The organism is Stieleria mannarensis, assembly GCF_014154935.1.
Classification (GTDB): domain Bacteria; phylum Planctomycetota; class Planctomycetia; order Pirellulales; family Pirellulaceae; genus Stieleria; species Stieleria mannarensis.
The window spans coordinates 1-57,671 of record NZ_JACEHH010000034.1 but is presented as its reverse complement, the minus strand read 5'-3'; the positions used below and the strand labels follow the sequence as shown (position 1 = coordinate 57,671).

The 57,671-nt window shown below is 60.3% G+C and carries 42 protein-coding genes (1 of these 42 running past the window's edge); 21 read left to right on the top strand and 21 right to left on the bottom strand.

The window, feature by feature from the left end; translation table 11 throughout:
• Positions 1 to 1,550, top strand: the 3' portion of a protein-coding gene (locus H1B37_RS21710) for a serine/threonine-protein kinase (protein ID WP_182868799.1). The gene continues 40 nt to the left of window position 1, outside the view; only the last 1,550 of its 1,590 coding nucleotides appear in the window; its start codon lies beyond the left edge, outside the window; it ends in the stop codon at positions 1,548 to 1,550.
• A gap of 142 nt (positions 1,551 to 1,692) precedes the next feature.
• Positions 1,693 to 2,073, top strand: coding sequence for a DUF3127 domain-containing protein (locus tag H1B37_RS21705; protein WP_147866307.1), 381 nt, complete (start codon positions 1,693 to 1,695; stop codon positions 2,071 to 2,073).
• 60 nt (positions 2,074 to 2,133) lie between these two features.
• Here the strand turns inward: H1B37_RS21705 and H1B37_RS21700 are convergent, their stop codons facing one another.
• From H1B37_RS21700 to H1B37_RS21690, 3 genes are all read right to left on the bottom strand, one after another.
• Positions 2,134 to 2,481, bottom strand: a complete 348-nt coding sequence (locus tag H1B37_RS21700) for a P-II family nitrogen regulator (protein WP_182868768.1) — start codon at positions 2,479 to 2,481, stop codon at positions 2,134 to 2,136.
• A 1,151-nt stretch (positions 2,482 to 3,632) separates the two neighbouring features.
• On the bottom strand, positions 3,633 to 5,012 hold the full coding sequence (locus tag H1B37_RS21695) for a porin (protein ID WP_182868767.1): 1,380 nt from the start codon (positions 5,010 to 5,012) through the stop codon (positions 3,633 to 3,635).
• 405 nt (positions 5,013 to 5,417) lie between these two features.
• Positions 5,418 to 6,749 (bottom strand): porin, encoded by a 1,332-nt coding sequence (locus tag H1B37_RS21690; RefSeq protein WP_182868766.1) that lies wholly within the window; start codon positions 6,747 to 6,749, stop codon positions 5,418 to 5,420.
• Between the two features lie 511 nt (positions 6,750 to 7,260).
• Between H1B37_RS21690 and ftsY the strand changes: the two genes are divergently transcribed.
• The 4 genes from ftsY to H1B37_RS21670 all read left to right on the top strand — a co-directional run bounded on the left by ftsY (position 7,261) and on the right by H1B37_RS21670 (position 11,740).
• On the top strand, positions 7,261 to 8,331 hold the full coding sequence (gene ftsY / locus H1B37_RS21685; protein WP_182868765.1) for a signal recognition particle-docking protein FtsY: 1,071 nt from the start codon (positions 7,261 to 7,263) through the stop codon (positions 8,329 to 8,331).
• A gap of 61 nt (positions 8,332 to 8,392) precedes the next feature.
• Positions 8,393 to 8,974 carry a MiaE family protein gene (locus tag H1B37_RS21680; RefSeq protein WP_182868764.1) on the top strand — a complete coding sequence of 194 codons (582 nt, stop codon included), beginning with the start codon at positions 8,393 to 8,395 and terminating at the stop codon, positions 8,972 to 8,974.
• 609 nt (positions 8,975 to 9,583) lie between these two features.
• Positions 9,584 to 10,609, top strand: coding sequence for a hypothetical protein (locus H1B37_RS21675; protein ID WP_182868763.1), 1,026 nt, complete (start codon positions 9,584 to 9,586; stop codon positions 10,607 to 10,609).
• A gap of 189 nt (positions 10,610 to 10,798) precedes the next feature.
• Positions 10,799 to 11,740 (top strand): universal stress protein, encoded by a 942-nt coding sequence (locus tag H1B37_RS21670; RefSeq protein ID WP_182868762.1) that lies wholly within the window; start codon positions 10,799 to 10,801, stop codon positions 11,738 to 11,740.
• A gap of 229 nt (positions 11,741 to 11,969) precedes the next feature.
• Here H1B37_RS21670 and H1B37_RS21665 read toward each other — a convergent pair whose 3' ends face one another.
• Entirely contained in the window at positions 11,970 to 12,752 is a 783-nt protein-coding gene (locus H1B37_RS21665) for a hypothetical protein (RefSeq protein WP_182868761.1), read from the bottom strand.
• Positions 12,753 to 12,915: 163 nt separating this feature from the next.
• Here H1B37_RS21665 and H1B37_RS21660 point away from each other — a divergent pair, with 163 nt between their 5' ends.
• A complete protein-coding gene (locus tag H1B37_RS21660) occupies positions 12,916 to 13,170 on the top strand; it encodes a hypothetical protein (protein WP_182868760.1) in 255 nt (84 codons plus the stop codon).
• A gap of 64 nt (positions 13,171 to 13,234) precedes the next feature.
• On the opposite strand, the gene H1B37_RS21655 is transcribed toward H1B37_RS21660, so the two are convergent.
• From H1B37_RS21655 to H1B37_RS21630, 6 genes are all read right to left on the bottom strand, one after another.
• The gene (locus H1B37_RS21655) at positions 13,235 to 14,455 is read right to left on the bottom strand and encodes a M20 family metallopeptidase (protein WP_182868759.1); all 1,221 of its coding nucleotides are present in this window, start codon (positions 14,453 to 14,455) and stop codon (positions 13,235 to 13,237) included.
• Positions 14,456 to 16,174 carry a hypothetical protein gene (locus H1B37_RS21650; protein WP_182868758.1) on the bottom strand — a complete coding sequence of 573 codons (1,719 nt, stop codon included), beginning with the start codon at positions 16,172 to 16,174 and terminating at the stop codon, positions 14,456 to 14,458. It abuts the gene before it with no gap.
• Between the two features lie 39 nt (positions 16,175 to 16,213).
• The gene (locus H1B37_RS21645) at positions 16,214 to 17,131 is read right to left on the bottom strand and encodes a type III pantothenate kinase (protein WP_182868757.1); all 918 of its coding nucleotides are present in this window, start codon (positions 17,129 to 17,131) and stop codon (positions 16,214 to 16,216) included.
• On the bottom strand, positions 17,128 to 18,291 hold the full coding sequence (gene obgE / locus H1B37_RS21640) for a GTPase ObgE (protein ID WP_182868756.1): 1,164 nt from the start codon (positions 18,289 to 18,291) through the stop codon (positions 17,128 to 17,130). Before obgE ends, H1B37_RS21645 begins: the two co-directional genes overlap by 4 nt.
• Positions 18,292 to 18,325: 34 nt before the next feature.
• Positions 18,326 to 18,883, bottom strand: coding sequence for a DinB family protein (locus tag H1B37_RS21635; RefSeq protein WP_182868755.1), 558 nt, complete (start codon positions 18,881 to 18,883; stop codon positions 18,326 to 18,328).
• A 71-nt stretch (positions 18,884 to 18,954) separates the two neighbouring features.
• Positions 18,955 to 20,160 (bottom strand): DUF1559 family PulG-like putative transporter, encoded by a 1,206-nt coding sequence (locus H1B37_RS21630; RefSeq protein WP_182868754.1) that lies wholly within the window; start codon positions 20,158 to 20,160, stop codon positions 18,955 to 18,957.
• A 258-nt stretch (positions 20,161 to 20,418) separates the two neighbouring features.
• Here H1B37_RS21630 and H1B37_RS21625 point away from each other — a divergent pair, with 258 nt between their 5' ends.
• The 5 genes from H1B37_RS21625 to H1B37_RS21605 all read left to right on the top strand — a co-directional run bounded on the left by H1B37_RS21625 (position 20,419) and on the right by H1B37_RS21605 (position 31,546).
• A complete protein-coding gene (locus tag H1B37_RS21625; RefSeq protein WP_182868753.1) occupies positions 20,419 to 21,696 on the top strand; it encodes a phenylacetate--CoA ligase family protein in 1,278 nt (425 codons plus the stop codon).
• Between the two features lie 732 nt (positions 21,697 to 22,428).
• Complete coding sequence (locus H1B37_RS21620) at positions 22,429 to 22,977, top strand: Uma2 family endonuclease (protein ID WP_182868752.1); 549 nt, start codon at positions 22,429 to 22,431, stop codon at positions 22,975 to 22,977.
• A 28-nt stretch (positions 22,978 to 23,005) separates the two neighbouring features.
• Positions 23,006 to 25,429, top strand: a complete 2,424-nt coding sequence (locus H1B37_RS21615) for a serine/threonine-protein kinase (protein WP_182868751.1) — start codon at positions 23,006 to 23,008, stop codon at positions 25,427 to 25,429.
• A gap of 205 nt (positions 25,430 to 25,634) precedes the next feature.
• Positions 25,635 to 30,950: a serine/threonine protein kinase gene (locus tag H1B37_RS21610; RefSeq protein WP_182868750.1), complete on the top strand. Its 5,316-nt coding sequence runs from the start codon at positions 25,635 to 25,637 to the stop codon at positions 30,948 to 30,950.
• Entirely contained in the window at positions 30,947 to 31,546 is a 600-nt protein-coding gene (locus H1B37_RS21605) for a sigma-70 family RNA polymerase sigma factor (RefSeq protein WP_182868749.1), read from the top strand. Before H1B37_RS21610 ends, H1B37_RS21605 begins: the two co-directional genes overlap by 4 nt.
• Positions 31,547 to 31,671: 125 nt before the next feature.
• On the opposite strand, the gene hflC is transcribed toward H1B37_RS21605, so the two are convergent.
• The 3 genes from hflC to H1B37_RS21590 all read right to left on the bottom strand — a co-directional run bounded on the left by hflC (position 31,672) and on the right by H1B37_RS21590 (position 34,238).
• The gene (hflC, locus tag H1B37_RS21600) at positions 31,672 to 32,634 is read right to left on the bottom strand and encodes a protease modulator HflC (RefSeq protein ID WP_182868748.1); all 963 of its coding nucleotides are present in this window, start codon (positions 32,632 to 32,634) and stop codon (positions 31,672 to 31,674) included.
• Positions 32,631 to 33,614 (bottom strand): FtsH protease activity modulator HflK, encoded by a 984-nt coding sequence (hflK, locus tag H1B37_RS21595; protein WP_182868747.1) that lies wholly within the window; start codon positions 33,612 to 33,614, stop codon positions 32,631 to 32,633. The genes hflC and hflK overlap by 4 nt, the downstream gene beginning before the upstream one ends.
• A gap of 231 nt (positions 33,615 to 33,845) precedes the next feature.
• On the bottom strand, positions 33,846 to 34,238 hold the full coding sequence (locus H1B37_RS21590) for a hypothetical protein (RefSeq protein WP_182868746.1): 393 nt from the start codon (positions 34,236 to 34,238) through the stop codon (positions 33,846 to 33,848).
• 92 nt (positions 34,239 to 34,330) lie between these two features.
• Between H1B37_RS21590 and H1B37_RS21585 the strand changes: the two genes are divergently transcribed.
• Positions 34,331 to 35,011, top strand: a complete 681-nt coding sequence (locus H1B37_RS21585; RefSeq protein ID WP_182868745.1) for a DUF2306 domain-containing protein — start codon at positions 34,331 to 34,333, stop codon at positions 35,009 to 35,011.
• Here the strand turns inward: H1B37_RS21585 and H1B37_RS21580 are convergent.
• Entirely contained in the window at positions 34,976 to 37,156 is a 2,181-nt protein-coding gene (locus tag H1B37_RS21580; protein WP_182868744.1) for a peptidylprolyl isomerase, read from the bottom strand. The two genes, H1B37_RS21585 and H1B37_RS21580, sit on opposite strands and share 36 nt — an antisense overlap.
• 392 nt (positions 37,157 to 37,548) lie before the next feature.
• Between H1B37_RS21580 and H1B37_RS21575 the strand changes: the two genes are divergently transcribed.
• On the top strand, positions 37,549 to 38,412 hold the full coding sequence (locus H1B37_RS21575; protein WP_182868743.1) for a hypothetical protein: 864 nt from the start codon (positions 37,549 to 37,551) through the stop codon (positions 38,410 to 38,412).
• On the opposite strand, the gene H1B37_RS21570 is transcribed toward H1B37_RS21575, so the two are convergent.
• From H1B37_RS21570 to H1B37_RS21560, 3 genes are all read right to left on the bottom strand, one after another.
• On the bottom strand, positions 38,405 to 38,953 hold the full coding sequence (locus tag H1B37_RS21570) for a DUF3299 domain-containing protein (protein WP_182868742.1): 549 nt from the start codon (positions 38,951 to 38,953) through the stop codon (positions 38,405 to 38,407). The genes H1B37_RS21575 and H1B37_RS21570 overlap by 8 nt on opposite strands.
• A 38-nt stretch (positions 38,954 to 38,991) precedes the next feature.
• Positions 38,992 to 39,666, bottom strand: coding sequence for a DUF3299 domain-containing protein (locus H1B37_RS21565; RefSeq protein WP_182868741.1), 675 nt, complete (start codon positions 39,664 to 39,666; stop codon positions 38,992 to 38,994).
• A 100-nt stretch (positions 39,667 to 39,766) separates the two neighbouring features.
• The gene (locus H1B37_RS21560; RefSeq protein WP_286178004.1) at positions 39,767 to 41,209 is read right to left on the bottom strand and encodes a hypothetical protein; all 1,443 of its coding nucleotides are present in this window, start codon (positions 41,207 to 41,209) and stop codon (positions 39,767 to 39,769) included.
• 395 nt (positions 41,210 to 41,604) lie between these two features.
• Here H1B37_RS21560 and H1B37_RS21555 point away from each other — a divergent pair, with 395 nt between their 5' ends.
• From H1B37_RS21555 to H1B37_RS21540, 4 genes are all read left to right on the top strand, one after another.
• On the top strand, positions 41,605 to 41,928 hold the full coding sequence (locus H1B37_RS21555; protein WP_145391325.1) for a calmodulin-binding protein: 324 nt from the start codon (positions 41,605 to 41,607) through the stop codon (positions 41,926 to 41,928).
• 177 nt (positions 41,929 to 42,105) lie between these two features.
• Complete coding sequence (locus tag H1B37_RS21550; RefSeq protein ID WP_182868740.1) at positions 42,106 to 43,506, top strand: AAA-type ATPase lid domain-containing protein; 1,401 nt, start codon at positions 42,106 to 42,108, stop codon at positions 43,504 to 43,506.
• Positions 43,503 to 43,982, top strand: a complete 480-nt coding sequence (locus H1B37_RS21545; protein ID WP_182868739.1) for a hypothetical protein — start codon at positions 43,503 to 43,505, stop codon at positions 43,980 to 43,982. The genes H1B37_RS21550 and H1B37_RS21545 overlap by 4 nt, the downstream gene beginning before the upstream one ends.
• Positions 43,983 to 44,312: 330 nt before the next feature.
• The gene (locus H1B37_RS21540) at positions 44,313 to 45,077 is read left to right on the top strand and encodes an OmpA family protein (protein ID WP_286178003.1); all 765 of its coding nucleotides are present in this window, start codon (positions 44,313 to 44,315) and stop codon (positions 45,075 to 45,077) included.
• A gap of 150 nt (positions 45,078 to 45,227) precedes the next feature.
• On the opposite strand, the gene H1B37_RS21535 is transcribed toward H1B37_RS21540, so the two are convergent.
• Positions 45,228 to 46,907, bottom strand: a complete 1,680-nt coding sequence (locus tag H1B37_RS21535; protein WP_182868737.1) for a hypothetical protein — start codon at positions 46,905 to 46,907, stop codon at positions 45,228 to 45,230.
• A 5-nt stretch (positions 46,908 to 46,912) separates the two neighbouring features.
• Complete coding sequence (locus H1B37_RS21530; protein WP_182868736.1) at positions 46,913 to 47,647, bottom strand: ABC transporter ATP-binding protein; 735 nt, start codon at positions 47,645 to 47,647, stop codon at positions 46,913 to 46,915.
• Between the two features lie 59 nt (positions 47,648 to 47,706).
• Between H1B37_RS21530 and H1B37_RS33420 the strand changes: the two genes are divergently transcribed.
• Both H1B37_RS33420 and H1B37_RS21520 read left to right on the top strand, forming a co-directional pair.
• Positions 47,707 to 47,865, top strand: coding sequence for a hypothetical protein (locus H1B37_RS33420; RefSeq protein WP_220498310.1), 159 nt, complete (start codon positions 47,707 to 47,709; stop codon positions 47,863 to 47,865).
• Positions 47,862 to 48,431 carry a hypothetical protein gene (locus H1B37_RS21520; RefSeq protein ID WP_182868734.1) on the top strand — a complete coding sequence of 190 codons (570 nt, stop codon included), beginning with the start codon at positions 47,862 to 47,864 and terminating at the stop codon, positions 48,429 to 48,431. The genes H1B37_RS33420 and H1B37_RS21520 overlap by 4 nt, the downstream gene beginning before the upstream one ends.
• Positions 48,432 to 48,562: 131 nt before the next feature.
• Here the strand turns inward: H1B37_RS21520 and H1B37_RS21515 are convergent, their stop codons facing one another.
• Together H1B37_RS21515 and H1B37_RS21510 are read right to left on the bottom strand one after the other, a co-directional pair.
• Positions 48,563 to 50,251: an L-lactate permease gene (locus H1B37_RS21515; RefSeq protein ID WP_182868733.1), complete on the bottom strand. Its 1,689-nt coding sequence runs from the start codon at positions 50,249 to 50,251 to the stop codon at positions 48,563 to 48,565.
• A 327-nt stretch (positions 50,252 to 50,578) separates the two neighbouring features.
• Positions 50,579 to 52,045, bottom strand: coding sequence for a sulfatase family protein (locus H1B37_RS21510; RefSeq protein ID WP_220498309.1), 1,467 nt, complete (start codon positions 52,043 to 52,045; stop codon positions 50,579 to 50,581).
• A gap of 307 nt (positions 52,046 to 52,352) precedes the next feature.
• On the opposite strand from H1B37_RS21510, the gene H1B37_RS21505 reads away from it, so the two are divergent.
• The coding region (locus H1B37_RS21505; RefSeq protein WP_182868732.1) for a DUF2341 domain-containing protein at positions 52,353 to 57,671 on the top strand (5,319 nt) is incomplete at its 3' end.

Below are 57,671 nucleotides of genomic sequence, written 5' to 3'. Positions count from 1 at the left end.
ACCGAGTCTGTCGCGAAAACCCGGATCTGGCAGACGAACTGCGACAGTTGTGGGCCGCCGTGCTGGTGACCGACACCGCCGGCAACGCGTCGGACCAACGCCCTGCGGCACCCTCGGGCGATGATGGCCGCTGGCGGAGGTTGAAACTGCCGACCACGATCGGCGATTACGAGCTGATCGAAGAGGTCGGGCGGGGAGGGATGGGCGTCGTCTTTCGCGGCCGCCAAATCAGCTTGGATCGTGAAGTCGCCGTCAAGATGATTTTGCGCGGACGCTTGGCCAGCGACACCGACCTGCAGCGTTTCCTGGCCGAGGCGGCCGCGACGGCGCGACTGGTGCACCCGGGGATCGTGCCCGTTTATGAAGTCGGCGACTTCGACGGGCGGCCCTTTTTCAGCATGCAATACATCGAGGGTGAAACGCTCGCCGATCGGGCCGCCCGGGGACCGCTGCCGCAACGCCGGGCGGCCAGGATCATCGCCGACGTCGCCCGCGCCGTGCAATTCGCCCATGACCAGGGGTTCGTGCATCGCGACCTGAAACCCAGCAACGTGCTGCTGACCAAGGACGGCCAAACACTGATCACCGACTTCGGACTGGCCAAGGAATCGGGCGGCAGCGCCGATCTGACCCGCAGCGGAATGTTGGTCGGTACGCCGGCCTACATGTCGCCCGAACAAGCCGGCGGACGACGTGAATTGCTGGGACCGCCGACCGACATCTATTCCCTCGGCGCGATGCTGTACTTTTCGCTGACCGGTCGACCGCCGCTGGTCGCGGAGACTGCCGTCGAGATGGTGATGCTGGTGATCGAACAAGACCCCAGCCCGCCGCGGGCGATTCGCCCGGGTCTGGACCGCGATCTGGAAATGATCGTGATCCGCTGTCTGCAAAAACCGATCGACTTGCGCTACGCATCGGCCGGGGATCTGGCCGACGACCTGGACGCGTTCCTGGCCGACGAAGTCGTCGCGGCGCGAAGCGGACGGTTTGCCCAGGTGATCGCCCGAATCTTTCGCGAAACCCACCATGCGGCCGTGCTGGAAAATTGGGGCACGCTTTGGATGTGGCACTCCCTGGTGCTGTTGGTCGCCGGCTACCTGACGTGGCAACTGGAGTTTCTCGGTTGCGAAAACCGCTACATCTACATGGGTGTTTGGACAATCGGACTGGGCGCGTGGGCCGCGGTGTTTTGGAAACTTCGCCAGCGGATGGGACCGGTGACCTTCATCGAACGCCAAATCGCTCATGTCTGGGGCGGCAGCATGATCGCCATCGGCATGTTGTTTCCGATCGAGCGACTGCTCGGTCTGGATGCCCTGGTGCTCTCTCCCCTGTTGGGCGTGATCAGTGCAACGGTGTTCGTCGTCAAAGCGGGCATGCTCTCGGGTGCGTTTTATTTTCAGGCGATCGCACTGCTGGCCACCGCGCTGCTGATGGCCGTCGCACCACGCTGGGGGCACCTGATCTTCGGTGTCGTCGCCGCACTCTGCTTTTTCATCCCCGGTTATCAATTCTGGCAACGCAAGCGGCGGCGAGAGGCGTTTTAGGTTCTTGGTTCATGGTTCTTGGGGGGCGATTTTTCTGCCATCTCTCCGCCCCGCCCCTGCTCCCCCTCTCGCTTTGGCCCGCGAAAGGCTACAATTCGCGACCCTGCAAAACACTAAATTCCGAGCGATTTTGAGAGAAGCGATGAGCGATCCATCCGTCACCGGCGTTGTCCACTTGATCGAAGAGACCAAGACCTATGGCAGCAAAGGGTTCCGCAAACGTCTGGTGGTTCTGGAACAAGACAAGGGCAGCTTCACCAACTTCGTGCCGGTCGAATTCACCCGCGATTCCTGCGACTCGGTCGACGAAATGAACGAGGGCGATGAGGTCGAGATCACGTACCGGCTGAACGGTCGACGTTGGCAAAAGGACGCCAACAGCGAAGTCAAGTTCTTCGTCAATGTGGAAGCGACTTCATTCAAGATCACCGGCAATGCGAACCCGGCCGACGCGATGAGCGAGCGGGTCAGCGACCCCAACGCGGCGTTCAACGAAGCCAGCGAAGAAGACGCGCCCTTTTAAGTGGGATAGGCTTCCAGCCTGTCGAGACGTTGAGATGGCAGGCAAGATGCCAATCCCACGTCAGATCGCTTCGCTGCCGGTTTCTCCGGTGCGGATACGGATACAGTCGTCCATCGGCAGGACAAAGATCTTGCCGTCGCCGATTTCACCGGCATCCCCGGACCGGCCGCCCGACAGGATCGCCTCGATCGTCGGATTGACGAACTCTTCGTTAACGGCGATCTGCAACTGGACCTTGCGGAGCAGATTGACGCTGAATTCGGTACCGCGGTAGTTGCCTGTTTGCCCCTTCTGGCGACCGAATCCTTGGCAATCCAGCACCGTCAAGCGATGCACATCGACCTGTGTCAACGCTTCTTTGACCGCCTCAAGTTTGGTCGGTTGAATGATGGCAATGATCAGTTTCACAGTCGCTGGGCCCTTTGATGGTTTCCGCCGAACGCATCATCCAATCGTGATCGCGTCTCTCCAGTGGCGACTATAACCGACCGGCTGCGAGCGACAAACGCCCCGTCAGATCGCCGCCGTTGGAATGGCCGTCGCTGCAAAGGCCGCTATTAAAAAAACCCCGGCTCGGAGCAGCGAGGCGGACACTCCTCCGAGCGGGGTAGCTTCCGGCCCGGGACGGGACCGAGAGTTCCAGAACCCTGGGATTGCTTAAAGCACCAGGGCAGATTGAACGTGTGGCGTTGCCAGAAGAGTTGTTCTCGGTGCCCTGCCACCAGCCGAGACAAGTCTCGACTGGCGTCAGGGCAGCGGTAGGTAGAACCACTTGTTTTGTTGATCGCCGGCTAGGACGATTCATGATCCTAGCAGCTGTTGGGCCAAAACCTGGTCCTGAGTTCACGGCGGGCTCGCAAGTCGCATGCATCAAACGACTTAAAAAAAACGAAGGTTTATCGCGCCCGGTCCGCTGGCGGATTCAAGTGGCCTGGTCGGGGCGAGCTGCCCAGGATGTGCGCAGTGGCATGCCAACGTTTTGTGCAGGTGCCGTCAAGCCGCTGAAGCCCGATTGCCGCCGAGGTTGCGACTTCACCCTGCCAGGCTGGGAGGCGTGCGGTTTTCGGGGATTCACCCTCCCAGGCTGGGAGGGTCGAGCGAAGCGAGGGGAGGGTCGATCGGCGGTGCGCGAGTGCTCCGGAGGGGACAGGCCCCTCCTTTCCAAGGTCACACCGTGATCAAGACTCGTTCCCAGGCTCGGCCTGAGGACACACGGCATTGGAGGCTCCGCCTCCTGGACCACACAGCATGTGGCTCCGTCACAGGGGCTAGGGGCAATAAGAGGCGGAAACCGCTACGTCGCTTTTGCCCAAAGGGCATCAACACCATAGCCTGGGGTCAGGGAACGAGCGCAGCGGAGTGACCGCCCCCCCAGGGAAAGAAAGCCAAACCTGCCCTCCTCCCCCTTTCGATCTGCCGGCGGTTGTGCCGCCGGCCGATCGAAAGGGGGGAGGGTCACTTCGTGTAGTCGTCGTCGTGAGGTTCCCAACAACGAAAAAAGGCCGCGTCCACCCTGGGGGGCGGACGCGGCCTGTTGCGGGAATCGCGTTTGCGATCGTTTAGAACAAGAAGATCGTGTCGATGCCGAACGTCGTCTGCTCTTCGCCTTCGTCCAGTCCGGCGATCAGATCGTCATCCCAGTCGAAGCGGATTTCGGGACGGACGACCACGTTGGCGTGCGGCTTGTAGTTGACACCCATGGTCAGGGCGAAAATGTCGGACTCGTTTCCAGCAGTTTGATTCAGGACGCTGCCTTCGACGTTGTACCATTCGAAGCGGCTTCCCACCGCAACACAGTCGCTGAGTGTGTAGATCAGGTACTGGTTGATGCCAAAGGTGTTTCTGGCGAGTTGATCGTTCTGGTCTTCGGTGTCCAGAAAATCGCTCTGAAAGATATACTGCAGTTTGTCCGTCACCGCGACATCGGCACAGATCGAGTGCATGTAACCTTTTTCGGTGACTCCGCCCTTGTCGGCAAAGCGACCTGCGACGGTGGCGTAGATCAGGCTGATGTCTTCATTGAGCGCCAACGAGACACCGCCCAGGAACGAGTCACCGTTGTCTTCAAAGCCGCTGTCCCAGCCGAACGTGTAACCGCCGTAGACTTCGACGTCTTCGCTGACGGCCAGCGTTGCCAATGCACCGGTGTGGGTGAACGGCTCGCTGTTGTACATCGTATAAGCGTGGCTGTAGAAGAAGTTATCCGGGGCGGTCACGACTTCCCATCCGATGATGGTGTAGAAGTGTCCGACCTTGACCGACAGGTCGCCGTAGCCGGCTTCCATGTACAGTTGCGGCATGGCGTGACCGTAACCGTTATCTGTACTGCCGTGGTCCCAGTTATTGTCCCAGTGGTCGTTGGCGATGCCGAACGCCTGGGTGTCCTGGGCGTCGGTCCCGTACACGTAGTCGATGCGACCGCCGATGTCGAAACCACAGGACGTGTCGATTGCCTTTTCCGCCCACAACCAAGCCTGGTGCAGTTGGTATTCATCGGGACGGTTGTTGAACAGCGGCACCGCGTCGGTGTGGTAGCCCATTTGGACCCAACCGCCGGCTGACAGGTTGCCGCACTCGCCGAACAGGGCAAAGGGTTCGCCCAAATCGCACCCGCCCAGCTTGCTGAAAAAGCCGTTGCCGAAACCACAGCCGCAACCGGAGTCGCAGCCGCCATCGCAGCCGACGTCACAACCGGCATCACATCCGACAAACGCGTCGGCACCGCAATCCGGTTCGCAGGCGGCGACATCGCAGTCACAGGGCGTTTCACATCCGCAGCCGAGATCTTCGGTGCAGCCGACCTGGGCGACCTCGGCGGACGCGCCGGGGGCCGCCTGGTACAGGGCGTGATAGTTCCCATCGGCAGACGGTCCACCGGCCAGGGCGTTGCCGCCAAAGCACAACAACGCAAGTGTGCTGAATAACAGTTTTCGTTTCATGGGTCTCCCTCGTCGTCCTTTTCTCAGAACGTCTCTTTTTCCTTGGTATTGCGAAGCGTGTGATCGGTAGACACATCGAGCCGCAGCCCTGTTGTCCGCGGGGCTGTCGCTCGACGTGTCCTGCGGCATCTGAAGGACTCAGACGCCCGCCTTGCGAGAGCGCCGATCGAGAACCGCTTGACCATCTTCCAAGAGATGTATCGGGAGACGCTTGCCCAGAAATCGACTCTTCTGGATTTTCGCAATTCGCCAGAATTACCAGTCTTAACACCGGGTGTTAATCCGTACCGGTCAGGTCGCGTTTGCCGCACAACGGGAACAAAAAAAGCCGGTGGCCGCTCGAGGGGTTCGAGCAGCCACCGGCCGATGCGATTGACCGATTCGGTCGATCGAGACGATGCTTGGTTAGAACAAGAAGATCGTGTCGATACCGAAGGTCGTTTGGTCGTCGCCGCTTTCCAGCCCGGCAACCTGATCGTCATCCCAGTCCCAACGGATTTCGGGGCGAACGACCACGTTGGCGTGCGGCTTGTAGTTCAGGCCCATGGTCAACGCGTAGATATCCGAATCGTTCCCCGGAGCACCGAAGATTCCTTCGTTGTTGTACCACTCGAAGCGTCCGCCGGCAGCCCAGCAGTCGTTCAGGGCGTAGATCAGGTACTGGTTGATGCCGAAGGTTTCGCGAACGGTCGTACCTGCGGCATTTTCCGTATCCAAGACGTCGGATTGGAAGATGTACTGCAGACGATCGGTCAGGGTCACGTCGGCGACGATCGAGTGCATGTAGCCTTGCTCGGGGTTTCCGAGGGGCGCGTCACCGAAGCGTCCGAAGGTGGTGGCGTAGGTCAACGTCAAATCATCGCTCAGAGCGACCGACAGACCACCCAAGAAGCTATCGCCGTTGTCGTCAAAACCGCTGTCCCAGCCCAGGGTGTATCCACCGTAGGCGGTGACATTGTCGTTGACATTGTAGGTCGCCAGAGCACCGGTGTGGGTGAACGGCTCGCTGTAGTTCATCGTGTAGGCATGGCTGTAGAAGAAGTTGTCCGGGGCGGTCACGACTTCCCATCCGATGATGGTGTAGAAGTGTCCGACCTTGACCGACAAGTCTCCGTATCCGGCCTCGAAGTACAGTTGCGGAATGGCGTGACCGTAGCCGTTTGCTCCGCCGTTGTCCCAATCGTTGTCCCAGCCACGGTTGCCCGTGCCGAAGGCTTGCGTGTTTTGGGCATCGATACCGTAGACGTAGTCGATGCGACCACCGATATCAAAACCACAGGACGTGTCGATCGCCTTTTCAGCGTACAACCATGCTTGGTGCAAGTTGTACTCATCGGGGCGGTCATTGAAGATCGGCAGGGCTCGGTCGTGGTAGCCCATTTGGACCCAACCACCCGCGCTCCAACCACAATGCTCACCGAACAGTGACCACTGTTCGCCGAGGCAGCAGTCGCCCAGAAGACTGCCGAGGCCGCCTCCCAAACCGCATCCACTGTCGCAGCATCCGCTATCGCATCCGACGTCGCAGCATCCTGCGTCGCCACAGCCGCTGTCACATGCGTCTCCACATGGATCGCAGCCCGCCACCACTTCGCATCCGCAAACCGGCTCGCCGCAATCGCAAGCGGCCGCGCAATGCGAAACCAATTCAATTGTGTCATTTCCGCTCGCGGTCATGCTGCTCGTGTAGGACGCGCAGGCAATCGCAGCCAGCATGGCAATCTTGCTAAGCTTCATCGCTTTAAATTCTCCCGAATTCCATTCTCTGGGTTCTAAAAAAGGGCAGGGCAACAACGAATTACGCCCGCGACCAAAGCACGCGGGCCGCTGAGACCCTGATTGGTCGGGTCATGGCATGTCTGACCGCTTGTTGCCCCGCATCTTGACCGGGGCCACGGAAGTGACGGTGGTCAAAAAAGGGACTCCAGGGTCGGACGCTGCGATATGACCGTCTGACGCGTCGCCTCTGTCGTCACCTGCGTTATCGGGATGGGATGTTCATGATTTGGGGTCGAAATTGGATGTTTTCACCGGCTCCCCCCGGCAGCGGTCCAGATGGTCCAACTGTGACGCCGAATGCTATCAGTGAAACTTTGCCGACTGGGGCAAGACGCCCTGATCGAGCGATCATCCGGCGGTAAACTGGCGGAAAACGGATTCCGATCCGTCGGGCGGTACCGCAAAGGCCACCTTTCCGGCAAACTTTGCCCTTCCCCACCCACTCGTTCGTCCACCGAGAACAAGACTGATGGTCTTCTGGCGCTCCAAGAAAAAATCTGACGCTTCACCCGCCACCGATTCCGCTGCCGCCGATACCCCAACCGCCGATACCCCAACCGCCGACGTCGCTGCAGCCCAGCCGGCGGGATCGACGCGGCAAGATGCCGCTTCGCCCACGGAATCCTCGGCCGGCTTGTTCGGCCGTTTGCGAAGCGGGTTGGAAAAGACCCGCCGCGCACTCAACACCGACATCCGCGACCTGTTCAAAGACGAAGGTCGATTGGTCGACGACGAGTTTCTGGGCGAGCTGTTTGCCAAACTGATCCGCACCGACATGGGGGCCGGCCCGGCCGAAGAGCTGCGAGACGACGTCGCCAAACGCTTCCGCGGCCGCAAAGTCGGCTTGGACGAGGTGCTGGAATCGATCACCACCCAAACCCAGGCGATGCTCCGGCAGGATGCTGCCCCGCTGAATCTGTCCGGCAAGCCCAGCGTGATCCTGGTCGTCGGCGTCAACGGCAGCGGCAAAACCACGTCGATCGGGAAACTTTCCCACTACCTGACCTCCCACGGCAAAAAAATCGTGCTCGGAGCGGGCGATACCTTTCGGGCCGCCGCCGTCGAGCAGCTGACGATCTGGTCCCAGCGGATCGGTTGCGACATCGTGACGGGAAACCAAGGCGCCGACCCGGCCAGCGTGGCCTTTCAAACCGTCGACAAGGCGATCGAGACCGGTGCGGATGTCGCCATCATCGACACCGCCGGGCGATTGCAAACGCAATCCAAATTGATGCAGGAGCTGGACAAGATCCGCCGGGTCGTCGGCAAAAAGGTCGACGATGCCCCACACGAAGTCCTGCTGGTCCTGGACGCGACGGCCGGACAGAACGCGATCAGCCAAGCCAAGGGGTTCAGCGATGCGGCCGGATGCACGGGCATCATCCTGGCCAAACTCGACGGCTCGGCCCGCGGCGGAGTGATTTTGCCGATCCGCCGACAATTCGAACTGCCCGTCAAATTTGTCGGACTCGGCGAAAGTATCGAAGACATCGCCGAGTTCGACGCCGACAGCTTTGCCACCGCCCTGTTTGCCGACTGACCTGTTTGCCGACTGACCTGTTTGCCGACTGACCTGTTTGCCGACTGACGGCCGAATCAACATGCTGCACCTTCAAAGCGAATCCACCCAACGATGGCTCCAGCAGGTCGACGAGAACCTGCCGGAAATCCTGATCGATCACGCCCACTGCGAACGCAAGGCGGCATCGACGGCGATGAATCTGATGAACTCCTACACCGAGAATCGGCCGCTGTGTGTGGAGATGACGCGGATCATCCAGGAGGAACTCGAGCATTACCACATGGTGATGGACGTGCTCGATCGACGCGGCATCACCTTCAAACGACTCGCCAGCGGACACTACGGCCGCGAGCTCAATGCGCTGACCCGCGAGCGTGAACCGAACCGTGGCGTGGATCGATTGCTGATCGCCTCGTTGATCGAAGCTCGCAGCTGTGAACGGTTCCGCCTGCTTGCCGATCATGTTCGCCCCCGCGACGCCGAACTGGCCGATTTTTATGCCGGGTTGTTCGAATCCGAAGCCCGCCACCACACGACCTACGTCAAGCTGGCCGAGCAATTCGCGCCCCGCGCCGAAGTCCATCGGCGGCTCGACCAACTGTCCGAGCAGGAAACGGCCATCATCGCCAAGGGCAGCCCGCTGCCGCGGATGCACAGCTGAGCGGATTGTTTCACGGCCGGACGCGGCGACGGCCGACCTACGCGACGCTGTTTCACGGAAGGTGAGAGACGGTGCGTGATTTGATCCGAGCTCCGGTCGCGTGAATTGCCGAAGCATTGCCGGCGGTTGCCCGGGCGATATCGTTGATTGCGACGGGGGTTCCGAGCGGGTCAAAGACGGAAGTTGAACCTCCGCGGCCACCCTTCACGGACGTCCCCGTGCGTTAATACATCATGGCTCCCTTCTCCCTCAGCTTTGCTGGGGGAGAAGGGCTGGGGATGAGGGGGCCGTGCGAGCAACCAAGCTTGACATCGCACTCGACGCCTCGCCCATCGTACCCCCCTCACCCCCGGCCCCTCTCCCCGAAGCGGGGCGAGGGGAGCCCGGATCGATGGGGACGACTCGTAGAGACAGTGATGCTGCCTGGAGAAGGACATCAACCTCGTTGATTCACACCGGCCACCGTCACTGGCGCTGCGACATGCAAGTCCGCGAGCGCCGCAAATCGAAACACAATCCGAATCGGTGGGACCGATTCGTCGGTACCGATCGGTCGGTACAACGGAATGATTCCGATGACGCAACAGACGATCACCGGAGATTTCTCAAATGGATGCTTTCATCAAACGATGCGTTGTCACCGCAGGCTTGCTGATCACGACGCACACCCTGGGCAGTGTGGATGCCCTGGCGGACGATCCCAAAATTCAATTCGACATGCCGGCCGTTGTCGTGGCCCAGGACACTTCGCTCGCGGGACAGGGGCGCGAGGTTTCGGTCCAATTGGTGCTTTCATCCCTGATCGCCGGCCGCGTCGACGTCGCGTCACAAAACGCACCGCCGATCGACCATCTGTTGGTCCGTTGCCGCATGCGCGAGCGATTGCCGGTGATCGATTTCTCGCCGAAAACGGAACTGCAATCCGATTTCGCCGGCCCGATTTCGGTGACCAACAAGGACGAACAATCCGATTCGGTCGGTCTTAGCCTGGACGGCGTGGTGCCCCATGTGGGTGCCGCCCATTTCGGCGCCGATGATTCACGCAAGCGATCCGATTCGACCCAGTTCCAGCGTCAGGCGCCGGTCCAAGCGGTGATCGCCTCGGGCACGACCGATCGCGGACGCGGCGTGTATTTCAAGTTCCGCTGGACCACCCAGCAAGTGCTCGAAGGGGAAAAGCTGTTTCGCGTCTCGTTTGCCGTGCCCGAATCTTGGCGCGGCGGACTGTTAGAAGTCAGCGTCACGGCCCATGGGATCGACCAGTCGCTGTTCGGTTCGTCCAAGTTACGCCCCCGCGCGAGCCAGGACTTTGTCGTCGCGGTGCACCAACAGGGCGATTTGGAGGCGGCGGACATCGCGCTGCGGTTGGCTCAGTTGGACCGAAAGCTGGCCGCGTTTGCACGCCAACATCCCAGGTCTGGATCCAACCCGTTCACCCAATTGTGGCGCCGCGTCGTGCCCTCGGGCGCCGACGAACCGTCCGAATCGCAGTGGTACCAGGGCATCACCAGCGACCGGCTGGACCCCTACACCGATCAACAGATCCGCTCGCTGCCGATGCAAGTCCGCGTTGCGGTGCTGGGATACAGCAACGCGGCACGCGAATTGTTGGAACTTGGGCAGGAAGGCTCCTGACGCCCGCGGCACGCGCTCCATCGCAACGGGATTCGCGTTAGAATCAACCCCGGTGGGATAGGCATCTTGCCTGTCATCCCAAACCTCGGGAGCGGCTTCCAGGCTCGTCATCAACACACGATCGACAGGCCCGAAGCCTCTCCCACCGACTGCCACTCGCTGATTCTCCCCCAACGCGACCAACCATTCATGTCTGATTCGGAGCCGAACGAAGTTGACCGCGGGGTCGACGAGTCCATGCGGATGTTCGAGAAATCGAAAGTCGGCGACGCGCCCGCACTGGAACCGATCAAACCTTCCCGCGTCTTGCTGGTGTTGGACGGATCCAGCCAGGACGACGCGGGTGTGGCCGCGGCCGGCTTCTTGCGCGAAACCTTCAACGTGGAAACACTGGTCTTGGATGCCCGCCAAACACCCGAGGGCGACCTGACCGCTGCGGTGATCGAATCGGTCTCCGGCGCGCGTCCGATCCAGCGCGGCGAGGGCGATTCCTATGACATGATCCTTGCGGCGTTGCAAACCCACGCGGTCGACCTGCTGATCGTGCCCTGCCCCTTCGGCCGCGACTTTGAAAAGGTCGGCACCGATAGCGCGGGCACCGTCATCGACGTGTTACTGTCGCGTTGTCCGTGTCCGATGTTGGTCATCCGCCGCGACGATCAACGGCTGGACCAATGCGTCCACCAGGTTTCCGTCATCATCGGTGCCGAATGTGACGTCGAATCCAAAGCCGCCGCGTGGGCCTTCGGGCTGTCGGCCGATGACGCCACGGTCACCCTGGATTTGGTGGTCGAGAAGGAGCAGTACGAGAATATTAAATCGATCGTCGAAGCGCTTTCCGACGGCGCGACGCTGGACCCCGAATCATTTTCCGAGGCGTTGACCAAGACGCATCACTCGATCCACGGGGCGATGGCCAAGACGGCAACCAAACTCGGTCGCGGCTATCATCTGCGTCCCCTGGCCGGTGAAGTCGCCCTGCCGAATCCCTTACAAAACCGTGACAAGACGCTGTTGGTCCTGCCGCTGGAGGTGGACGATCGCTTCGGCCAAGGGTTCGCGCACGACCGCATCCGACGCAGCCCCCATCCCGTCCTGGTCGTCCCCAGCCACGTCGGCCGGGGTGGATGAGTGGAATAGGCTTCCAGCCTGTCGATCTCGGGTTCGGCGTTGCCGTACTGTCTGGTCAAACGTAGCTACCTTCGCGAAGAAGGTGGATTCCTGGCGATTACCACGCTCGCATCGAGCGTAGCGACGTCCATCTGACGACGGCGAACCCGTTCCGGGCTCTGGCCGTACGACGTCTTTCAAGGTCGTCGTGCACAGCCCCTCGGGCGACGGCCCGGAAGGGCCATCGAACTTAGCGGTACACGGAGAACGAGGGCACGGTGGCGATGACCGCCCCGGCGGTGGTCGGCATCGGAGTGGTCATCGAACTGGCGGGTTGCAGCACGTTGGTACGCATCCCCGATTGCGTGGAACTCCGCAGTGGCGGTTCGCTGGTCGATCGGCCGACGGTGTTGGATGCGATCGCCGTGACGGGCTGGGTGGCGTAGGTTCCGTCGGTGGTCGTCGAAATCGGCTGCAGCCGTGCGGCGATCTCCGGCGCGACGTTGGATCCGACCCGCGGTTGCGGCATCGCGCGGGCGACGAGTTCAAGTCCCTTTTGTTCGGTGGTTTCGTATCGGACGGTTCGCTTGGGCACGTCAACGGTCCGCGTTTCGGCGACCCAACGCGTTTGCGTGGTGGCACGATTGACGACCTCGCTGCGCGCCTCCCAGCGGGTTTCGGGGACTTGGCGATAGGCCACCGTCGGCTGACGGAAGGGGTTCCAACGGCCCTCGACGTACGGCATCCAGCGCATCTGGGTGACCGGCGAGTAGCTGGTGCGAACCTCCGGGCGGATTTCGGTGACGGTTTCGGGACGGTGAACGACCGTCTGTTGCTTTTCAATGCGGTCCTCGACCACCGGACGCGTGATGCGTTGCGTGACGGTACGATAGATGTCGCCGGTCACCGGGTCTTTGTGCAATTCACCGCTGGGGGCCTGCGCCCCGGCTCCGCCGGAAATGGCGATCGAGCCTGCCGCGACGAACAAGGTGGCTGCTGTCTTGCGTAACAATTCCGTTTTGCGAACGTTCATGCTCGTTAACTCCCCGCCCCAGACATTCCATGCCCGGCGTGAATGGTCCAACCTGATGAGAAAGGGCTGGCGACCCTGGCATTTGAGTGCCCGATCGCCACCTTCCCAAAATCGGTTTTGATCCCCGCCAACTCGAACAATACCCACGCCGGAACCAAAAAAGATGCTCGATGAAAAGCTGTTGCCGTTGATTCAGTGCCCGATTTCGGGGCAATCCCTGCAGATTTCCGCGGCCGAGGTGGTCACCGATCTGAACGAAAAAATTGCCCACCGGCAGCTCCGCGACGCCTCCGATCAACTGGTCGAAAGTGCACTGGACCAGGGCCTTACCACCGCAGACGGTGCGCGTTTGTACCCTGTCCGCGGCGGGATCCCGACACTGATCGCCGACGCCGCGATCGAGTTGGAACAGGGGTGAGCGAAATAGACGGGCATACGCATCAAGTTAAGACAAAACCCTCCCTGGCAGGGAGTTTTTTTCCTCACCCCGTGCACCAGTGCCGCAGCGCTTTTTCGTAGCAATCGATGCCGCGTTGCAGTTGGTCGATGGCGATCCATTCGTCGACCGTGTGTGCTTGAGCGATGCTGCCGGGGCCGATCACGACGCGCCGCGACAATTCCCCCAGCACTCCGCCGTCGGTCGCGTAGCAGACGGTTTGTGACCGCGTGCCGGCGATCGTTTGCAGCGTCGTGACGAAATCGCAGTCCGGATCGGTCCACATCGGGTCACAGCCGGCGATCGGCGTCAGCGTCAATCCCAGCTGCCGTGCGGTCGCTTCCGCTTCGGCGATCAAAACCGTGTGATCCACCTGGGGCATCGTGCGAATGCTGACCCAGGCGTCGCTGCGCTGCGGGGTGATGTTGACGACGTTACTGTGATCGCTGACGCCAAAATTCCACGACAGCACCGGTGGATCAAAACGATCATCTTGCAACGAAGCGTCCTCGCGCGTCCGCTGGCAGAGTTCCAACAGCTTGACCAGCATCGGAACCATCGCTTCGTTGGCATTGATGCCAAAGTTGGTCGCGCTATGCCCGGCGCGGCCTTGGCTGTGGACGGTGAACCCCTGAATCCCTTTGTGGGCGTAAACCACGTTCATTTCGGTCGGTTCACCGATGATCGAGATCGGATCGGCACGGACCAATTCGCGATAGCCGTCGCAGTGATCGACCAGGTGTTTGGCGCCGTTGAATCCGACCTCTTCATCGGCGGTGCAGACGATCCAGACCGGCGCCGTTTGTCGGTCAGCGTCCAACCGCGCAAGCGCAGACAGCATCGCCGCCAAGGAGCCTTTCATGTCACAGGCGCCGCGGCCGTAAACGCGATCGTCGGTCACGACGGCATGAAACGGCCCCCTCGCGGCAGCGGCATCATTCGCCGCGACCGGAGCCCCAACCCACTTGTTGGCCGGCACGACATCGGTGTGGCAAAAATAGGCCAGGCCGAGCGGAGAATCCGGCGGATTCGTCGGTCGCGTCGGTTTTCGCGTGGCGACCAGGTTCGCCTTGGCGACGCCGCGTTCGTCGCGGTAACCGCTGCGCCAAAGCGTGAACCCCATTTCAGAGAGGATGGTCGCGCACCAGTCGGTGATTTCGACGTTGCTTTTTGCGCTGACCGAGGGAAACGAAATCAGTTTTTCGAGCGTGTCGATGGCCGAAACGAGGGTGCCATCGGGAGGTGGGGCTTCGATCGGGTGTGGCATCTATTTGGGGAAAAGTTCTTTGGCGACCTGTTGCAGCATCGCCGTGTCAACTTGTTCGAGTTCGCCGTCGACCGACGCGAGCACTTCAAACGTGTCGTCGCGATACTCGGCGCGCCATTTGGGATGAATCAGACGATACAGCGCTTGACCGGCGATCGCGTCGGGACGTTCGGGGGAAAGCGCGAAAGAAGTGATCTTTTCGGTCAACCGCGGTGGCATCTCATCGACGGTGAAGGAGCGCGTCCGATTGTTGAATTTGATCGTCAGCTCCTCGGGCGACACTTCGACGACGATCACCGGGATCCCCTCGACATAGTCGAACGTGCCACCGGTGTTGAGCGTCGCCAACCCGCGTCCGATCGCACCGCGATAGAAACTGGCCAGATCGGCGATGTCGTACAGCGAACTTGCGCGTTTGGATTGCTGGGCGTTGAGTTTCAGTTTTAACAACGCTTCGGCGGCCGGTTTCATTTGCTCCCAATCGGCCGCTCGAATCAGCTGCTCGACCGCTTCGATTTTTTCCTGATTGGCGGCGATGGCGGCCGGGGGCATGGTTTCCGGGGGCATGGTTTCCGGGGGCATGGTTTCCGGCGCCGTCGGGGTCGTCGGGCTGGGGGCCGGACTGGGAGTCGGATCTGGCGTTGCTGTGTCGGCCGGCGGCGGTTCAGAATTCATCGGCGGCTGCGCCGGTGGCATCCCGTCGACGGGCATCGTATTTGGGGGTGTTTGATTGCCGGGTGATTGAACGGGCGGCGGTTGCATGCCCGGCGAATCGGCGGGCGTGTCGTCTTGGGGGCGTCGCAGCGAATCGGCGATCCCACTGGCGGCCACGTTGCCAAGCACACCATCGCTGTTCGGAGCGGCCGGACGAGGCTGTTGCGGAGCCGGGTTGGGCTGGCCGACGACAATTCCACCGCCGGCATCACCGGGCGGCCGCAATGCGATCTGCCCGCCCTGGGTCAAAAATTGCAGCAAGCCGACGATTGCGCCCAACATCACGATCACGAACAAGGCGAACAGGAACACCCCGGTCTTCTTTCGACGTCGCTTCGGCTTCTGCTTCTTCGGTGGCGTCCAAGTGACCGCCGCGTTTTCCGCCACGTTTTCCGTCGGGGCGATGGAAGTAGGCGTCGGCTGCGCGGGTTGGGCTGGTGCCGGCGCCGGGGCTCCCGTCGCCGACATACCCTGCGCTGGCGTTCCCAAGGGCGGCGTTCCCAGCACCGAGGCCGGCGTGGCGGGCCGGGCCGGTGTTGAGAGTCCCGGTGGCATGCCCAGCACGGCGGCGGCCGGTTGGGGTGTCGATCCGGCGGCCGCTGAATCCGTGGCGGGCGGATCCGAGAGTGGTTTCGAGCGGGGCAAAAGCGACGCCAAGGGATCCTCCGGTTCGGACGTCGCGGTGCTACCGCCGGCTGTGTCACCGCCGGCTGTGCTACCGCCGGCACTGTCGCCACCGGCCGCCAAGCGGGATTCCAAGGCACGGCGTTGCTGGGGATCTTCCAACTGTTTGCGCGCCGCTTCGGCCAACGTGGCGGCCTGTTTCCAAACCGTCGGATCGGCGGTGGAGCGTGATTCCTTCAACGTCTGATAGACACGTTTGATCGCCGCGGTGATTTTGGCGCCGTCCGATTCTCCGCTTTTCAGCCCGAACACTTGGTAGGCGTTCGGTTTGCCGGTCGCCGTGCGGATCGGCAGCAAGTCAGAGAGTTTTGAAGCAGGCATTTCTTCGGTGGCCGGGAAGTCGGTGGACGCGTGGGCACCTTATTTTAGCCCGCTGGGGGCGATCTGACATTGCTGAATTGCCAGATCAAAAATCCCCAAGCAAACCAAATTGGGCACCTGTTGATGTGGGGCCCGTAAATACGGAGAAAGTGTCGCCGCATCTCCACCGCATAGCACAATCGGTAACCTTTTTGCCGAGGTGTCCTTGGGGCAGGTCGCCTCGGCGTCGTGATCGTCGGCGCGAGCGTACTCCTGAGCCAAACGTTCCACCCCCCCGACGACCGCGGCCAGCACGCCCAATCGAATCGCCTGTTGCGTGTTGGTCGCCGGCATCATCGCTGCGACTTTGGCCGGATCGATGCCGTCGGTCGCTTGTTGCAATCCCTCCGTGCCGGTCGCCAGGGCCGCGTGTTGCAAACGGATCCCCGGCAGGATCGCTCCGCCGACAAACACCGGACGCGCGTCGGAATCGAGCCGGACGCAATCGACGGTCACCGCCGATCCCGCGTCGACCACCACCAGCGGCGTCGCAAACCGGGTCGACGCCGCGTACGCGCTCAACAAACGATCGATCCCGACCTTTTCCGGCGCGTCGACCTGGATTCGCAGCGGGACGTCTTCAAAGGTCAGGTGGTGCCACGCATCTTGTCCGACACGAGACGATTGCGGAGCGGAATCCGAGACGCCCAACACCGCGTCCTTCAGCGGGCGGCTGGCGGCGTGGTTGACCGTCGACACCCACCAGGAAACCGTCGCCTGTCCGGCGTGCTGTTGCACCCAGCGGCAGATCTGCTGGTCCCAATTCGGTTGGTCCAAGGGGAACGATTGAGAGCGCACCGGGCCGTCGTCGGCGCTGAAATCATTCGTGGCCGTGATCAGCTCGGAGACCTTTGCCAGGGCAACTTTGATCGCCGAGTTTCCGACATCGATCGCGGCGATCGTCTCGCTTGGGGTCACGGCGTCTCCTTCGCCGGGGCATCCGCGGTCGATTCAAAGTCTTTGGCTTGATGCTCGTCGGAAAGCTCCGCGGTCGCTCCGCGCAGATGTGGCGGCACCCTGCGTTTTGCACTCGGTTGTTCCGATTCACGCAGCACCGGAATGTCTTCGCCGGCGTCCAACAATGCCTTGCGGCGCTGTTGCACCCGCGTCATCACCTGTTCGGTAAACTCGTTCAGGCCGGCGCCGGTCATGGCACTGATCAGCAAGACCTGCCGCCCGGTCGCTTCGCGCAATTGCTCGGCGACCTCGGCCGCTTGTGGCAATTCGCACTTGGTGACGGCCAGAATCTCTTCCCGCTCGGCCAGGGCCGGGTCGTATTGGGACAACTCGTCGCGGATGGCGCGGTAATTTTCCAACGGATCGGACTGATCGGTCGGATCGGGTTCGACCAGATGGACCAGCAAACCGGCGCGTTCGATGTGCCGCAGAAACTCGTGACCGAGTCCCAGCCCTTCGCTGGCGCCTTCGATCAAGCCGGGAATGTCGGCCAGGACAAACGAGCGAGCTTCATCGAGATCGACGATACCCAAATTGGGATGCTTAGTCGTGAACGGGTAGTCGGCGATTTCGGGACGGGCGCTGGTAATCCGGCTGAGCAGGGTGCTCTTTCCGGCGTTGGGTTTGCCGACCAGTCCGACGTCGGCGATCGAACGCAGTTCCAGAGTCACGATCCGGACTTCGCCTTCTTCGCCCTTGGTAAATTCCCGCGGTGCTTGGTTGGTGCTGCTTTTGAAGTGGGCGTTGCCCTTGCCGCCCTTGCCGCCTCGGGCGACGACAAAGGAATCGCCGTGCTGTTTCAGGTCCTTGATCACGAACCCCTGCTCGGCATCGATCACCAGCGTGCCCGGTGGAACGAACAGGGTCTGGTCCTCTGCCTTGCGGCCGTGCCGCATCGCGCCCTGGCCTGGCCGGCCGTTGCCCGCACGGATGAACTTTCGATTGGCGAACGCGGCCAGGGAATTGACGCCCAATCGGGCTTCCAGGATCAAGCTGGCGCCGTGGCCGCCGTTGCCGCCGTCGGGCCCCCCGCGGGGAATGTATTTTTCCCGGCGCATGCTGGAGCACCCGTCCCCGCCTTTTCCGGCGTGAAGTTCAATTTGGACGCGATCGACGAACATCGTGGTTATCGGCGAGAGTGTGAAGATGAATTCATCACTCTAACATGGCGGGGCCGCGGATCGCAGTGACCCCACAGCGGTTTTCAACGATTTCGAAGTGGTGCAGCAGGTGTCCGGCGGTCAGCCAGGCGAGCGAACGCACCGTGACGTGGTATCCGGCGACCGAGCCGGCGGCGTCCCAGGCCCGCGGCGTCAGACGTTGCAACAGACCCAGGTTCGCTTTCCGCAGGTCCCCCAATTCGGTCACCAGGGCGGAAAAGTTGCCCAGACCGAAACGGCTGTCGGCGGAGACGTTTTCGTCCCAATTGGGCAACGTCGGCCCGCTGCCGTCGGCCAGACACATGATCCGATAGCCGAACATCCGCTCGGCGTTGGCACAGTGTTCAAAGACCTGCCGAATCGTCCATTGATACGGGGCGTGGACGCGGTCGACCTGTTCGGTGCTGATGCTGCCGGCCAAGTCACAGATCCAGTGCAATTGGCCGCGGAGGATTTCGATCGCACACCGCCCCTCGACGCGCGCGATCAAGTCGCGGTGATAATCACTGTCATACTCCGCAGACTCCGGGCGGCGACTTGCAATTCGACTCATGTTGTTCTCTTTCGGGCGTGCCATTCACGTTGACGCCCGAGAGTCTAACGCTCTTGGCGGCCGACGAGTAGTTACTCGATCGGCCCGTCCGACTTTAACGAGTGGTAGCTGGCGATCGTCAGCTTGTCGGCTTCGGTTTTCTTGCTGGTCCAAATCACTTGGCCGCCGCCGGTCGGCACGTCAAAACCGTTGTTGATGTATTGATCACCGTTGCTGTCGTACAACGCCTGGACCGACCCGTCGGCCATCAAGCAGTTGGCGATGCCGTTGTGCAGCGGCATGATGCCGCGGTAGTCCTGGCGGGTGTAGAAGTTCAACTGCTTGTACCATCCGGCCGGCCCGATGCGTGGTTGGCCGGCGGTGAATTGGGGCGTCTTCAGATAGTTCGGGTTGGCCGTCTCGGGGGTGCCGTCGCCGTTCAAGTCCATCTGCAAGACGCTCCCGATCGGACCGCCCACGATCGGCGTGGTGTACAGGCCGCCGGCGGGAAGCCGCTCGCCGACCGTCGCACTCAGGTATCCCGACGGCGTGGCGTCACACAGCAGCGGAACGGTGGAAAGCGTCGCCCGCGAGCCGTCCAGGTATTGCGATTCCAGCGGCCCCTTGGTCACGTTCCGGCCGCGCGGATCCATGTCGGCACAGGCCGGGTTGATCGGTGCCAAATTGCCGTCGGCGGACAGATTGAATTCTGTCCGTAACATGAACCAGGACGCCGCGTAGTTGGTGTTGTAACCTTCGTCGATCATCTTTTTGGCCACGATCGCCGTCCGCTCGGCAGTCTTCGGGGCGGCCGCCCTGAACACGATTTCACGCGACACGTTGCGGACATCGACCCCGGACGAATCGGTGTACATCGGCGTGCCCTCGCGATCGAAACAGTCCGTGTTGACGAAGCTGGTCAGCGGCAACGAAACCATTTCCTCGACGGCTTTGCTGCTGCGCGCCGTGTTGCTCGGGCACAGCATCTCGCCGGGCAAAATGCCGCGCGTGACCAGGTCGGAAACCCAGCCCACTTCGGTCGGCACGCCATCGCGTTTGAAATCAAAACTGCCCGAGCAAAATGCTCCGCCGGGTGTTTGCGTGCTGCGAGCCAGCAAGCCGATCCCGAACTGCCGCAGGTTGGACTGGCACGCCGCCGAACGGGCCGCTTCACGGGCCTTGCTCAATGCGGGCATCGCCATCGATGCCAGCAGGCCGATAATGGCGATCACGACCAGAAGTTCGATCAGTGTGAAACCAACTCGCGACTGGGGAGGTCGCACGCGCTGGGCTTTCATGGATCCGGCCTTGGATTGATAGGGGTTTGATTGAGTCCGATGTAGCGGAGAAGTTCGTTGCAAAGGCCAGAAACAACAATGCCAAAACCGTTTTCTCACTCCTTCTTCACGGCTCCTTCATGATCGCGGCGGCCGGATTTCACCAACTCGCCTTCCGGGAAAAATCGCCCCCCTTGCCCCTCCGTCGGGACGCCGATGAACCGTCCTGGCCCAAACACAGTGATGGCCGGCTAGAATATCCGCCCCATGAATTCACCAATGCCCCCATCCGACGTTTCCTCACAGTGGCAACTCGAGCGATCCCAAATCGAATCGCTGCAACTTGAGCGGCTCAATGCCATCCTGGCGACCGCGATCCAAAACCCGTTCTATCGCGATCGCTACGCGCACCTTGACCTTCCGCTGCATTCGCTGGACCAGCTGTCGCAGTTGCCGCTGGTGACCAAGTCCGACATGGTCGCACCGTCGCCGGGTGATCCGGGGCGGATCTTTGCGTTGCCACGCCAGGCGTATTGCAGGTTTCACCAAACCAGCGGGACCAGCGGGCATCCGATGCCGGTACTCGATACGCCACAGGACTGGCAGTGGTGGCTGGATTGCTGGCGGCACGTGCTGCAGGCGGCCGACATCCGCGCCGCCGACGTGGCCATGATGGCGTTCTCCTTCGGCCCCTTCATCGGGTTCTGGACGGCCAGTGACGCGTTGGTCGACGCCGGTGCGTTGGTGATCCCCGGCGGTGGAATGTCCAGCGAGACGCGACTGCAGATGATCGTCGAACAACAATGCACCGTCGTCTGCTGCACACCAACCTATGCCTTGCACCTGATCGCCGTTGCCGAAACACTTGGCATCGATCTGACTCAAACCGCCGTTTCGCGTTTGATCGTCGCCGGCGAACCCGGTGGCAGCACTCCGACGATTCGCTCCCGCATCCAAGCCGGTTGGAACGCGACCGTGATCGACCATAGCGGTGCGAGTGAAATCGGGGCCTGGGGATTTGGCAGCCGCGACGGATCGGGGCTGCACGTGATCGAAACCGAATTCATCGCCCAGCGGTTGTGCTTCGATGACGGCCATCCCGATGGCAGGCCGGCAGCCGATGGCGAAGAAGCGGAGTTAGTTCTGACCGGACTGGGCCGCCACGGTGGCCCCGCAATCCGCTATCGCACCGGCGATATCGTGCGGGGCTACCAACAACACGACCACCCCTGCCGATTCCTGTTTCTCGACGGCGGGGTGCTCGGTCGCGCCGACGACATGATGGTCGTCCGCGGCGTCAACGTTTTCCCCAGCAGCATCGAATCGATCGTCCGACAACTGTCCCCGACCGCCGAGTTTCGAATGATCGTGACCAAGCAGGGCGAAATGGACGCGTTGGCCGTGGAAGCCGAACTGAGCGAAACCGATTGCAAGCGGCTTGCCGATCGATTCCATAAACGCTTGGCTATGCGTGTCCAAGTGACCCCCGTCCCCGCCGAATCCTTGCCACGTTTCCAAGCCAAGGCAAAACGCCTGGTCGACCAACGGCCGAAATGATCCGGCAGCCAGTTGGTTTCGTCCGGCAGCGAGAGGCAATCACAAGCGACAAGCCTGCCTTGCCCGCGCCGCGGGCTTTTACATTCAACATGCTGCTGACGCGTCACGCCAACAAATGACGGCTCCCCGCCATCGCTGATTGACACCGAGAGGGTTTGGCGTCGTTTCGCCAGATTCGCATTGACCATGGCGTCGGTTCGCCGTAGGATCGCCTGACTTGAGTTGGACCAACGGTCCGGCAATCAAAAAAAAACGCACGACGCCCGAAAGCGTCGTGCGATGCTGGATTTCCAACAAGTGCCCCTTTTGGCATCCGGCATTTGGAATGAGGTCTCAGTCATTTACGGTCACTTTTGCCCCAAGTGATCGTTTGGCTGAGGCCTTTTTTCTTACTCCTTCTGGATGCTATGAACACCCAGAAATCGCTGCCATATCAGTTGGCGAGAAAAACAAGATTTTGTCGAAATCCTCGCGTTTTGCGGTCCCATGGCGAGGGGTTGGTATACTTCTTGCTGGGGTATTTTGCGGATTTTCCCAGCTCTTTTAGGGGGCGGACTTGAGTTCTCGGGTTAGCTCACCCCTTGACATTCGTTTTCATTGCGGTGGGCTGCTTTGGACATCGGGTTCGCGAACACTGTGTTTCAATTGGAACACAGCACTAGAATGAAGGAAGTGCGCACTGCCGGGTTGCTTGCCGACCCAATGCACTCCAACTGTTCGTGAGTTTGCCCGATGTCGATCGATCCCCACCCGTTTCCAACCTACACGGCTGAAGACTACGCGGCCTGGAAGGGTGACTGGGAATTGTGGGACGGCGTTCCGATCGCGATGTCACCGAGTCCATTTGGACGTCATCAGACGGTCGTTGCAAAGATCGTCACGCACCTGACGCTGGCCCTGGAGGCGAGCGACTGTCACGCGACAGTCGTCTCTGAATTGGATTGGATCGTTCGCGCCGACACGGTCGTACGACCCGATGTGATGTTGATCTGCGGCGATCCGCCCGAAACCCATCAACGTGCGACCCCCGCACTGGTGGTGGAGGTGCTCTCACCCTCGACCCAGGCGAATGACCGGGGGTTCAAGCGGACGTTGTATCGGGAACAAGGCGTGGCGACTTATTTGATCGTCGATCCGGTCCAAGAGACCGTCGAATCGATTCCAATGGACGCCCCTGACGCAGCATCCACCGCCGTGTCTTCGGTGCAGTTGACGGTGTGCAAGGACTGCGCGATCGACATCGATGCGACACGTTTTTTTCCTAAGCGTCACGGCACCTAGCCGGACCGCGTCACTTCGAAATCCGTGCATGACTTCCCATTCGCAACCGACCGACCCAGAAAAATCGATGCTTCGGAAAAAGCCGGTTGCCCTCGAAAATGAACGACGACAAGTCAGCCAACGGGCATCCGACAACACACTGGACCAGTCGATTGTCGATGCGGTTCCGTCACATTTTCTGAACACGAACTTCCAATCGCTGTTGAATCTCCGCAACGCAGCGGAGCGTTCGACGCCGCGGTATCAGATCGGCCCTTCGATCGGCCTGGGCGGGATCGGAGAAGTCTTTCGCGTGTTTGATCGGACCGGCCAACGTTCACTCGCACTGAAAACCCTGCAACGTCGCTTTGTCGGCGACCAAGCCGCCGTCGTCCGGTTCATGCGCGAAGGGCTGCTCACCGGGACGCTGCAACATCCGGGCGTTCCGCCGGTCTACGACCAGGGAAGGTTCGATGACCAAACGCCCTTCTTCACGATGAAACTGGTCGAGGGGCAGACGCTGCACCAAATCCTTCAATCGCGAAGTCCCGGTGCGGAGGATCTGGGGGCCCTGGTCGGTGTATTTGAAAGCGTCGCCCAAACACTCGCCTATGCGCACTCGCAGAACGTGGTTCATCGCGATCTCAAACCGCAAAACATCATGGTCGGTCGATTCGGCGAAGTTCAGGTGATGGACTGGGGCTTGGCAAAGAGGCTTGGTGAAGATCTGACCGTCGTCACCGATCCAGATTCTGTCTCCTCGTCTGGTCCGGCGAATCCCAAGATCGTCGTCCCCAGCGAGCCAGATTCCGCTTCCTCGGCGACGCCCGATCGAAGCGATCTGACGACCGCCGGTGACATCGTGGGAACTCCGGGCTACATGGCACCGGAGCAGGCGCGCGGCGAGGTCGAATCGGTCGACAAACGCGTGGATGTTTTCGCACTCGGCGCGATCCTGTTCCAAATCCTTCGGGGACGAACGCTCTTTGAAGCGGACTCCCGCGCCGACATGGTCGAAAAGGCCAGGCGTGGCGACCTGTCGGACGCACTGGGCCAGCTCGACCAACACCGCGATGACCGCGAACTTGTTTCGCTCTGTCGCCAATGCCTGGCAACCGACCCGGCGAGCCGTCCGGCCGACGCATCGTATGTTGCCGAAGCGACGACCAAGTTCATCGCCTCTCTGGAGCGGCGGATCCGACAGGCAGAAATCCAGCGTTCCCGGTCGGAGGTCCGGATCGTTGAATCGCGGAAACGACAGCGTTGGATCGTCGCGATGACGAGCGTCCTGACGCTCCTGGCAATCCTATCTTCGTTGATCATTGGATTTCAGTGGCGGAAAGCGACGCGCGCGGTGCGAGCCGAATCGGAAGCCCGAGACGTCGCCGAAAAGGAAATCAAGACCACCACGGAAATCAATGAGTTTCTCAATCGAGTGCTCTCGTCCAATCTGCCCGAGCAGCTCGGCCACGACGTGACGCTACGCGAAGTCGTTGACCAGACGGTTTCCGATCTGGATGGAAAATTTACCCAACGGCCCCGTGTCGAAGGCTCGCTCCGCCGAACACTCGGCGAATCGTATCGTTGGCTCGGTGAACCCGACATCGCCGAACAACAGTACCGTCTCTCGCTGGCCGCACTGGAGATCGCCGAGCCATTTGATGAATTGGAGGTGTTGGAGACCAAAGACCGGCTTGCCGGAGTGTTGCGTTCACGCGGAGACGAAGGGGACTTTGAAGAGTCCAAACGACTGAGAACCGAAGTGCTTCGGCGAACGCGAGCACTGCTCGGGGAATCGCACGAACGAACCATCACCGCGATGAATAACTTGGGCACGGTGTTGATCGAGCTGAACGAACTCGACGCCGCTGCCGAATTGTTCCGCAATGCCTTGCGCCGAATCGATGCCTCACCCAATCCGGAACAACACTCCCGACCGTCGCTGCTGGCGAATCTGGCGGATGTCGATCGAATGAAAGGCCACTGGGATTCCGCCGAATCCATCTACCTGCAGGTGATCGACGCCCCAGAAGCGTCAACCTACGAAAAAGACCTCGCGATGATTCAGTTGGGGCAAATGCTTCACGCCGCCCAGCGCTACGACGAGTCGCTGCGTTATCTACGTCGCTCCTTCGAACTCCGCGAAGCGTATTACGGACCGCGGCATCCGCTGACATTGTCGGCGATGCGGAAAATGTCCCGGGTGCTGGACGAGTCGGAGCGATACGACGAGCTGCTGGAATTGCTCGGCGATAGTCTCGATCGACACGCGAAAGAGCTTTTGCCGGCGGCAGGACCGATCTGCGAAGCAAGATCGCTGAGGGCCAAGGCTCTGATCGGTCTCGGTCGCGACGAAGAAGCTGAGGCGTATTTGAAAGAGACGATTGAACTGATCAGCCGCGAGCGAGGCGACCAACACAAATACGCCCAGGCGGCCAAGCAGCAACTCAAAGCATTCCGCACGGCAGATTAGTAGTGGAGGTTGTTAAACCTCCTGAATCGAAAGGATCTTTAACAAGATCCACTACGTATGACTCGTAAACTCTATCTGCGGCGGACCACTAAGTCTTGCCGCCAAGGCTTTCGAAAGCAGGAAGCCAAGAAAACCGTTGCGCTCTCCCCTAAGTCGTCTCTTCGGTACTAGGACCTGCTGTTTCAAGTACGATTTTCCGATTGATATGACTGACACGCCACGCCAGACGAACCACGATCCGGGATCAACGATCGACGCCGAAATCGCCGATCTTCTGGATCAATACCTCAGCCGGCGAGAGCGAGGACAGGCCGTCGGTCGCGATCAATGGCTGGCCGAGCACCCCGAACACGCCGAGCGTTTGGCCCAGTGCCTGGACGCGGCCGAGCTGTTCGGGGAGGCAGAAACCGGCGGATTTGATCTGCCACGCCAACCGGAACTCCCGGAGTCGATCGGTGATTATGAAATCCTTTCTGAACTCGGCCGCGGCGGCATGGGCGTGGTCTACCAAGCCCGTGAGAAATCGCTCGATCGGATCGTCGCACTGAAAGTCATGCGATTCGGAATCGTCGACTCGAGCGCGCTGGACCGATTCCGCCGTGAAGCCGAAACGGCTGGGGCATTGCACCACACCAACATCGTTCCGGTTTACGCGACCGGACGAGAAGGCGACACCAGTTGGTACGCGATGCAGCGCATCGAAGGCGAAAGTCTGGCGACGCGGATCAGACGCAGCCACCGAGAGCAGACGCCGCCGCCACTCGATGCGATCCTAGACGTCGGAATCCAAGCCGCCGACGCACTCTCCCACGCCCATCAGCGTGACGTGGTTCATCGTGACGTTAAACCGGCCAATTTGATTTTGGACCGCGATGATCGCGTTTGGTTGACCGATTTCGGTTTGGCCCGCCGACTGGTCGACGCCGGAGCAACGATCACCGGTGCAATCCTGGGGACGCCGCGTTACATGAGTCCCGAGCAAGCGGACGTGCGCGCCCCCGATGTGGATCATCGCAGCGATATCTATTCCCTCGCCGCGACGCTGTACGAGATGGCCAGCGGACGAGCACCATTTGAGGGCGAGGATCCGCTGGATTTGATCACGAAAATCCGACACGACGATCCGCCCGCCCTGCGAACGTTGCGTTCCGACTTGCCGCGAGATTTAGAAGTCGTGTTGCAAAAGGCGATGGAAAAAGACGCTCGCCGCCGCTATCAATCCGCCGCCGAGTTTGCCGATGACTTGCGCGCCGTTCGCGACGATCATCCGATTTGTGCCCGCCCGCTTTCGATCTTGGAAAAAGCGGCTCGTTGGGGCCGCAAGCATCAATCGCGCCTCCGCGTCGCCGCCGCGGCGATGGCGGTCACGGCAGTGTTGATCGCCGCGCTGTGGTCGGCGCTCGATCAATGGCGACAAAGTCACTTGGGCGCGTTTCGCGTTCGCGCCGGCGGTGGCCCGTACCAGGCCACCATCGTTCCGGTCGGCGGGTCCGCGTTGTCGGATTCCACGATGGAAGTGACGCTGCCGATGCAAACGTATCAACAGCAAACCGCCGGGGACTACCAAATGATGGTCGCGCCGACGGGCCGATGGAGCCGGACGCTCCGGTTGCCGATCACCCGCGGCGTCCCCAGCGACTACCGCATCACCAACCAACTCGCCCAATCCAAAGAGATATCGATCGTCGACGCCGCGGTCGTGACGGTTTCCGATAAATCGACTCCGGCGATTCTGTGGCGGCGTGACGGCACACTAAAACGCGTGGCTTGGCACACCGACCACGAGTGGGAACTCGACGTCCGCTCCATCGACACGACCTTCACCGATGTCGATGGCACAAACGCCGACCAAACCGCAACCATCTCCGTCAACTTTGCCGACACGCAACCGCCCGCAAACTTTGCCCCCGGGCACCATCACCTCGACGACCATCCGCTGCTGACCCAAGGTGTCGCCGCACTGCGCACACCGATTGACCTGGACGGTGATCAACGCCCCGACACGCTGGTTGCCGCGGGTGATCAACAAGCTTTGCTGGCAGTCGACCATCAAGGGAACATCTTGTGGTCGCGGTCGTACGCTTTTGCGAACTTGCCCAGCCAGTCGACTTTGCCGGACCCCTTCAACCGACGCGCCACACTGCCATTCCCGGGTGTCTTTGCTTTGCAGGACGTCGGTGATCTGGATGACGACGGGATCAGCGACCTGTTCGTCATGTTCGTGCACTATCAGATGGCGGTTCAGACGGACGTCTGTTTGGCCATGCTGAGCGGACGCAGCGGCGACGTGATCGAGCGGTCTCATCAAGTTCTCAAAACACCCGCGGGCGGGTTCTGGCCGGCCGATGCGATCTTCCATCCGTCCAAACACCAGTATCGATCGTTTAGCGGTCTCTCGTTCAACGCCAACTCGGTGTTTCGTTCGGGCCATCGTCAGTACGGCGATTTCTTCGTGCGTCATCAACGCTACAGCACACCGATACGCATCCCCGTCCCGAGCCCGCCCCAGGTGCTGGTCCACGAAGGCTCCCTTCGAGTTGTGCTGATGAACGGGGACCAATGTCAAATCATCGATTGGGACCAAGACTTTGCGCCCGGGGTGACGATCAAGTTGCCGTTCATGCCGGCCAGCGCTCCCAAGATCACCAATCCTCGCGGTGAGACAAGACTGATCTTTCACGATCACGATGATTCACGCTCCGCGACGACTCGTTTTAGCGGCACAAAGATCACCGCCTATGACCTGGCTGGCCGACAAAGGTGGATCCGACACATGGAACACATCCAGTGGCGGAACTCGATCGATCGCAATCACGCCGATTGGCCGTACGTCACCGACATCAACGGCGACGGTGCCGACGAAATCATTGTCCCCCGCAGCCGCTATCGCAACGGCGTCGATCTGGGCGTGCAACTGCTCGACGCGGCGACCGGCTCTCCGGTTTGGAAGGACGCGACGCCGTACTCGGCGCTGCAATCCGCCGACGATTGCGTTTCCCGAATCACGGCAACCAATGACATCAACCATGACGGCTGGAACGACATCGCGACGGCCGTGATCGCCGGGCAAGGATCGGGACAAACGACAAACAACCGCGCCGATCAACAGGCCTTCGTCTACGTGGATTGGATCTCCGGAAAAACAGGTGCGTCTCTGGCCTGGGCACGGCATCGGATCCCCGTGTTGGGTGACCAAATCCGCGTCGCCCAGATCGACGCGATTCGCAGCGGACTTTCCGACTCGCCCGCGGGAACCATCGAAGTTGATTTCGTCACCGGCGACCGCAGCTTGGACGTCATGCTCGCGTCGACGGTGCTACGATTTCATCCCAGCCAGCCGAGTCCGGTCGCCATCGCCGCGGGCCTGGACGTTTGTCCCAGCCCTACCGATTCGACATCGCCGGTGCGCGTTTACCGCCGTCGTGGTGGCCCCTTCGGAGTCGGCGAAGACCACTTGGTTCTGTTGCAATCCCAGCGGTCGCCGATGATCCGTTTGGGCGAAAATCGTTTGTTGGCGTCGTGGGTCGGCAATTCGGGACGGCACCTGATCGCCGCGTCGGGCTTCCAACCGACCCGCACCAGCGTCATCGATGCTGATTCTGGCCAAACGGTTTGGAACAGCGATCGGACCCGCGGCGAAGATTCCGCGTGGATTCCAATCAAGCATGACGACGGAAGTGTTGACTTTCTGGTTCAAGACCAATCCGTCGAGGAAACGCCTGCGCGGTTGATCGACGGCCAAACGGGGACGCAGCGGTGTCGTTTGCAGGGCACGCTGGGCGGCCGAGTCATCTTGGCCCGATCCACTGATGATGGAAAATCCATGCTACTTGTCGGCGATGGTCGACTTGCTCGGCGAACCCCCGCAGGAGCGCCGGGACAACCGGTGAATGCTTTTCAAATGTCCCTGGTCAGCCGAACCACCGGTGAGGTCCGTTGGACGAATCGATTTCTGTTCGGAGCGTCCCGAATCAACACGCCTGATCAATACGATCATCTGAAACTTGCGGACATCAACGGCGATGGCGTCCAAGACGTTGTCGGTCCCCACTCGCACAACGAGCAACTGTACCTGGCCGTCTGGGACGGCATCAACGGCGAGATCCTTTGGGAACGCTCGATCTTTCAGCGACCAACTCGAAGCGACTATTGGATTCCGTTTACGTTGGTGTCAATCGATGACCGCACCCACGTCGCCTATTTAGGCCGCACCTCAGAGGACGATGCGGTTCGCAATTTGGTGCTCTGTGGACCGGATGGCAAAGTCGTTGACTCGATCGAACCGGAGGACGCAGCGTCCGTCCCGCTCGTCGATGGTGCCTATGCCAGTCGCGATCTGGCAATCGCCGACGCGACCAGTTCGGACGGCATTCCGATGATCGCCTTCAGCCGTAACGCGAACGGGAAAACACTGTGTGTCGTGTTCGACCTTCGCGACAAACAGTTTCAAAGAATTCGGAATTTCCGCGAAACGACAGAAAATCATTATGTCGCCGGCATGTGGCTGACGGACATTGACGGCGATGGTGTCAATGAACGCATCGTGGTCGACCGTGTGACGCCGCCACAGGACCAACCGACACCGCAATCGGATGGCCGAACATCACTGCTGATTCGCTGCTATCCGATGCTGCAGTCCGAGCCGCGATTCCAGATCACACTGCCCGACGCCAACGGGATCCAGAGCGTCCACTGGAAATCGGACCACAACGTCCCGATCAGTTGGCTGCGAATCGATCAAAACCGCCTTGTCGCGATCGATTGGTCACGAGAAAACGTGCTGACCGAAACGACGGGGGATCCAGAATCACGCTCGAATGTGCCGGTCGTCTGCCGGCACGCCCAGACGCACACGCGGCTCGCGTCGCCGACCCCCGATGGGATCGAGTTTCGGGACCTTCGCTCGGCAGACCAGAAAGAATCCGTCGCGGTGAAGCCCCATCGGGAAACCGATCCGCGTCGTATCCGCCCCCTGTTCGCCTCGATCGGCGGAAACACCACGTTGACCGCGTGGGTTCTCCACTTGATCCGCGGCGGATTGGCGCTTGCGGTCTTGGTGATTCTGCCGCTGTGGTATTTGAATCGGACGCTGACCCTGCGACGCTGGAGTCTCGCTTGGCTGCTGTTTGCGCCGTTGTTGGTCGGTGTTTGGATGGTGATTTGGCGAAGTCCATGGTTGCGTGAGCCTGGGATGGTCTTCAATCTTTTCCACGGGGTCACCGCATGGATGTGTGGCTTCGCCTTGATCATCGCCGTCCGCAACAAGGTCGATGGCCGGGGAAACTCGATCCGATTGATGCTTTCGTTCGGTACGCCGGTGGTCTTTTTGACGCTGGTTTTGTTTGCGTATCTGCAACGCACCGACCCGGAAATCCTGTCGCATCGCATCGACGCAACAGGTTTATTGCGTGTCGCGTTGTTTAGTTTTACGATCGTGGTGCAGCTTTATTGGATGCTCAGGATCATGGCTTCGGCAGTGCGCCGGATCAGTGGACTGCTGGGGAGGCAGGCGACGGCGTGAACCACGGGAACGAAGACGCTTCCAAAAGCGAAGACTCGTTGAGAGCCACCTGGTCGATCGGCCCGCTCAGGCCGTGGTTGAAGATGCTTGCCGAACGCCAGTTGTCTCCGGCACTGCGTGGCCGCATCGATCCGTCGGATGTGGTGCAGCAAACCTTGGTCGATGCGTGGCGCGGTCACGAGAATTTTCGTGGCACGACGCAGGCCGAGCGGCTGGCCTGGTTGCGAACGATTTTGAAACGTACGTTGATGCGTTTCGACCGCGACCAATTGCGAACGGCCAAGCGGGGTGGCGGACGAGAACAGCAACTGCAGGCCGCGTTGGACCGCGATAGCATCCGCATCGAACAATTGGCGATCGACCGGGAACCCAACCCACGCTCCCGCGCCGACCGGGCGGAACAAACCCTGCGATTGGCCGCCGCCCTGGACCGATTGCCCCAAGACTATCGCGAGGTCCTGACGCTGCGGCACATCGACGGACTGTCCCATGACGAAATCGGCCAGCGACTGGGACGATCCAATGCCGCGACGAGGATGCTGTGGATCCGGGCTCTGGAGAAACTTAAAGCGGTCTATGGTGAGCTGACGGAATAGTCGATAAGTGAAGGGGGTCAAAAAATTGGGTGGTCAAAAAATGAAGACACAGCGGCGAGGCCATTTTTTGACCAACCCATTTTTTGACCAACCCATTTTTTGACCAGCCGTCTTTTCCACCGCGGCTACTTCGCGCCTTCGATCCGCTTGAGGAACTTGAAGATGTCGCTGTCGGTGCTCAGGATCAGCGTGCTGTCTTGGTCGAGCATCTCCTGGTAGGTCTCCATTGTTTTGATGAAGGCGAAGAACTCGACCGATTCGGGGCTTTGGTTGTACGCCTGGGCGTAGATTTCCGTGGCCTCGGCGTCGGCGGCCCCCTGGATTTCTTGGACCTGCTTGTAGGCCTGGGATTCGATTTCCAGCAGGTCCTTTTCCTTGCGGCCGATAATCTTGGCCGCCTCGCCGGCCCCTTCGCTGCGGAAGCGTTCGGCGATTTGTTGGCGTTCGCTGATCATCCGGGCATAGATCCGGTCACGGACGCTCTCGTTGTAGTTGATACGTTTGAAGCGAACATCCAACAGTTCGATTCCCAAATCGGTGACCTTGCTGGCCGCTTGTTGGTAGATCTCTTCTTCGATCTTCGCCCGCCCCTTGTTGATCGGGTACAGGATCCCGATGTTGCCGGGTGCGTCGGCGATGGTTTCGTCGCGGACTGGTTGGCGATCTTTGGTGGTACGGACCAATTCGATCAATTCATGTTTGGCGATCGCGTTGCGCGTTTCGCTGCCCAAAATGTCGTCCAGACGCGACTGGGCGCTGCGTTCATCTCTCAGACGCAGAAAGAACTGTTTGGCATCACTGATTCGCCACCGTCCAAACGTATCGACGACGATGTACGTTTTGTCTTTGGTCGGCATTTCGTTGGGACGACCGTCCCATTCCAGGATCCGCTTTTCGACACGGGTCACTTCCTGGATCAGCGGCAGTTTAAAGTGCAAACCGGCGTCAGTGATCGGTTCACCGACCGGCTTTCCGAATTGGGTGATGATGACCTGTTCGGTCTCACTGACGGTGTAGGCCGCGCTGTAGGCGACCAACCCGACCAGGATGACAATGACGGCGACCGCAGGGAAAGTCAGGCGATTCATTTGGAGCTCCGGGCTGCTTGCGGCGCGAGATTCAACAGCGGCAGAACGGGGCTGGCTTGATCGTCCATGATGATTTTTTGCCCCAACGTCGGGACGACTTGCCGCATCGTTTCGATGTAGATTCGTTGTTTGGTCACTTCGGGGGCCTTGGCGTATTCCGAGAACACGGCGTTGAATCGCGACACGTCACCCTGGGCTTCATTGACCCGCTTCAGTGCGTAACCCTCGGCCGCTTGCTTTTTCTGTTCCGCTTCACCGCGAGCCCGCGGGACCTCTTTGTTGTATTCGCCGTTGGCAACATTGATCATCTGCTCGCGTTCCTGCTGAGCTTGATTGACCTCGTTGAAAGAGGGCTGGACGGGCTGCGGCGGATTGACGTTTTTCAATTGCACCTGGTCGATGCTCAGCCCCAGATCGTATTTGTCGACCAGCGTCTGAAGTTGCAACAGCGCTTCGACCTCAATCTCTTGTCGACCGATCGTGATGACTTCGTCGACCGTGCGATCACCGACAACCGTTCGCATCACCGATTCCGAGATGTCGCGCAAGGTTTGGCCGGGGTTGCGGACTTTGAACAGGAACAGCTTGGGGTCGCGGACGCGATATTGGATGACCCATTCGACCGTCGCGATATTCAGATCGCCGGTGACCATCACCCGCTCTTCGGCTTGTTCGTTGGAAACCTGTGTCTCGTTGGTCGCCCCGGGCGTCCCGAAACCGAATTCCTGTTTCAACTGACGCTTGACCGGAACGATCGAAACGTCATCGATTCCGAACGGGAACTTAAATCTCAATCCGGGATCGACGGTTTTGACATAGCGTCCGAACCGCAGCACCACGCCCTGCGATTCGGCCTGGACGGTGTACACGCTCGTCAGCAGCAGCGTCAGGACCAGCAAGGCGGGGATCAGCCAGGCCACGTAGGGCTGAATCCACTCCAAATCAGACCAATCGGGGCCGCGCGGGTTGGAATTGCTCATGAATGAAATCGGGGGGCTTTAAATGAACACGATCTGCGGACAATCCAATGCCGGCCCCCGCCATTATCGGCAAGGACCATGCAACTCCGCCGGAAAGGGTAGGTCCCAACGGAGTCATTGTAAGGCTCTCAATCCGGAAAATTGGCGATCTTTCTTGGCCGTCCTGAATGAGACGCAGCGACGGTTGACCGGCAACGGACGATGTTTTTGATGCAGAGGAACGCTGTCCAGCTAAGGAACCACCGGTCCGCCGGCGGTTGCCTGCGACGCCCCTTCATTCACCGGCGGCTGCAGCACCGGCGCGTCGTCGAAGTCCTCGAAATCTTCCGCCGGGACCCGGTTCATGCCAAAGTCTTCGACATATTGAGGGATTGGCTGCACCGGCCTTCGGCCTTCGTTAAAATCGCGGATAGGCGTCAGCAAGAGGAAGCCGCCGACGATCACAAACCCCGCGGTGGCGGCGACGATGATCCACAGCAGCGGTGATCGCAGCGCACCGCCGGTCACGATCCCCTCACCGACGGTGGGCGGAGTCCGGTAAGGCTGGGCCTGTGAAAGAGAGGGCTGGTCAGAATCGATCTTCGGCGGAAAACCACTGCCGTGAGTCTGATTGTGATTTGACATTGCTTTGTCCCCATCGCTTGATGACCTACCCCAGAACCCCAATTCGATTATAGGCGGGCGATGTCTCGGAGCTTTCGCGAATGTGACAGGCGATGAATTCTTTTTACAATTCGCTCGCATCGATCACGCCCCTGCGGGTCGCGAAATGGCTGTTGATCGGGTTTGTTTTTTGGATCGGCGGTCTGATCCTGTCGCCGTTTCCGCACTACCTGCCGCCGGATTTTCAATACGGTTTTTTGAGCAACAAAGGGGACTTTTTCTTTTCCTCCGGCTACTTCATCGGTTTCTACCTGCACATCAGTGCGGCTCCGATTGCATTGTTTCTCGGCGGATTGCAACTGAGTCGAACGATTCGCCAGCGGTATCCGCAGGTGCATCGCAGCGTCGGCGTGCTCTATGTCCTGACCGTTCTATTGGCGGCCGCTCCCGGTGGTTTCATCATGGCGTTCAAAGCATTCGGCGGATGGTCGACCACGATCTGTTTCGGCTTGTTGGCGGTGGCCACATGGTGGTCGACGTTTCGCGGTTGGCGAGCCGGCCGCGGGTGCGATTTCCAGCGGCATCGGGTCTGGATGCTCCGCAGTTACGTGTTACTGCTCTCGGCCGTCTTCCTGCGATTGGGCCACTACGGGTTGCAGCTGCTCAACATGACGCCGGAACTGACGTATCAGATCGTCGCTTGGATCAGTTGGGTGATCCCGTTGGTGGTGTTGGAGCTGGTCCTGGCGGCGTACGGATTAGTTGAGCAGCGACTCAGCAATAACGCCGTCTAACAATGTATCGAAATCGTCACGTTCATCATCGTCATCGTCGTCGACGATTGCGGAGATGGCACGATCAGTCACCTCGGTCGGGACTTGTCGCGCCAAGTGATTCAACACGTACAGTGCATCCAACGGAGTGATTCGGCCGTCACGATTGGAATCCAAGAACGTGACGCCGGGCCGGGCCGACTCGCACTCGGACGACTGTCGCAGCGAGATTCCATTGACGACCGCCAAGACGTCACGGGGGGTTGTCCGGCCGTCGCCATTGACGTCGGTCGGCTCAAACGGATTGGATAACGTGTCGGTGGAGAAGGATTGGGGACCGGCCGAGGATTGAAATGAAAACAACCGTTCGACAGGTTGCGGATCCAAGATGACGGTATACAGTTCGCCACGATTTAGTTCTGCTTTGATTACCCCCGAGTCATGGAGCCCGACTGAATTCAGATCGCCATCGAGCACGTGAATCGTCTCGTCCAGCGACACGGTGCCGATGGCGTAAATCGACAGGGTTGCATCTTCCACGGCACGAAAGACGATGGCGGTGTTTGCGTTGCTTGCCGGAATCGTGTGCAATTGATGAATCCGGTCGGCCATGATGAAGTTGGTCGGAATCGCCGGTTCGAACGGTTCTTCAAAATTGAGCGTGATGACTTGTCGGTCGCTATCGCCGAACGAATTACCCGATACATCGGGTCCGGGTTGAACGGTCACCATAACGTCCACGGCACCGACGAATCCGTTGTTCGGCGTTACCAACAACAGCCCTTCATCGTCGATCGTTGCGGTGGCTCGACCAATTCCTCCCAAAACTTCGGCGGAGTACGCCACGGCATCGCCTTCAATGTCAACGCTGGTGACTTGAATCGTGGCGGTCCGGTCGTTGGGGTAGCGTGAGGAAACCGCAATCGCATTCAAAAACGGCTGGCTGTTGTGCGTGTCAAGTTGAACGTCCACCGCAAACGTTTCACTGAATGTGTCCCCCGCTTGGTTGGTCACGGTCACGGTGACATCGGTCTGGCCCGTCATATTCCTAGTCGGCTTCAACATCACCACTGAGTTTTCATCATCCCAGAACACATCGATCGTTTCGATCGTGATGTCGCTGGTCGGTCGATCGGCACCATTAACGGCGTGCTCGCTGATCGCTTCGCGAACGGACTCCCCTTCGACCAATTGTCCGAAGACACTGTGGTTGAAATCCAAGAATCGCGTAGGCACTTCGGTGATGAAGAACTGGCTGTTGTTCGTGTCGTCGCCCGCTTTGGCAAACGACAGCACGCCCGGTCGGTTGTGTTGAAGTTCTGCGTGATAGTCGTCATCAAAGTCCTCCAACGTGGAACCGCCCCAGCCGGTTCCGGTGGGGTCTCCGCCCTGGATCACAAAGTCGTCAATCACGCGGTGGAAATCAATCCCATCATAAAATCCCGATCGCGCCAGTTCGATTAGCCGCGACGAAGCGACCGGTGCCCGTTGTTCGAATAGCTCGAAAACCATGTCGCCATAGATTTCCATATCGATTCGAATGGACCGATTGCCGGAGATCACTTGCGCTTCAAGAATCCCCGGGTTGTCGACGGACACGGTCACCGTAAGCGGACCGCCATGTGGATCATAGGCGTCGATCGGCAGATGGAGTGGCGATCCGGTCATGACGGTCTGATCACCGATCGACTCGAACACCGGTCCACCGTGGGTCGGAATCGGCACACGACTTCGCTGGCTGATTTCGTCCAACGACCGAATTCCGATCGCGCGTGATCCGTCGGGGAACTCCCATGTCGGAAAAGCGGTGATGTTCTTTTCGATCACCAACGGCGAAATCGTCCGATCAGGAAGGGTCACTTCGACAAAGGGCAATTCGTTCGCGCCGTCTTCAAACAGTTCGGCCTGCCGAGTGCATGCCGGGGACCATGCCGCGCCGTAAACGACCACCCCCGCAGCGGCCAAATCCTTGGCAAACTGAACCAAATTCTGCTCGACGACTGCCTCACTGGTCGTACGTGACAGGGGCGCCCCGTCGCCGGACGGGTAATTCGATTCGCCCGGAGTCTGCGCCGCGAGCAATCGACGCCCCTCAAGCGATTCGGCGTGAAGCCTACGGTAGCGGCTTTGTCGGTTTGCGTCTGACTGAGAATGTAAGAACGCCATGCCGAGAGAATCGGGTTTGAGAAATCGTGCCGACGGAAAGCCCCAAGGATAATCAAACCCATCGGCGGAATCGGGGCCTCGGTGTGATTGGCCAGATGGGCGTCGCGATCGCACGCGAAAAATGTGCGTTTCATCCCAAAAACGTTCGATTCCAGCACGCTTGGCATCCGTCGTGTGGCATCCGTCGTGCCGGCGGCGACAAAAAACGACCGCAAGAGCGATTGTGAACGAATCGCCGCGCGGGCCGAAACCCTTTGCGAGTTCCGTTGGTCGTCCTCGAAATGATCACGGTTCACTGCCGCGGTCGTCGGCGATCACCCGCTGCCCATTTGTGACATAGTGTTCCCCTGGACAATGAAAACCGCCCACTCACGACAGACTGATAGATCCAGATGGCAACGATCATCAGCGAATCATCGAATCGATCGGCAATCGCGTTGCAACCGGACGACCCGCGGCCCGTCAACGACTGGCCGATGATCCGAATCGTATTGGAAATACAGCACCTCTCGATCGTGGCAATCGTTTTCGTCTGCGCGCTTGCAGGGCTTGAAGACCTGGGCCTTTTCGAACTCGGCTTGGAATCGAGCGGGCTGGCATCCAAGTCGACTGTCGCAGGGTTAGCAACCATCTTAGCAACGGTGCTATTGACCCCCTATTTCATGGAGCGATTCCGTGAACACCGCTTCGAACCGGTAGACGCGGCTCCCGACGCGCTGGTTCGGCATCGCGAGGACAACCGTGCCGCCCTCCGCAAAGCGGAGTTTTCGAAAGTCGGGAATTTCCGCGTGCGCGGCTTAGCCCTGCCAACTCACTCAATGGTGTTCCTTGGTTGCCAGCGGATGGTGATCGCCGAATTGGTCATGTATGGACCAAACGCAGCGATCGAATTGGTGTCGATCACGGAATCCGGACGCATCATTGTGACCGCTTCGGTCGCAGCGAAACGACGCGAACCGGCCGAACGCTCGTTGCCTGGGATTGTCGTGACGAAAGCGGCAGAACCCTCGCTCGAAAAACTGCTTGACATTCATCTGAAAAAAGCAGCCGATGCGGCCGAACAAACGGATTCGTTGCTCGTCGAACTGGGCGAGGGGGACGTGATCGACGTTTTAAACTATTACAACCGCGCCCATCACCAAATGCAGGTCACGAGCGGAAAGCGGAGCGACGAAGTGGGACCGATGACCTACGGCCGATTTCGATTTCCGCTGGGAATCGTTTCGCAGCCTGAGACTTGTCGGCAGGTTATTTGACGCTGACGCCTTCGATTCGAAAGACGGCCATGTGCGTGGCACCGCGCGGGCCTTTGCCGCCGGGGTACTTGTAGGTTTCCGGATCGAGGACAAACTTGCCTTCGACCGTCACCGGGCGGGTGGTGAAGTCCGCGGTGTTGCCGTCGACCATCACGACGAACACGCAATCGTAAAGCGCCGCACCGGGGCCGAAACAGCATTCCTGGTTGTCACGCACCAACACAAACTGCTTGAACCCTTCGTTTTGGTAGGTGCTGCTGGGCAGGATGTAACCGCGCAGTTTGACGTTCTTGCCGTTGATCATCTTCAACCGCTTGGTCCACATCGATTCGTCGAACGCGCCGTCTTTCTCGATGTCAAACTTCAAGTCATCGAAATTGATTTCGCCCTTGGCCAATTGGGCTTCGGTGCTGAGACGGAGTTCGACTTTTTTCCGCCCCGACGGGTCTTGACCGGTGGCGGAGGCACTCGGCAGCGACACAGCGATCAGGAGAGCAACAGGCAGAAGGGTTGCGGTGGCGGGGACGCGGAAATGGTGCATGTCGACTCGCTTGCGAGGCTCATTGGGGGTGCGATCGCTTAATTCACTCTTGTCCCTTTTAACCGGTAGAACACCGCGTTGTCAAAATCAGCTTGTTTTTTAGGGACTCGGTTGAGTGAGAATTTGCCGGCCAATTTACGCCGCGTCATACCGCCTTCGATCGTTTGGCCGCCGGTCAACGTGACTTCGACCATCTCGCTGCTTTTGGGTTGCCCGCCGAAACAGCAGGTCCCCAAATCGCCGACCAAGACGAATTGTCGCAGCATGCCGCCGCCGCTGGACGGATGGATGTAGCCCTTGATGAACACGTCTTTGCCGTCGATCTCAAACGCCGTTTCGGTGGGCCGGTCCGGTTCGGCGTCGAACTTCAATTTGTAGAACGGCACGCGAACGTGTCCCGGCGGGACTTCGGTCAGGTACACGTAGGTGTGCATGCCGATGCCGCCGATCAACAACAACGCGTTGGCGGCCACGGCAAATTTTGCCAATCCCAGGCCGCTGAACTCGTTGGGATAGCGGCGGATCGAACGGACCGACAACAACGCAAACAAGACGCCCAGGATCGCCAGGGAAAGCAACGCCTCAAACGGCGGGATCAGACCCAAGAGCGCGACGACAAACAGCAAGGTCGACGTGATCGCGCTGCGGCTGAGCGCCCGATAGGGAAAGTCCACCTCATCGGCGGACGACGACATTTGAAGATCAGTAGCCATCGATGGGTTGCGGCAAGTTGGTTGGGAACGAACGGGTGGGAGAGACTTCCCGCCTGTCGCCGGAGTTGCACGCGAGCCAGTCACGCACACGGCGGGACGCTCACGCCACCTTGACCCCGGTCGCGGGGCCACCGGTCAAGACCAGGAACAGGGCCAAGACGATCGTCGCCAAGGCGACCGTGATTACGTATCCCAGGTCCCAAGGGTTCGCTTGCTGGGCCAGGATTGCCTGATTGCCCAGAGTGTCGCCCCCCGCCGATTCGCCCCTCATTCCAGCAGGAACCATGCCGACCGGCCCCCCGGAAACGGGGCCAACCGCGGCAAACCGCGTCCCTCGCTTGATCGATTTGACAGCCGGAACCAACTGTGACGTCGCTTCCTCGGACGGCTTCGCTCGCACCGGGACGGGAATCGGGAAGAAGGTTTTGGCCCGGCGGACCGCTTCGGGATCGATCTTTTCCAATTCCTCGATCGCCGCCGCGGCTTCGGGCAGTGGACAGGCGCGCATGTAGTTGATGACCGGCACCCGCAGCCAGTTCTTGTCTTTCTCGGCTTCCTTGAACAGCGTCTTCAGACGCTCGATCTGACTCCAATCGTTCCATTTGGCCAAGTCCGGAATCACCATGTCGGCCAATTCGCTGCGGTCGAGAATCTTGTGCAGCGATTCAACGAGCGCGCTTCGTGGGATCACTCCGCCGTCGGTGCCGTGGAAGCGGATCGCCATGATCGCGGCATAGCTTTGCGGGAACGGCGCTTTGTGATTGTCGATAAATAACTCGTCGATCAGCGGCAGTCCCGATTCGCCGGCCAAGGTCAAATAGCAGGCGATCAACGCGTCCAAACCACCGGTGACACTCTTGGCCGGATTGCGAAGCATTTCTTCCAGCATCGGCAAATCGTCCTTGCTGCCACAGACGCCGAGCATCGTGAAGTACAACCGTTTGCGGTCGGCACCGATTTCGGGCTGTTTGACCCAATGAATCAACTGATCGCGATCCATCTCGGGACCGATCTGTTGGATGATGTCGTAGGGCGTCGATGCGAATTCGTCGTAGGCGTCGCGTGAAATCAACGCTTCTTCGTCTTCCAAGTAGTGGCGAAAGAAACGCAGTCGCTTGACCGGGTCATCTTCGATCTGACTCGCTTTGACGATGTACTCCTCGGCACGCTCGCTGACCGGCAGACAGGACCACTGCAGGTTGGGCGGGTCGACGCCGGAGAGCAAGAAACGCCGCCCGACTTCGACCTTGCCGTAATAAATCGCGTCGACTTCCTGGCCGACTTTGACGTGCTCGGATCCCTTGATCACTTTTTCGATCTTCATCTTCACCACGCCGGTGGTCAGATTTCGCGTCGTTTCGCCGTCCAGGCTCGATGCGATCACGACCGCGTCCATGGTCAACGATTGCTGGCGGATGGTTTGCTGGACCGATTCGCAGAACGGACACGCCGTCGCGGCCGACCACGGGGCCGCGACCAATCCCAGCAACAACAATGCGGCGGCCGGAAACCTCGGAACCGAAAAAGTTTTGCGAATCGTCAATCTTCCGCTGACCGACAAAAGGAACGCTTCAATGTGATGCTGCAGACGGCGGGGCAGGCGTGGGGAGGGGCGCATTCGGATCGGGTGGGTTGGAGTGGAGCAATGCGGCATGGCTGGGACTTCGATGCTGGCAGTTCAATAATAGGTGCTAAATACCCCCGGTGAGAAGCCTCAAATCGTTTCTCCAGGAAATCCCGGCACGATCGACTCAACCCATCCAGCCATCTTTGCCGATACGACCGAAGATCCGGGCTTTCCGCCCAGGAGCCGGTTGTCCAACGCACCCGTAAGTTTTGGGCGTCGGCGGACACTTTTGAAACGACCAATCAACCGAGCCGATCCGTGACGCCTTGTTCAGCGCGTCGCACACCGGCCGACAAGGGGGGAGAGCAGGAATGCTTCGTCAGTTGATCATCGCCGCCGTTTTGGTGGCATCGGCCTTCACTCTGGCCGGCGACGCGTCGGCCGACCAGCGCGCGTTCGGCCAAGCTTGGGGCGGCAGCGCCAGCACGCGCGACTGGAACCGATTCTATCACTATCCCTACGTGTATTACCCCCAGAATTTCTGGGGCCAGGAATACTATCGTAGCGCCGATAGCATGTACCACCGTTATCCGCCGGAGATGCGAATCCCGGTCTACAACAAAAAGTGGCACAACTATTACCCCAGCAGCCGCCGCTACCATAGCGGCCACCACTTCATCCTGGACGTGTTTTAACGGGATCGCGCCAATCCCAGGATCACACGAATCCGACGTAGCGACGCTCGCCAGAGCGTGGAAACCGCCGGTGATCCACCTTCTGGCGAAGGTAGCTACGTTTGACAGGCTGGAAGCCCATCCCACGGCCGAGGCCTGTCAGCCAAAATCGCGGCGAATTCCGTTATCCTGGATTTGATGGCCAACAGCACCAAGATTCGTCCATTCAGTCGTCTGATCGACAAAGCCGGTGCGCCGTTCTGGGTGATCGGCCCGGACGGATGTTTGGTCTTTCTTTCCGCGGCGGTCGGCGATTGGCTGACCGTCGAACCGGAATCGCTGATCGGCCGACGTTGTGTCGCCGGATCCAGCATCACCGACGACCCGTTGGACTTCTTGGCCGCGTCGCTGGCGCCGCCGCCGGGGTTCGCCAACAACGGAACGGCATCGCTGTTGGTCCAGCCCACCTTTCGCGGTGCAAAAGCGCGGCGGATCGCGGCCATGGACACACGGTTCGTGCGTCTGGGGCCTGCCGACGAAGCCGTCACACTGGCCGTGGCGGGCAGCTTCAACGACCACCTTGCCGACCCCGTCATCGACGCCGCGGTGGTGCTGCGTCGGGAACTCGATCGCTGGCGTCGGCATCACGAATCGATCGCCCAAGGAGTGCTGGTCGGATCGTCCCGCACGGCCCAACGGCTTCAAAAACAAACGCGATTGGCCGGTTCGGTCCGTAGCGATCTGCTGATCCTGTCCCCGCCGGGCTGCCTGGCCGAATCCCTGGCCGTCTCGTTGCACCAAAGCTCGGCGGCCGGAGAACCCCATGCCACGATCGACGGTCCGCTGATGGATCCCGAATTGCTGGACGCGAGTCTTGCCGCTGCCATCGCCCACTTGGCCGATTCCGAAACGGCAAAGGCGTCCGCGATCGTCAAAGACCTCGATCAGATGCCGCTGGAGGCTCAACTGCGGCTGGGGGAACATCTACGCCAATTCGATCCACGCCTGCGGCTGATCGCGATCGCAGACCACGATGCTGAAATCGCCGGCGACGCTGCCGCGGAACCGAATCCCGATCTCGACTACGCCCTCGACCAATCGCTGCCGGTCGGAATTGCGGCGCCGCTGGCCGACCAACTCTGTGGACTGACCATTCGCCTGGCCCCGCTTTGCGATCGAGTCGCCGATCTGCCGATGATCGCCACCGCCATGCTGGATCGACGGCGGGCCGGGGGCGACGGCGTCGCGGATCGATTCTCCCGCGCCGCGCTCGATGCGATCGTGATCTATCCCTGGCCGGACAACTTTCGCGAACTGGACCAGGCCATTCGACACGCGACACGGGCTTGTCCCGCGCAAGTCATCGGGCTGGAACATCTGCCGCTTGCGATCCGATCCTACCGGCCCAACGAAACCGTGCCGAAGCAACAGCAAGCGATCGATCTGGACCAGGCCGTGGCCGAGTTCGAAGCGGATCTGATTCGCGAGGCCTTGGAAACGAGCGACGGCAATCGGGCCGAAGCGGCGCGGCGGTTGAATATCTCGCGTGCCCGCTTGCTGCGGAAGCTGGAATCGATCGGCGAAGGAGATCAACCGTGAAACACCCCCACGGTGCCGCGTTGACGATCCCCACCGTTCCCTTGTGGGTCTGCGAGTCGGGCCGCCGATGGGGCGACGCGGCAAAGCGGTTTGTCGGACCATTTCAGCACCATCCGACGCCCGATTCGACCGACCGTGCCGAGTCGGGCGAGCGGATGTTCCACGTCCAATCACTCGATGCCGCGGGAATACGCGCCCAGCTATCCGCCCACCGAGACTTGGTCATTCTCTGGGAAGTCGCCACCGAGAATGCGCCGGCGATCGCGCTGCACATCGCTCAGATCGGCGTCGCCCGCCCCGACGTGTTGCAGTTGGCTGCGATCGACGATCTCAGCCGGCTTCAATCGAGGCGTTTGGCCCTGCGGATGATGGAACTCGGCGCGGCAGCCGTGTTGCATGATCCCCTCGATCTGGCCGTTTATGCAAAACTCGTCCACAGACGCTTCGCTAGAACGAGGCGGTTGGTCAAAAAATGAGTTGGTCAAAAAATGTATTTGCGTGAACCTCGCGTCGCGAACAGCCACCCCATTTTTTGACCACCCCATTTCTTAACCAAAATCACCCCGTCGCCAGCATCCCCATCCAATTTCAAAAATTCGCCATTTCGGCTCAACTTGACGATTGATCTTGCCGCAGCTCCGCTAGACCCCTATCTGTAGGGCACGATGGGTGGCGCGGATGCCGCCCTCGAAACCCCAATCAGGATGATTCGAGCGGTGTGGGATCGGAGAAAAGGACGTCGTTTCAGTGGCTTGGGTATCGCCTTTGCGATACTCGCGGTCGCTGGATGCAATCAAAACCCGTACATGGCCGGGCCGACCACCTATCCGCCCACCTCCGTCGGCCCGTCGATCTCGCAGCAAGGCATCAATCCGAACGACTCACGCTTGGCCGAACTGACTCGAAGGGTTCAGTTGCTTGACGACAACAATCGCCAATTGCACACGCAACTGGCGCAAAGTGAACAGCAGGCCCAGGTCTATCGCGAGGAACTCGACCTCGTTCGCAAACAGCTTGCCGACACCAACCAGAAGCTGGAAACCGCATCGATCGCCGCACGCGAGGCAGAAAACAAGGTCCGTGGATTCCAAGCGTCGACGCAGATGCGTGGCGGGGCGTCGATCCAGCCCAACACCAACCTCAGCCGACTCGCCTCGCAACTGAACCTCGGCGGGTTACCCGTTCGGCAGGATGGCGATCGGATTCGGATCGCCATCCCCAGCGACCAGCTGTTCACCCCGGGCACGGCCCAGTTGATTCAGCAATCCACGCAGGTGCTTGACCCGGTCGCGGCGCAATTGCGCAGTCTGTTCCCACGTCAACGGATCGGGATCGAAGGCTACACCGACAACGCCCAAGCGATGGCCGGCGGCGCCGCGGCCAGCCACCAACTCGCCTCGGCACAGGCCTCGGCCGTCCTGGACATGCTGACCCGTCGAGCCGGCATGCCGCTGGGACAGTTCTTTATCGTCGCCCAAGGTGCCAACCGTCCCCTGCAACCCAACGCCTCGGCCGCCGGACGCGCAGCCAACCGACGCATCGAACTGGTCATCTACCCCGAAACGTTTTAATCAAGTTTCAAGTTGGAACCTGGAATTTGAAACTCCCAACTCCCAACTCCCAACTCCCAACTCCCAACTCCCAACTCCCAACTCCCAACTCCCAACTCCCAACTCCCAACTCCCAACTCCCAACTCCCAACTCCCAACTCCCAACTCCCGCTACTCCGGCGGCAGATCGGCGGAGATGTCGAATCGACGCCAGCACCAGGCGGTCACCATCATCGCACCGACCGCCAACGTCCAAGTGGCTGCGACGGCGCCGGTGACGTAAACGGGAACCGACAACGGAGCGCTAAATAGGGATTGGCAGATCGACACCCAGACCAACAACGCGCCGACCGCCGCGGCGATCAACGTCGCCTTGCCCAGAAACATCACGTTGGCTCGCACCACCATTGCGAACCCCTGGGCGTGTTCGTGGTGCGGGTAGGCCAGGAACAATGCGTTTTCGGTTGCAAAGGTGAATACCGCCAGCGCCGACAACATGCCGCCCCAGCCGATCAGTTGGGGCCAACCGGGGCCACAGACTGATGCGGCGATCCCCAGCGTGGTCCATTGAAACGTCACGGTGATCAAGATCGGCAAGGTTAACTGCCCCAGCACCGCCTGGATCGGCCGCAGCGGCAAGGACCGCAGCAACAACATCCGTTTCAGATCGCGTCGAAAGTCTAACCGCAGCGCCGGCGGAGCGAGCAGCATCGTGCACAGCGCGATCCCGGCGATAACAAACGCCCATTGATTCCCCATCCGGCCGGTCAACAGTGGTGACAGACAGAGCAGCGTCGGGACCAGGAAACTGAACAGGATTGTTCCGTAGTAGCGGCGGATCGAAAGTGCTTGTCGCCAAACCAACGCGACCGAGTCACGCATCCGCTGCGGCAGGATGCTTTCGATGCGATCGGCCAACCGATCTTCGGTCAGCTCGCCGGCACGCCCTGCTTGGTCAGTCGAAGGCCCATGAAAGTCACCCGAGCGCAACCGTGCTTTCTCGCGATCAAGGATTGCCGCTGCGGCCCAACCGTCGACGCGAACAAGTGTGAAGATTGCAAACGGCACCAGCATCACCGACGCCAACATCTGCACCGCCGTGTGGCTGGTGATCTCGACGGTTGTCGCCAACAAGGCGGCCGGACGCCAGCCGATCGCCAGCCATTGAATGGCGTCACTCGATGCGACGCCTCCGATCGCGCGAAAACTGTTCAACACGTAAACCCCCGGCTGCGACCCGCTGGGCGTGATCGCGGCCAATTGTCCGAAGAACTGCAGAATCGCCGCAAACGCGATCACCGAGAGCGCCACACGAGCCCCGACCAGGTGACGGCGTGACAGTCCGCTGACCAGACGCTGCCAAATCATTCGCACCGTTTCCAGCAGGACCAGTGCGGCAAACACACCGGTCGCCAGCAGGCCCGCATGTTGCACGTCCGGCGCCAATGCAACGACCAGGAAGAACGTCTTCAACAGCGCGGAGAAGAACACCGTGTTGACCTTGTACGCCGCCACCGTCGACCGTTTCAGCGGGGCGCCGCCGAGCCACAGTTTTTCCGCATCGGTGTATTCCATGTCGACCTGCTTTTCCGTCCACACGCAACGCACCGCGTGATAGATCAGGTACAGCACCATGCCGCCGGACAGCCACAGCCGCAGCGATTCGGGATCCGCGGTCCGCCGAGACGCCAAGATCAAGAAGCCGTTCAAGACGTAGACGCACAGAAAGATCACGGCGATCGCCGACGCCACAATCCGCCGTGGCGAACGCATGCGGTCGGCGGCACGCCGGAATCGAAACAGGCTGCGTCGCAACGTCAGCCAGCTCAGGTGTTTGTGGGGAGACGACATGGGAATCAAACGGCCATCGCGGCGGTCGCTTCAAAGTAGGCTTGTTCAAGAGATTGGGCGCCGGGGAATTCCGCACGCAGCTGGTCGACGTCACCGAAGTACTGCAGTTTGCCGTGCTGCATGACGATCAGATGCGTGCAGACATCTTGGATCATCGCCAGCAGGTGACTGGAAATGATGATCGTCGCGCCCGCGGCGGCTCGCTGTTTGATCGATTCCAATAGCCGGCGAATCCCCGGCGGATCCAGCCCCGTCATCGGTTCGTCCAACAACAACACGGCGGGGTCATACAGATACGCGCAGCAAATCGCCAGCTTTTGTCGCATGCCCCGCGACAGCGTCGTCGCGCCGTTGTTGATCTTGTCGCCCAGCTGAAAGTAGTCGAGCAACTCGGCCGCTTTGGTGCGATGGTTCGGCACGTCGTAAATCCGCCCGATGAACTCCAGGTGTTGCGCAACGGTCAAGTCGTCAAACAACGGCGGGTCATCGGGGACATAGGCCAGTCGCCGTTTCAGTTCCATCAGCGTCTTCGGGTCACCGCCGGACAGGTCACAGCCCGCAACACAAAGGCTGCCGTCGGTCGCAGGGATTAATCCGGCCAGACAACGCATCGTGGTGGTTTTCCCGGCCCCGTTGGGCCCCACCAAACCGCCAATGTTTCCGGGTTCGAGCGAAAAAGAAACCCCGTCGACGGCCAAATGATCTTCGTACAGTTTGCGGAGCTCGTGGCAGCGGAGCATCGGGTTTTGCAGTTTTTAAGGGGCGTGGGCATACAGGCTGCTGAAAGGTTAGGTTACGCTTGGGCGATGTGTCGGCTGAGATCGACCAAGCCGACTTCCAGGAGCTTTTGGAATTGCACGCAGCGGAAATCGATCGCGAGTACTTGAATCACTGGTGCCAGACCCTCGGGATCCGAACCGAACTGGACACCGCCATCGCCCGGTTTGAATCCCAATGACCAATCCCTATCGCGCCCCGGTCGAGACTCCAAACGTGGGTGATGAGGCGGACGCCGCGGCGGAGTTCCTTGTGACGGCACGACAACTGCGATTTGCGGAGTCAAAATTTTTGCTCTATCGATGCGGCGGGCGTTTGACGTTGGCATCCTTTGTGATGATCGCACTGTCGCTTTTGGTTGCGGTTGACGCGTCTTCGTTACCCCTGCCGACCGGAACAATGGTGCAACTCCCGGTTCCCTTGGTATTGCGTGAACTCGCGGTGATGGGGCTGGCGACGGTCGTCTACCTGAGTTTGATCCTGTCGGTGCGCAAGACCGTCAGGGCAGAACTCACCGCACACGGCTTCGTGGATGGTGCGGGACTCTCGGTCGTCGTCAAAGATCGCGTGCTCGGCTGGTCCGGCCCCCAAGGCTTGTTTTCGGTGCCCTTGAATCAAACTCGTCCGATACGAACGCGAAAAGGGATGATCGTGGTGGTCGATCGAGACCTGTTTCTGTTTATTCCCAAAGAGGCCGCATTTGCCGGCGGCCGCTATCAAGACTTCGCGCGAGCCCTCGTCGCATGATGCAGTAGAGGCTTTCAGCCGGTCGTCCAAACATTGACCGCCCCCGCGAAAAAAAGGGGACGGGGGTTGATTCCCGGGAATCAACCCCCGTCCCCTTTGTGCGTGACCCGCGCGAAGCGGACGCAGACGTGCTACGCCACGATCATCCCGATCACTCCCGCAACGGCGACGTAATATAAAAACACCAGCGCGGTGATCCGAATGATGTCGCCTTCGCGGCCGACCAGTCCCACGACGGCGCAGGCGGCAACAACGTTGTGAACGCAAATCGTGTTGCCCGCCGCGCCGCCGACCGCTTGCAACGCGACGACCCAAATCGGATCGGCAGCGATGTTTTGGCCGACTTGAAATTGGAACAGCGAAAACATCATGTTGCTGATCGTGTTGCTGCCGGCGACGAACGCCCCCAGCCCGCCGACCAGTGGCGACAACAACGGCCACGCTCCTCCGACCAGCGACGACACCCCGCCGGCCAGGACCTTGGGCATCGAATCATACCCCGCCTCACCACCGCTGCTGTTGATAAACAGTTGAACCATTGGGACCGCAAAGACCAACGCCAGTGATGCCGAAACGACCATCCGCAGCGATCGCGTCGTCGCATCGACCACCGCGTGTTTGCTCATCCGGTGCAGCGGAATCGTCAGCAAGCAAACCAGCACAAACAGGGCGCCCGGCAGATACAGCGGCGCAACGGGCTTGACGCTGATCGCCGATCCGAAAAGGTTCGCCGTCAGCGACGAATCGGTAGGAATCGTGACCGATTTGAGCCACTGGCCGAGCGGAATCCACGGCAAGCGTGTCAGCACCAGCAACACTGCGATCATCAAATACGGCACCCACGCCCGCAGGATGGACAGGCCATGTCCGGCGTCCTTCAGTCGAATGTCGACATCGCCGTTCCAATTGGCCGGCCAGTTGGACGCCTCGGGAAACTCCCACGCCGGCTCGCGTGGCAACAGCCAGCCCCGTCGGGCCATTGGAACCGTCAACGACAATCCCACCAACGCCCCGATCAGCGACGGGAACTCCGGCCCCAACGTGTTGGCGATGATCGTCGACGGGACCGTCATCGAGAGTGACGCAAACAACGCAAACGGCCAAATGCGAACCCCTTCACGCCACGAACGGTTGGCCCCGAAAAAGCGTGTCATCACGATCACCACAAACAAGGGGATCAACGTCCCGCAAATCATGTGGACCAGCGCCACGCGTCCACCGACCAACGGCAACAACGTGGACCAAATGTCCTCACCGGCGGCGAGTTCGCCTCGGGCATAGGCGACGACCGATTCGCTGCCGCTAAGCCCATTCTTGACGCCGATCAAGATCGGTGTTCCCACCGCGCCAAACGACACCGGCGTGCACTGGATCAGCATTCCACTGACGACCGCCGATTTGGCCGGAAATCCCAGCCCGACCAACAGCGGCACGCAGACCGCCGCGGGAGTCCCAAAGCCGGCGCTACCTTCGATGAATGATCCGAACAGCCAGGCGATCAAGATGACTTGCACCCGACGATCCGGGGTGATGTCCGTAAATCCCCGCCGGATCACCGCCAGCCCGCCGCTTTCACTGAGCGTGTTGAGCAGCAAGATCGCACCGAAAATGATGAACAACAACTGCGCGGTGACCACCAATCCGTTGACCGACGCCGCGGCAATCGTCGCCGTGTCCAACTTCCAAACAAAGTATGCCAGCACCACGACACTGACATACGCAATCGGCATCGCCCGAGAAGCCGGCATCCGCATGGCGACCAGCAACACCGCAACGACAAGAATCGGCGTGAACGCGAGCAGCGGGGCGATGGTTTCCATGGTGTGATCCCTAGTGTGTGTGCGAAAGCTATCTGCACCTGACCCGCGGAGAGCGTACTCGCTTACATGCGTGATGGCTCCCTTCTCCCCCGGCTTTGCGGGGGAGAAGGGCTGGGGATGAGGGGGCAGGCAGCGAGAATTGACTTGAGACCGCACTCACCGTGCACCTCACCGAAGCCCCTCACCCCCGGCCCCTCTCCCCGAAACGGGGCGAGGGGAGCCCGACTGATAAAGACTGGTACGTGCAGAGAAAACGGTGAACGACCACGGGTAGAATCATCGATACTTCTTCGCTCATCACTTACCAACGACTGGTACCACGATCCCCTACCGACTCTTCTCATCGGCCAAAAACCGAAACAACTCCGCCCCCAGTTTTTCCACCAGCTCGCGATTCGTCTCCGCCAGATCCTTTGACTCGGTCGGATCGCTGTCCAGGTCATACAACTGCCACGGCGTACCGAACGGCTTGCCGGAAGGTTTTTCGCGTCCGCCGGAGCCGTCGCTGAACACCAACTTCCATTTCCCGTCGCGGATCGCGAAGGTGCCGTTGACGCTATGGTTGACCACGGGGGCGCGGCGAAACTGGTCCGGCTTGTCGTGCAGCAGCGGCGCGATACTGAAACTGTCCGGTGCGGCCTGATCGGCCGGCGGCAACTTGGTCCCCGCTAACTCCGCCGCGGTGGCGAACAAGTCGGCATGACAGATCGGTTGATCGCACTGCGATCCGGCTTTGATCGTGCCTGTCCAACGGGCAAAGAAGGGGACGCGATGACCGCCTTCCCAAATGTCCGCCTTCGTCCCCCGCCAAGGCCCGTTGGCCTTGTGGTTGCCTTCATAGTACGCCTGGATCGATTCGTCGCTGACATGATCCACCTGGCCGGCATCACTTTGCCGCCTCATGAACGATCCGTTGTCGCTGGTGTAAATCACCAACGTGTTTTTGGCGAGTCCCGCTTCATCGATCGCCGCCATCACTTGTCCGACCGTCCAATCGACCTGGGTGACGAAATCACCGTAAGGACCGAGCTTCGTCTTTCCGGCAAAACGCCCATGCGGCAAAACCGGCTTGTGGGGTGCGGTCAGCGGGAAATACAGAAAGAACGGTTCGTCTTGATCGGCGCGCGAGCGGATGTGCTGGGAAGCTTTTGCGGTCAGTTGGTCCAAACAATCGACGATCGAAAAGTCCGAGCCGAGTTCTCCTTTTCTTAGATACGCCGGGAACGGTCGGGCCGGCTGCACGCGGTCGGGTTTGCCGGTGATCTGGTGACCGTCGATGTAAACGTAGGGCGGAAAATCGAGCGAGGCGGGAATGACCAGTGACTGGGTGAATCCCGCATCGACGGGCGAATAGCTCAGCGGCTGTGTCCAATCCCATTGTCCGCTCGCGTCTTTCTGAAACCCGAGGCCGAGATGCCACTTGCCGATCACCGCGGTGTGATAACCGTGTTGTTTCAGATGCGACGCGACGGTCGGACGGTCGGTTTCGATCAAGGGCGTTCCGTAACCGTTCAGCACGCCACGTTTTAACTTGCTTCGCCAACAATAACGGCCGGTCAGCGTCGCATAGCGCGTCGGAGTGCACACGGCCGACGGCGAGTGGGCGTCGGTAAACGTCATGCCCTCGGCCGCCAATCGATCCAAATTCGGCGTGGGGATCTGGGACTCGGGATTCAGGGCTTGGACATCGCCATATCCCATGTCATCGGCCAGGATAAAGACGATGTTGGGGCGATCGGAGGCCTGGGCGGAAACCGCGAAAAACAGACAGCACAGTAGGAGATAGCGTTTCATGGATGTCGTCGGGGCATGGAGTCGTCAGTGGGGCTGACACGCATCATAACCGGATCCGAAAGAGAAAAAGGGACGGGGGTTGAAACGCCATCAGGCGATGACGAACCCGCGCCCCCCGCCAGCCGCTTCATCCCGCGCAACCGCCATTGCCGGATTTCCCTCATCGTGCTCCTGCTTGCTGTGAAATTCGGCAGCCCGCGATCGGCTGACTTAGGTTTCCAGTATCGAAATCCGCGCCGCCGTAGGTGCGGAGCGTCACTAGGAGCCCGAATCCGACGATTCATCCTGCGATGGCGAGACGCCACAATTGCCCGTAAAACCACCCATCCGAGTCTTCGACTTTTATCCGCTCGAAGATCGCATCCTGCTCAGCGCCGACGGTCCGGACACACTTGATGCCGGGGCGAACGCTGACGTTGCGTACCTCGATGCGCTGATCGAACTGATCGCGACCGAGGATCAGCCGCAGGGAGACGGGCATGCCTTCGATGGATTGCCTGACCGGGCACCGGAGGACGGAAACCTCGACACGTCCGCTCAAGGCGAACTGGCGACCGACGCTGCGGCCCCGTCACCGCTGGATCCGGAGCGTCCGATCGAAGTCGTCTTCGTGGACGCCGGAGTCGAAAATGCCGCCACACTGATCGACGGCTTGCGTGGGGACGCCGACCAGACGACACAGTGGTTGGTCATCGAACTTTCCGGCGACGAGGACGGAATCGACCAGATCAGCCGCTCCTTGGCCGGTCTTTCCGGTGTCGACGCGGTTCATCTGGTCAGCCACGGCGACGGGCGGGGGCTGCGGCTCGGCGATTCGCGATTGGACATCGACACGGCAGACGGCTACTCCCAGAGAATCGCCTCCTGGGCCGGAGCTCTGGATGCCGATGCGGATTTGCTGATCTATGGATGTGACCTAGCCAGTTCGACGGACGGTCGCGCACTGATCGACACGCTTGCCGCTTGGTGCGATTGCGACGTCGCCGCCAGTGAGGACGCCACCGGTCACGAGACTCTCGGTGGCGATTGGGATTTTGAGTACAGCATCGGAACGATTCAGACAGAGGTGGCGTTTTCTCTCGTCGCACGATCCGCCTGGGAAGGGACCCTGGCGACCTACACCGTGACCAACACCAACGATTCCGGTGCCGGTTCGCTGCGTCAAGCGATCCTCGACGCGAACGCCAACGCGGGGCTGGATACGATTGACTTCAACATCACCGGCACGGGCACCCATCTGATCACGCCGGCCACGATGCTGCCGTTGATCACCGATGCGGTCAACATCGATGCGACGACCGACGACAGTTTTGCCGCCAATTCCAACCGACCGGCGATCATCATCGACGGCAGCAGTGCCGGGGTCGGGGATGACGGATTTCGTCTTTCGGCCACCGCCGACGGCAGCACGATCCGCGGATTTGTGATCACCGCCTGGGACGGCCATGGGATCGAGATCCAGTCCGGTTCGGACAACAACGTGATTGTGGGCAATTACATCGGGCGTTTGGCCGCCGATGGGACCGATGCCGGTGCGGGGAAGGAAAATGGCAGCGACGGGATTGCCGTCCAAGGAAACAACACCACAATCGGTGGATCGACCGCCGCCGATCGCAACGTGATCTCCGGCAACGGCGACGAAGGCATCGACATCGACCCGGGCGTCACCGGCACCGTCATCCAAGGCAACTACATCGGAACGGACGCGACCGGCACGGTCGCGATCGGCAACGGACAAGCCGGGGTCGGCAACTGGGGCGGGATCTTGGCCGGCGGTGACGACACGACGATCGGCGGAACGAATGCCGGCGAAGGAAATCTGATCTCGGGGAACAATTCCTGGGGCATCATCGCCGAGGGAACCAACATCACCATCCAGGGTAACCTGATCGGAACCGAAGCCGATGGCACCTCGCTGCTGGGCAATTCCGGCCACGGGATCGCCGTGTCGGATTTTGCCGGCGGCACGGGCATCCTGATCGGGGGAACCGCGGCCGGGGCCGGAAACGTGATCGCCGGCAACGGGCTCGATGGCGTTTCAGTCACCGGGGCGTCTGAAGCCGCCATCCTCGGAAATTCGATCCACGACAATACGGGCCTGGGCATCGACCTGGGCGACGACGGGACCAGCAGCAACGACGTCAACGATGCGGATACCGGGGCCAACGACCTACAAAACTTCCCGGTCCTGACTTCGGTTCAAATGACCTCCAGCACCGACGTCAACATCGTCGGTTCAATTAACGCCCTGGCCAACAGCTACTACCGTATCGAATTCTTTGCCAGTGCCACGGGTGACGGAACCGGGTACGGCGAAGGAAAACGCTACTTGGGCTACTTGAACGTGACGACCGACGGCTCGGGGAATGCCACGATCAATACGACGCTGACTGCCAACGTGCTTGATGGCGAGATCGTCAGCGCGACCGCAACCGAAACCAATGTCAGCTTTGACAGCTTCGCGGTCACGTCGGAGTTCGCCCAAACTGTCACGGTCACCAACACCGCGCCGGTCGCCAGCGATGACGTCTATTCCACCAGCGTCAACACGACGTTGGTCGTCGGCCCGACCACGAACAACCTGGCCAACTGGTGGCAATTCGATGAGGGTAGCGGACAGACCACCGTCGATTCGGGATCGGTGGGCAACGACGCCACCCTTGGTGCAACGGCCGCCGCGGACACGGACGATCCGACCTGGACGACCGGCTACGTCGGTTCCGGTGCGCTGACCTTCGACGGATCGACCGACTACGTCGCGACCACCAGCACCGTGGCCCAGTCGGCCAACAGTTTCACCCTGTCCGCCTGGTTCCAAACCACAACGACCTCGGGACAACAGCACATCCTTTGGCAGGGTTATAGCGGAGGCAATGGATACGGATCGGCACCGGGAACATCGGCCGAAGCGGAGATGGGGCTGACCATCGGGACTTACAATCAATCCGACAAAATCGTCTTTTTCCTGGGTTATGACGTGCCGGCCAATGGAGCCGACCCGATCTACATTGTCTCGAATTCTAACTTCACCGACACCACGAATTTCCATCACGCCGCGGTGACGGTGACCGATTTGGGAGGCGGTGTGTTCAGCGCCTCGTTGTATGTCGATGGCGTGTTGGAGGGGACCGACACGGGAATTCAAAACGATCGTTCCGCTTGGGGGAACCTGCAAATCGGAAAGCCCGGTGCAGCGACACGCTATTTCAGCGGCCAGATTGATGACGTTCGCATCTATGACACCGCCCTTTCGGCCGGAGAAGTTCAAGACCTCGCACACGCCGGCGTCTTGCAGAATGACTCCGACGTGGACAGTCGCCCCCTCAGTGTCAACACGACTGTCGTCACCGGTCCCAGCAACGGGACCCTCAGCATCAACGCCGACGGATCATTCTCCTACACGCCCAACCTGAACTTCAACGGCATCGATTCGTTCACCTACCAGGCCAACGACGGCAGCCTGGATTCCAACGTCGCCACCGTCACCATCACGATCAATGATGACCCGGTGATTGCCACAACCGGTGGCGCGACCGCGTTCACGGAAAATACCGCTCCGGCATTGATCGACAGCGGCTTCACCGCAACGGATCCCTACAGTACCGATTTTGATACCGGCACGTTGACGGTTTCGGTCTCCGCAGGAAGCACCGCGAATGATCAGTTGTTGGTCGTCGATGGCGGATCGGTGACGGTTGTCGGAAACACGATCCGCCACGCAGGCATCGACGTCGGGACGTGGGTCGGTGGTACCGCGGGGTCGGATCTGGTGATCACCTTCAACGCAAACAGCACCCCCGCGATTGTTCAAGCCATCGGCCGGCAAATCGCCTACTTCAACGCGTCGGACAATCCTTCGACGGCCCCACGTACCGTTGACTTTGTTTTGACCGATGGTGACAGCGGAACCAGCAACGCCGCACAGAAAACCATCAATGTCGCCGCCGCCAACGACGCACCCGACATCGCCGCTTGGTTTGACAGCGATTGGGGCTATCGAAAAGAGATCCTGGTCAGTGCGGGCCAAGTCACTGAGGATCTGGTCGGATTCCCCCTCTTGGTCCATTTAGGTACCGATGCCGATCTGGCGGCATTCGCCCAAGCCGACGCCGATGACATTCTGTTTACCGCCGGCGACGGGACGACCAAGTTGGCCCATGAAGTCGAATTGTTTACTTCCGCAACCGGCGAATTATTCGCTTGGGTCAAAACAGACCTGTCGGCCTCCCAAGACTCGCGTCTGTATCTGTACTACGGCAACGCCGCGGCCACCAACCAGCAAGACGTCGTCAACGTCTGGAACAGCGGATTCCAAGGTGTCTGGCACTTGAACGATTCACCGGACGGAACGCCAGGCGAGATCAACGACAGTACCGCCAACAACAACGACGGGACAACCGAAGGAACGATGGATGCTTCGGATCTGGTGACCGCCAAAATCGGCGGCGGGCTCGATTTCGACGAAGTGGACGACCTGATCCGCATCAACGATAGTGCCAGCCTGGACAGCACGGCGTCGACGGCGACGATCGAAGTGTGGGTCAATTGGGACAACGTCGCCGACGGCGATCACCAGATCCTGATGACGTCCAGCAACCGATTCACGACCGGTTCCAAAGATGGTTATGAATGGGCATCCAATGGAAGCGGCGATCACTTCTATTATCCCGAAGGCGGCACCGATCCGAACTACGTTTTGGGGTCGAGCCCGTACACCAACGGAGTCTGGCATCACGTTGCACTGACCCAAGACTTCGCCAGCAAAGAGGTCGAGATCTACGTCGATGGCGTGGCGATGTCGTTCACTTCGGACACGCTGGCGACGACCTGGACGATACTCGCCGACCCGGCCGACTGGCTGTGGGGCGGCAATCCGGATCGTGCAACGCGGTACTTCGACGGAATGATGGATGAAATCCGCGTGTCGAATCTCGTTCGTTCACAGGATTGGATCCAAGCGTCCTTCGCCAGCCAAGATAACCCGAGTGCGTTCTTCTCGCTCGGCTCGGCGGAAACGGAAAACCTGACGCTGAGCGACATCAACGAAGACGATTTGAATCCGGTCGGTGACACCGTTGCAGCCATCGTCGCGTCGGCCGGTGGGGATCGAATCACCGATGCCGACAGCGGTGCGGTCGAAGGGATCGCGGTGATCGGCGTGGACGACACGAATGGGACTTGGCAATACGACGCGGGAGGCGGCTGGACGAATTTCGGTTCGGTCAGCAATAGCAGTGCGGTGTTGTTAGACGGTTCGGCAAAGATCCGATTTGTCCCCGCTGCGGATTATTCCGGTCCCTCGGGAGACATCACCTTCCGGGCCTGGGACACGAGCGACGGCAACCCCAGCGGAACTGCCGCAGTCGACGTGTCCACCAATGGAGGCTCGACCGCCTACGGCAGCACGACCGATTCGGCGAATTTGAACGTGCTGGCGGTCAACGACTCGCCAGTCGAAGCGTCGATCGAAGGCACAACGCTGGCCTACACTGAAAACGATGGCGCTGTCGCGATCACGTCTACGCTGACCCTGAGTGACGTCGACGACACAGATTTGGAATCGGCCGTCGTTCAGATCAGCGGCAACTACGCAAACGGCCAGGACGTGCTGACGTTCGTCGATCAA

Coding starts and splice junctions, on each gene's coding strand:
- H1B37_RS21705 (WP_147866307.1), top strand. CDS start 1,693: ATGAGCGATCCATCCGTCACCGGCGTTGTCCACTTGATCGAAGAGACC.
- H1B37_RS21695 (WP_182868767.1), bottom strand. CDS start 5,012: ATGAAACGAAAACTGTTATTCAGCACACTTGCGTTGTTGTGCTTTGGC.
- H1B37_RS21690 (WP_182868766.1), bottom strand. CDS start 6,749: ATGAAGCTTAGCAAGATTGCCATGCTGGCTGCGATTGCCTGCGCGTCC.
- ftsY (WP_182868765.1), top strand. CDS start 7,261: ATGGTCTTCTGGCGCTCCAAGAAAAAATCTGACGCTTCACCCGCCACC.
- H1B37_RS21680 (WP_182868764.1), top strand. CDS start 8,393: ATGCTGCACCTTCAAAGCGAATCCACCCAACGATGGCTCCAGCAGGTC.
- H1B37_RS21675 (WP_182868763.1), top strand. CDS start 9,584: ATGGATGCTTTCATCAAACGATGCGTTGTCACCGCAGGCTTGCTGATC.
- H1B37_RS21670 (WP_182868762.1), top strand. CDS start 10,799: ATGTCTGATTCGGAGCCGAACGAAGTTGACCGCGGGGTCGACGAGTCC.
- H1B37_RS21665 (WP_182868761.1), bottom strand. CDS start 12,752: ATGAACGTTCGCAAAACGGAATTGTTACGCAAGACAGCAGCCACCTTG.
- H1B37_RS21660 (WP_182868760.1), top strand. CDS start 12,916: ATGCTCGATGAAAAGCTGTTGCCGTTGATTCAGTGCCCGATTTCGGGG.
- H1B37_RS21655 (WP_182868759.1), bottom strand. CDS start 14,455: ATGCCACACCCGATCGAAGCCCCACCTCCCGATGGCACCCTCGTTTCG.
- H1B37_RS21650 (WP_182868758.1), bottom strand. CDS start 16,174: ATGCCTGCTTCAAAACTCTCTGACTTGCTGCCGATCCGCACGGCGACC.
- obgE (WP_182868756.1), bottom strand. CDS start 18,291: ATGTTCGTCGATCGCGTCCAAATTGAACTTCACGCCGGAAAAGGCGGG.
- H1B37_RS21635 (WP_182868755.1), bottom strand. CDS start 18,883: ATGAGTCGAATTGCAAGTCGCCGCCCGGAGTCTGCGGAGTATGACAGT.
- H1B37_RS21630 (WP_182868754.1), bottom strand. CDS start 20,160: ATGAAAGCCCAGCGCGTGCGACCTCCCCAGTCGCGAGTTGGTTTCACA.
- H1B37_RS21625 (WP_182868753.1), top strand. CDS start 20,419: ATGCCCCCATCCGACGTTTCCTCACAGTGGCAACTCGAGCGATCCCAA.
- H1B37_RS21620 (WP_182868752.1), top strand. CDS start 22,429: ATGTCGATCGATCCCCACCCGTTTCCAACCTACACGGCTGAAGACTAC.
- H1B37_RS21615 (WP_182868751.1), top strand. CDS start 23,006: ATGACTTCCCATTCGCAACCGACCGACCCAGAAAAATCGATGCTTCGG.
- H1B37_RS21610 (WP_182868750.1), top strand. CDS start 25,635: ATGACTGACACGCCACGCCAGACGAACCACGATCCGGGATCAACGATC.
- hflC (WP_182868748.1), bottom strand. CDS start 32,634: ATGAATCGCCTGACTTTCCCTGCGGTCGCCGTCATTGTCATCCTGGTC.
- hflK (WP_182868747.1), bottom strand. CDS start 33,614: ATGAGCAATTCCAACCCGCGCGGCCCCGATTGGTCTGATTTGGAGTGG.
- H1B37_RS21590 (WP_182868746.1), bottom strand. CDS start 34,238: ATGTCAAATCACAATCAGACTCACGGCAGTGGTTTTCCGCCGAAGATC.
- H1B37_RS21585 (WP_182868745.1), top strand. CDS start 34,331: ATGAATTCTTTTTACAATTCGCTCGCATCGATCACGCCCCTGCGGGTC.
- H1B37_RS21580 (WP_182868744.1), bottom strand. CDS start 37,156: ATGGCGTTCTTACATTCTCAGTCAGACGCAAACCGACAAAGCCGCTAC.
- H1B37_RS21575 (WP_182868743.1), top strand. CDS start 37,549: ATGGCAACGATCATCAGCGAATCATCGAATCGATCGGCAATCGCGTTG.
- H1B37_RS21570 (WP_182868742.1), bottom strand. CDS start 38,953: ATGCACCATTTCCGCGTCCCCGCCACCGCAACCCTTCTGCCTGTTGCT.
- H1B37_RS21565 (WP_182868741.1), bottom strand. CDS start 39,666: ATGGCTACTGATCTTCAAATGTCGTCGTCCGCCGATGAGGTGGACTTT.
- H1B37_RS21555 (WP_145391325.1), top strand. CDS start 41,605: ATGCTTCGTCAGTTGATCATCGCCGCCGTTTTGGTGGCATCGGCCTTC.
- H1B37_RS21550 (WP_182868740.1), top strand. CDS start 42,106: ATGGCCAACAGCACCAAGATTCGTCCATTCAGTCGTCTGATCGACAAA.
- H1B37_RS21540 (WP_286178003.1), top strand. CDS start 44,313: ATGGCCGGGCCGACCACCTATCCGCCCACCTCCGTCGGCCCGTCGATC.
- H1B37_RS21535 (WP_182868737.1), bottom strand. CDS start 46,907: ATGTCGTCTCCCCACAAACACCTGAGCTGGCTGACGTTGCGACGCAGC.
- H1B37_RS21530 (WP_182868736.1), bottom strand. CDS start 47,647: ATGCTCCGCTGCCACGAGCTCCGCAAACTGTACGAAGATCATTTGGCC.
- H1B37_RS21520 (WP_182868734.1), top strand. CDS start 47,862: ATGACCAATCCCTATCGCGCCCCGGTCGAGACTCCAAACGTGGGTGAT.
- H1B37_RS21515 (WP_182868733.1), bottom strand. CDS start 50,251: ATGGAAACCATCGCCCCGCTGCTCGCGTTCACGCCGATTCTTGTCGTT.
- H1B37_RS21510 (WP_220498309.1), bottom strand. CDS start 52,045: ATGAAACGCTATCTCCTACTGTGCTGTCTGTTTTTCGCGGTTTCCGCC.